Here is a 46,292-nt window from a genome sequence, read left to right as displayed (position 1 = left end):
GGAAAAACATGCCCACCTGTACCAGCGGCCATCATCATGACATGTTTGGGTTTGTTCTGTGGTGAATTGGTCACGGTCTAATTCTTCAACTCAAAAAGAAGGTTATCGTCTATTGTTTTCGGGAGTTATTTTAATCCTAAAGCTTCATTCACGAAAAGCGAATTTCACTTGTTTACAACAGAAAGCAGTGCTTTTTTCGATTCTTTGTTAAAAACAAGGTTCTGTCGATATCCAATTGCCCATTTGCTTGTCAATTTGGTACAAATTCAAACGGGCAATTCGGTCAAATAATGATTCTTATTTAGCTTGAGCGACCTGCTTCTAACACATTAAATAAATCATCCGCAATCGATGTTCCAAACTGGGCATCAATCTCACGGATACAGGTAGGACTAGTCACGTTAATTTCCGTCACATAGTTACCGATCACATCCAAACCAACAAAGACCAAACCTTTTTCACGTAAAAAAGGACCCACTTTTGCAGCAATTAATTTATCATTTTCAGTCAGTGGACGTGCTTGACCTAAGCCACCCGCCGCCAAGTTTCCACGCACTTCACCATTTTGTGGAATTCGCGCCAAGCAATATGGAATCGGCTCACCATTGACCATCAAAATGCGTTTATCACCTTCCACGATTTCAGGAATATAACGTTGTGCCATGATTGGACGTGTGCCCATTTCAGTGAGCATTTCCAAAGTCGAACCAATGTTTACCCCATCTTGATACAAACGGAAAATCCCCATTCCGCCCATACCATCAAGCGGCTTTACAATCACATCACCATGTTCTTTGATGAATTCACGAATTAGGCTTTGTTGAGACGTGACCAAAGTGGGTACTTGTAACTCTGGGAACTGGGTTGCGAACAGCTTTTCATTACAGTCACGTAGCGATTGTGGTTTGTTAATAATCCATGCGCCTTCACGTTCGGCTTGTTCTAAAATATAAGTGGTATAGACAAAGTTCATGTCGAATGGTGGGTCTTTACGCATCAATACAACATCGTAATCAGCCAATGGCTCTTTTTGCTTTTCACCCAATTCATAATAATGATCGTAATCTTCAAAGACTTTAAGCGGCGAAATCAAACCAAAGGCTTTACCTTGATCAATATATAAATCGTGTTGTAATGCATAACCCAATTCATGACCGCGACGGCTTGCCGCCCATAACATTGCCATCGTCGAATCTTTCTTGAGATTCACCGTTTCAATTGGGTCCATCACTACAAGTACACGCATAATTTAACGCTCATATTTTTAATCTTGGCAAAAAGTATAGCGAAGTTTAAGGATGATGTTTAAACAAGTTATGTAATTATTAAATCTAAAAAATTCTAATTTATTCAAATCACTAGATTCGATTTATTTAAATAGACGATTTTCTGAGTGATAAAAATTAAAAAATTACTGGTAGATGATTTCGATACCAGTAATTCGTGCAACATTCAATTTCAACATCGAATTAAGCCAAAAGTTTTTCAATATCTTTGGCAATTTTTTCAGGTTTAGTGATGGGAGCATAACGCTTGATCACTTCGCCTTTTTGATTGATCAGGAATTTGGTGAAGTTCCATTTAATGCTGCTTCCTAACAGACCTTTAGCTTCTGAAGTCAGGTATTGATACAAGGGATGTGCCGTTGGACCATTCACATCGACTTTGGCAAACATTGGAAATGATACGCCATAGTTGCGCTGACAGAAGCTGCCTATTTCTTCATTGCTTGATGGATCTTGATTGGCAAATTGGTTACACGGAAAACCGAGAATCACCAGACCTTGTTGTTGATAGTCCTGATATAGCTTCTCAAGCCCTTCAAATTGTGGGGTTAAGCCACACTGACTTGCAGTGTTCACCACCAATAAAACTTTGCCTTGATAGTCGGCTAAGTTCTTTTGCTCGCCTTCTAAAAGCTCAGCCTGAAAATCATAAATTTTGCTCATAGGTGTTTTCTCAACTATCCAATTGTGGGATTGCGCAAAATAGTTTGCTTAATCATTCAGCTCGTTCATTTAATATTGCACACAATTATCTTGTGTGCAAGTTTATTATACACAATATACTTTTGCGATTAATCAAACTATACTGTGAGCTAGCAAAATGACGTTGAGGAGCAAAGCATGACTGAATTTTCTTACTTGGATAATCAAGTGTGTTTTGCCATGTATTCCGCGACCAATGCGATGATTCGTCAATATCGTCCCTTGCTTCAGGAATACGACCTGACCTATCCGCAATTTATTGTGCTATTGGCTTTATACGAAAAGGACAATGTAACGTTGTCTGAAATTGGACAAAAGACCTTTTTTGATTCAGGCACGCTGACGCCAATTATTAAAAAACTTGAAGAAAAGCAATTTTTAAAGCGCATTGCGGTAAAAGAAGATGAGCGTATGAAGAAGGTAATCTTGCTGGAAAAAGCACTTGCTGCAAAAGATGAAATTACCTTAATTCCTTTTAAACTCGCTTGCTCTTTAGGTGTTGATCCGAATGATTTGGTGGCAATTCATAATCTATGCCATCGTTTTTTAAAGGGTTTAGAGGATTCTAAACTTGAAAGTTTGGGTGAATAAATGCAGCAAGCCATTGTTGGTTTTCACTTGGACGCCGAAGGACATTTTGTTGCTGATCTTGCTTGTGGGCATGGGCAGCATGTACGCCATGATCCACCGTGGCAGAATCGCCCTTGGGTGTTGACTGAGCAAGGGCGTAAAGAAAAATTAGGTGTGATGTTGGAATGTAAGAAGTGTGATGAAATGGGATTCGAATAAGAGATTTTATGTAAAATAAAATCTCTTAGCTCATATATATTGGAGACTATTCACTATTATTTAATAAGCTAAACAATTTTTTTGACCCAAAATAATCGAGTAACATTAGTGGAAATGAGCCTAAGATAGTGATGTTATCTGTAACATAAATATATTTTTCTTGTTGCGATCTAAAAATTTCTGTTTGTTCAATTGGTTCATCAGGATAGTTCAAATTATTATTAACTAAATAGTTAGCTTTTTTACAATGAAATGAAATAAGTTTCCCTTTTATCTCATCAGAATAGTTTGAGTAATTCTGTAGTTTCTGTAAGCCATATGTGTGAACAAAAGGCTTAAACTGCTTGAAATCTGACTTTTTATAAGTAGCATTCAGAAATAAATCTAGATCATCTAAATCTTTTATACACCGAATTGCTTCTACCATAGGGTAACTGATAAAAAGCTTACCTTGCTCACTTTCTTCATTAAAATACTCTAATAGGACTTCGATTTTCTGATCTAAAGCTCCACCAACATGACCATCGTAATCAAAGAATAAGTAAATTTGAGAGAACTCATCTCTTTCAAAATGGTTGAGATGAGGATTTTTCTCTTTAATCAAATGAAAGATATCTAAAAATGGATCATTAATAACTTCAGTATAGAGGTTATAAATATGTGTTTTATAAACAGCTTCAACTAAGTTGCTAGTCTGCTCGATTAATGAAGAGATGAGACTATTAGCAATTAGGCTCTCTGTTCTTTCACCTTCAAATACAAGTAAGATTTTATTATTCATTGTCTTACTCTATATTTTCATATTCTTGAAAAACTCCAGCCTTATACATCTTCTCTAAATTGTGAGCTTGTCTTAATTCTTTTGATGTCAAATTACAAAGAGGCTTAATGAGCTCATCTGTCATGACAAAGTAACAATCAGGTCTAAGTAAATCATTTGTCATAATAGATGTATTGTGAGTTGTTAAGACAACTTGAGCATTAGTTTGCTTTAGTTCCTTCACAATTATTTTTGAAAGATCATGATGGTAGTAGGCATCGAATTCATCAATAAAAACAAAAGATACAGTATTCTCATATTTGATTCTTTGTAGCCAAAAGTAAAAAATAGATAAAGCTTTTGTACCAGTAGAAGCGTTCTCAAAAAAATCAATTTTTCTTTTGCCAAAATCGAAAGCGATCCTTTTTTCACCTACTTTTTTATAAATAGATAATTTGCATTTAATTCCTGACGTATTAAGAAACTTCTCAAATTCAGGTAGTTTTCCTGCCTCGATAATGTCACTTGTAATACTTTTTTCTCCAGAGTTTAAACCGAGAAATATATATGAGTTCGCTTGTTCAACAATTCTAAAAAACAGCATCTTGTTGACAAAGTTTATAAGCTCAAAGAATGCCTGATTAATAGGAGTATCATCTAGAACTGTATTATTTTTCACATATGAAATTATAGAAATACTAGCATGGCCAATATCAGTTTTTAGCGTTTCAGCTCCTTTCAGATTAATATATGAATTGGTCGACTCATCACGATTAATATATAAAACCTTATTATCATCAATCAATAACTCCTCAGAAATTAGTACGTTATAACCTGATTTAACGTATACATATACAACCTTTTTCCCTCTAAGGAAAAAGGTGTATCTAAATTTAGCCTTCTGTTCTTCATTTGCAGCATTTAGATAATTTGCATATGTAGAAGGCCTAAACTCTTTATCTGTTAAGTGTCCAACTATATCGAATATGGCTAATCCAAGATTAGTTTTACCTGTTCCATTCTGACCATATATAATTGATTTATTGATAGTATTATCTTTTATTGACTCTGTGTTGAAATTATAGTTTTTTACATCTGATAAGTCGAAAACCATATTTTCGTTGAAGCCTTTAAAGCCGGAAACTTCAAATTTAGATAACATAGCTTTTAATCTTAATATTTAAAAAATACTACTTTAGCATAGTTGCCGTAATTTTTTTACGGCAAATGTTGTTTTTTATCTGTTAATTAGTTAGTATTTAGTAGAAGGCTCCTTATGATGCTTCTCATACTTCTCTATTTTTTATGGGGTTTTATGAGTGTCAGTTCTCTCAACTGAGATAGCTAATGAGGTGTTATATGAAAGCAAAAACTGTTCGAGTTTGTGCATATCGTAGATATCGTAATGGTGTATGGGAAGATGTTTGTTCCCATATGAGATCTTTACCTAGGTAAGGATCTCATCAAAGGAGCCTTCACTAATCTAGTTTAAATAGATCTTTTTGCTTTTACTGGTCCTTTTTTCTTTCTAATCTCTTTTGCTAATTTTTCTAACTTCTGCTTAGGCTCATAAATTTCATTAAGAATATGATTCATAAACTCATAAGCATCAAAAACATCATCAACTGAAATTTCAGAATTAGCATGACTACCAGCATTCCCTAACCATTTTAGAGCATAAAGTATATTTTCAAGTTCACCTAAAATAGCTTTATGATTTTTTGCTTTTGCAATTCTAGCATCAAGAGGTAAACGAATATTTTTGCCCGGCTTTCGAGTAATTCTAGGAATACGAAATTTTGTTAATAAGTTTTCAACTGCAGCTCTGACTTTGTTAGCAGCAGAACTAGGAGAGTGTAAGGTTAAAGAAAATGCTTCGAGTAACGAATTTTTTACACTTTCAGGGCATTTCTCAGGAATTTTGAAAAAATGAATCGCAGGTATAAAAATTTTAGGGGGTGTGGAAGCAGTAATATTCTTGCTCAAATTCTCCATATTCATTTTCTATCTGCTCCCAATCTACATAACCTGTACCTGAGCACATAACAGCTTCTTTACAATTAGAGTTATTACAAGAAAAAACTGTGATAAATACTGAAGTTAGCCATTCTGGCTCCCAATATTCACTTTCCTGCATTTTTTTAGATTGAGCACTATCTTCGGAATGAAATTTTGTTTCATCGAGCTTTAAACTATGATTACCACATGTTGGACAAGGGAAAATAACATCATCGGTTTTCTTGAAAGATCTTTTAAATAACAGTCTATCCATGATAATAGCGTCAAATAGATTAAAGTCTTTTATGTTAAACACTTAATAAAATTTTCACCAAATTAAATATAATTTTTATATGTGAGAGTTTTTTGACTGTACATATTCGAAAGATTTTCTAAAATTAACATAATATACATTATATGAAATATTTTTTATTTTCAAATAATTATCAAAATTTTAACCAAATAAAAACTAGGATTCAGTGCATAAAACGGCTTTTACATAATTTTTCACGTTCCACGCTTATTTTTTAATCATTATTTCCAATAATTCATTAATTAAACTCAATAAAAAAGGAAGCTTTCGCTTCCTTTCCCACATCTAAACCTTAGATCCCATATTTCTCACGATAAGCCTGCATATTGGCTAAAGCGTCTTTTTCGCCTTTTGCATCCAAATAATCCATCAAATCTTTCATTGTGATTAAAGCATGCACTGGGATTTCAAGTTCTTTTTGCACTTCCTGAATCGCAGAAAGCTCACCTTGACCACGTTCTTGACGGTCTAATGCAACCAACACCCCTGCAATGGTCGCACCTGCATTTTTTAAGATGGTCACAACTTCACGAATCGCAGTCCCCGCAGTGATCACATCATCAATGATCCAAACTTTCTGACCTGCAACCGATGCACCAACCAATACACCGCCCTCACCATGATCTTTGGCTTCTTTACGATTAAAACCCCAAGGAACACTCTTGCCATGTACTTGAGACAACGCCACCGCAGTCGCTGCAACAAAAGGAATACCTTTATACGCAGGGCCAAAGATCACACCGACATTGTCACACTGAACCAATTTATCGGCATAGCCTTGTGCCAACAAAGACAATGCTTCACCATCGTTTAACAAACCAGCGTTAAAGAAATAAGGACTGACACGGCCTGATTTTAAGGTAAACTCACCAAATTTAAGCACTCCACGTGATAATGCGAGTTCGATAAAAGCTTGCGGATGAAATGACACAGGCGTTGTCATATAAGGTGCTCCAAATTCTTCAATTGAGGTTAAACAGACGTATGATACCAAAGGATAGCTATCCAAGTGATGTAAAAATTCTTCGAGTCGTTTCAATTAACGTAAATGGCTTGCGCGCATCAGTCACCAAAGGCTTGCTCGAATGGTTAGAACAGTCTGGTGCCGATGTGGTATGTATGCAAGAAAGCCGCATTACCCACGAACAATGGACTGATAAATTTAAACCTGAAGGTTGGTACACTCACCTTTTCCCTGCTGAACGTGCAGGTTATGCAGGTACGGCGATTTATAGCCGCTTGCCCTTTGTCTCAGTCAAAGATGGTTTAGGTTTTGAACTTGCGGACTCTCAAGGTCGTTTTGTTACTGCAGAATTTGATTTAGGTCTGTCACATCCTGTTCATATTGCTTCTTTATACTTGCCATCAGGTTCAAGTGGTGACGAAGCACAAGCACGCAAAGATTTATTTCTACAAGAATATGCGGAAATACTAAAAAAATGGCGAGATGAAAATAAATCAATCATTGTGTGTGGTGACTACAATATCGTACATAAGCGTATCGATATTAAAAACTGGTCAGGCAACCAGAAGTCATCAGGTGTTTTGCCGCATGAACGTGCATGGCTCGACCACATTTATGATGAGTTAGGCTATGTCGACACCTTCCGTGAGGTACGACCTGAATCTGAATTGTATTCATGGTGGTCAAATCGTGGTCAAGCGCGTGCGAAAAATGTAGGTTGGCGTATCGACTACCATGCTTGCTCACCGGACTGGAAATCGCGTACCGCAAACGCATGGGTCTATAAAGAACAATGGTTTAGTGACCATGCACCTGTGATTATCGACTATAAAATACACGAATAAGTGAACAAGTGTTCACTTTGACCGCTTCTTTAGCTTACATCCCGTGTCGTTTTTTGTGTATTTTTATTTACCCCCTGTAACGGCATTATAGCACCACGGCACAGGGAAGCGGTCAGGATGACCACAAAGGGATAGGACGCCGTAGGAAGGAAAAATAAACTTAGTTTAAGTTTATTTGCAAGGATGAGACATTGGACGTTGAAATGAGACCCGCATGATCAGGAAGATTAAATGCGGGTTTTCTCTTTTTTAGATACTAAATATTTTTTACTGACTTTATCCATCGCATTTTTATTCAATTCATCTGATCAATTTGGTCACTCCTTTTATCTCTTTCATCGATCAACTGAATAAAAAATTTCAACTGGCACAGCGCAGCCTTTTTACGTTAGGCTTTAGGCATATCTTTTTGTTATTTTCTGTGGTTTTCGCATGTTTAAAATTTATGGTATTAAAAATTGTAATTCAATGAAAAAAGCCTTTGATGCATTGCAGGCAAAAGGCATCAACTACGAATTTCATGATTATAAAAAGCAAGGCATTGATGCAGGCACTTTAGCGGTCTGGTTAAAAGAGATTGGTGCTGACAAAGTTCTAAATAAAAAGGGCACAACATGGCGTAAACTCACAACAGATGAGCAAGCTCACGCTACCAGCAATGAACAGAACCTCATTGAAACGCTTATGGCTCAGCCAAGCCTAATCAAACGCCCTGTATTACAAACCCCACAAGGTTTTGTGATTGGCTTTGATGAGGCGAGCTATGAGGCATTATCAGCCTAAGCTGAATATAAAGATAAAAAAACCGAGCTAAAAAGCTCGGTTTTTAGTGCTATGAAATCTTAGTTCACGCGAATCCATGTTTGGTTACGACCTAAAGCTGCAATACCGATATAACCACGTAATTTCAGTTTTTTACCGCCTTCAATCATTTCAGCTTTTAACTTGTATGTCTTACCATTTTTAGGATCAATGATTGAACCATTGTCGTAGTTCGTACCACCGACATTTTTCAAGCTATGAACAATCGTCACGCCTTTTAGTGGTTTGTTGTGGTAAGTGCCTTCACATTTAGAGCAGGCATTTTCTTGACCAGCAACTAAATATTTTTGAATCGATGCGGTTAACGATCCATCTTTTTGTTCCGTAAATTTTACAATTGCCTTTGGTTGTTTTGTTTCATCATCAATTGTTTGCCAAACTGTACCATTCAGCGCATCCGCCGCATTGGCAAAAGTTGTTAAACCGAGCAATCCAAATGCTAAAGCAATTTTCTTCATTTTTGTAATATCCTTAAGGGGGTCTTTTCAAGACCAAGAGTATTGGGAACTTCAATCAATATTGCAATTCTTGATTATGACTATTTGGTATAACCTGACGAGTTCATGAACTAACTCTACTTATTATTATACTGATCTAACAATATGGAAAAATTATGAAATTTGGTACTGTTTGGAAATATTATTTTACTGAATCGTTACTAAAGGCGACCATTCGCACGCCAAGTCAGTTGAATTTAGCACCGAATGCTTTACGACCAGTTCTCGATCAACTTTGTCGCTTATTTCCACAAAATCCAACAGTACAAATTCGACCAATTCGTTTGGCTGGTGTACGTGGTGAAGAAATTAAAGCGCAAGCATCTGCAACGCAATTGATCTTTCATATTCATGGCGGTGCATTTTTTCTTGGTAGCTTAAATACTCATCGTGCTCTGATGACTGATCTTGCTGCGCGTACTCAGATGCAAGTGATTCATGTGGATTACCCTCTTGCACCTGAACATCCTTACCCTGAAGCGATTGATGCGATTTTTGATGTCTATCAAGCACTACTCGTTCAAGGGATTAAACCAAAGGATATTATTATTTCAGGTGATTCTTGTGGTGCCAATCTCGCGCTTGCACTCTGTCTACGCCTGAAACAGCAACCCGAACTCATGCCGAGTGGTTTGATATTGATGTCGCCTTATTTGGATCTGACACTGACCAGTGAATCGCTACGTTTCAATCAGAAACACGATGCATTGTTATCGATTGAAGCTCTACAAGCAGGTATCAAGCATTATCTAACCGATGATATCCAACCAGGCGATCCGAGAGTTTCTCCCCTGTTTGATGATCTTGATGGCTTACCACCAACACTGGTTCAGGTCGGTTCTAAAGAAATTCTGCTGGATGACTCAAAGCGTTTTAGAGAAAAAGCTGAACAAGCAGATGTCAAAGTTCACTTCAAACTCTACACAGGGATGTGGCACAACTTCCAAATGTTTAATGCATGGTTTCCTGAAGCTAAGCAAGCATTGGCAGATATTGCGGAATTCGCACATTCGCTTGACCTAGACTAAGCTGATCAAAATATATGCAAAAATGGTCAGCTATGTCTGACCATTGTCACTCTTAATTCATTTTTGTCATTATAAAATAAAAATCATCGGATATTTAGATAATAGACCGTTTTTCAAAGAATTTTTCCCTTTCTATTTTGCATTAAAAAGTCTTTAGCTAGACTTCATTCTCATTCCAAAGATGTTATTGTTATTTTAACAGTCATTTCTCGATAATTTTGATGACGAATTTACACTTATAAAGTTTCTTAGGAATCTCATTGCATATAAGGATGCATGCCAATGATAAAGATTCGATTTAAGGATTTAGCAAATACAGAAAAATGGAATTTTTCGCAGCTTTGGGAACATGAACCATTAATCAATTGGAACATGTTAAGAAAAACAATTTTGCTGCTAATCCTTGCTTCATTAATGAGCCTTTTTGGGATTATTTGGGACAGTTTTGTTCTACTGAATTCTGCGACATGGCAATGGGTTAATTTACCTTTGGTTCGTTCTAAATTATGGACCAATCTTATTATGCTCTGCGTATTTCTGAGCATGATTATCCCTTGTTATTTCTATAAAGACAAAAAATGGGTTCAGAATATTATTCCTATTCTAAGCGTACAGGTTTTTACGGTACTGCTCTGCCACACAGGCTATTTAATCGGTAGTTTTAGTCCAGCAACCATGGTTGCTTATGTCAGTGTAGTGGGTGTTGGATTGGTCTTGTTTGATCGTAGAATGATTTATTGCGCCCTCGTACCTGCAACTATAGCGCTCTTATTTTGTAGTTTTTTAAGTATTTTTGGCATATTAACTTACGCGCCAATCTTTAAGCCTGAAGTGTTAAATCAAGCGCAAATGCACCCATTTTGGGTCGGCAGCATGTTTTTCTTTTTACTGCCTATTTTAATTGCTTGTTTATATCTTTTTGAAAGCTTACTCACCCAGTGGCGTACTCGCGAAACAGCTATTCAGGTGTTAAGTCGCCTTGATCCACTGACCAACGTGATGAATCGGAGAAGTATTAGCAATCACTTAGAGAAGCTATGTCAACAGCCAGATCAACTGTATTCAGTTGTTTTGTTGGACCTAGATCATTTCAAAAGTATTAATGATCATTTTGGTCACAATATGGGAGATCAAGTGTTGGTCCAAGTAGCCAAATGTCTTTCAGATAATATTCGTGATCAAGATATGATTGGTCGCTTTGGCGGGGAGGAATTTATTTTGTTACTTCCAAATACCACCACACCCCATGCACAAAATGTTGCTGAGCGCTGCCGCATGGCGATTTCCCAGCTGATTTTCACTACCGAAGATCATCAGGAGTTTTCAGTGAGTGCCAGTTTTGGTATTAGTAGCTCATTGAGTGCAGACGAGCCGCATTTAGTGATTAGTCAGGCAGATCAGGCCCTTTATGCAGTAAAAGCCGCTGGGCGTAATCAAGTAAAAATATTTACGGATTTAGTGGCGAATTAAAAATGATATATAAACCAAGTTATGATGACTCAATTTTAAACAGTTTCTCAACATTAACGACCTCATCAGCTAACTCAATACACCCTTTGAAGTGTGTAATCACGATAAGGGTCTCTATTTGATCATGGAGAAAATTTAAAATCTTCATCGCAGTTTTAGTATCTAGAGCTGAGGTTGGTTCATCTAATATCATGAGCTTAGGCTTTTTTAAAAATGCCCGTAGGATATTCAAGCGTTGTTTTTCCCCACCAGAGAAACTCTTTATACATTCATCAATCTCGCTATCAAGCGATAGTTTATGATCAATTAAAATGTTTTCCAAATCAAAGTAACGTATTAATTCAATCAGCTTTTGATCTGTATATTGATGGGTGGAGTTATAAATTAAGTTCTCTCTAAGAGAGCCACTGGTAATTGTTGCACTCTGACCAACAAAAGCAACTTCATCAAAAATTTTATTTGAATAACCACCAGTAACATCAAGATCTTTATAAAATAGTTTCCCATTGAGCGGCTTATGAGCGCCTAGTAAATAGTGAATTAAAGTTGATTTACCCGTACCCGTTCTGCCAACCACGGCGTACATTTTATGCTTATAGAATTTGAGATTGATTGCTTGGGTTGATTTTCCGCCAATTTGCAAGATGGCTTGATCAAAATAAAATAATCTATCTTTCTCTGCTTCTGCGAAGCGTTGATTATTCAATTGATCCTTATCCAATTTGAAATAGTGATAAAATTTTTCAATCGCCACCATATTTCCAGCGAGCAAATTAATTTGCTGAGAAATCATTAGAGAAGGCGTTGTGAGCATCATGATATAAGAGCTAATCATGACCATGTCTCCAGTGGTAATTGCTCCTATTGAAAATAATTTGGTTGAAATTAAGAGAAAACCTAATAAAAATAAGAAAATAAAACCAATTTGCAACACCATTAATGCCGCAATTCGTGAGTGGCTATAAAAACTTTGGTCAACAAATCTTTTTACGCTCTTCTCAAAATGAGCAACCTCAAAATCAACAGCATTATTTACTTTAATTTCATAAGCATGATTAGCCTTTTCTAGAAACCGTCCCTGTAACGTGTTTCCAATCGAATATAACGGTTCATAGTAAGCTTTACTTTTACGATTAATAAAGTTTGAAATAAAGAAAAGTAATACCGCTGCACTGATAAATCCAACAGAAAAAGCAAAGCCAATATTTAAGAATAAGATATAACTTATAAAAAATAACTGAAGAATAACAGGCACAAAAACCAACAATATTGCAAAGATAATCATGGAAAATGCTTTGCTTGCACGGACTGCCTCTGCATTAAAAATACCGATATCAATCTTATCTTGCTGTGTCTTTTCTATTCTTAAATAGTTACTTAATCCTGTAATTAAAATAGAAGTTTCTTGTTTTGCTGTAATCAGTCCTGCTAAAGCATTCTTAACCCACTCCAACACTTGTGAAAGTAACCATGCAAAACAATAAGAAATCACTAAAAGATAAATAAAACTTATATTCTGATTCTGGTGGGTATTATCAATAATCAATTTTATAAAATAAGGCAGAATTGCACTCACTAAACTTGTTAGTGCAACCAAAATACTCAAAAAAATTAAATGTTGCCTTTCATTTTTATAAAATAAATTAGAAGCACGCCATATTTCTTTAAATATCTTAAAAAACATCGCGTAACCTCTCCTATTATTGGCTTATTTTTAAACCATAATAGTATTTTAGTTTTTAAATATAGACCTGAACCTTTATGTAATTTTATCTATTTTTGTAGATATTCCTCACGATTCTGACGATACGGTTCGTCAAAAGGTACGTACATTTGCTCTTGTTTGGCTTCGTCAATCCATTGTTGCACTGATGCAAGCGCTAATATTTTTTGCATATACATTTGGCTCGACTGAGAAATCGGTAGCTGATAGCACACGAAACGCATGACCACTGGTGCATAAAATGCATCGGCAATACTAAAATCACCACACAAGAAGCTGTCTTCACTTGGACGTTCAGACCAAATTTGATCGATTCGTGCAACTTCTGCACGTAATTCAGCATTTTCATTCCACAATTGTTGTCCAATATGCGCCAAATCAGCTTCGACATTCATCGGACAGAAATTACGTAGGTTTTGGAAGCTGCTGTGCATTTCAGCGCTAATTGTCCGCGCTCTTGCACGTAATTTTTGGTCTGTTGGTAATAATGCTTTTTCAGGATTTTGTTCTGCGACATATTCACAAATCGACAGACTATCCCAAACTACTATGTCACCATCAACCAAAGCGGGCACTTTACCAGTGGGATTGAGCTTTAAAATTTCCGTTTTGAATTCACTGTCTGGCTCAAGGCTATCAAAGCGAATCAAATGTTCTTCAAATGCAATATTGGCTTGTGTTAATAAAATCCACGGACGCATCGACCATGTTGAGTAGTTTTTATTTCCTATAAATAGCTGATAACTCATGATGATTTCTCTTTTAATTGTGCAAGCTGTTGCAGTAATTCAGATTTCTGAAATGCACCTGTTAAACGTAAAGTACGTATTTCTTTATGTTGCTGATCCAAGAACAAATAAGTAGGTGGTCCTAGAATATCCCACTGACTCAATAAAGCTTGATGTGATGCATCATAGTGGCTCAGATCAAGCTTAATCAGATAATACGGCGCAAGCGCGTTTTGGACTTCTGCATCTTTTAAAATACGATGCTCAATCGGCTGACATGCCACACACCAATCTGCATAAACATCAATCACAATCATACGATCAGTCGGTGCTGAAGCAAGAATTTGATTAAATTGATCAGCACTGTTGGCAACATGCCATTCGGCTAACTTGTCTGCTTGTACCGAACTAAGATTTTGGTAATGTTGATATTGATTGAATGCGAGTGCTGGAATCACTAAAACCAGCAATACAGCATACAGCCATTGTAGTTTGTTTTTTTGACCAAATAAGCGATAAACCGCATAAATAATAAAGGCGAGGCCTAAAATCAGACTCAAAATTTGGATCGCTAATTCTGGCAGGATTGGACGAATGAAATAGAGACTAAGTGCCAACATCAAAAAGGCAAAAATGATCTTGATTTGATTCATCCAATCGCCTGCTTTTGGCAACACACGAGAGCCAAGCACACTTGCCAACAGCAAAGGAATCCCCATTCCAAAACCCAGTACAAAAAGCAGTAAAGCTCCCTGCCATTGATTTTGAGTTTGGGAAATAAATAGCAGTACACCTGCCAAAGGTGCGGTCATACAGGGTCCGACCAATAGCGCCGAAATCATCCCCATGATGCCTGCGCCCACCAAGGTACCACCCTGTTGTGCTGACTGCATTTGATCCAGTCGATTGACCCATTTTTGCGGTAATTTGATTTCAAACAAACCAAACAAATTTAGTGCAAACACCACAAACAATAAGCTAAAGGCAATCAGGGTTGCGGGTTGCTGTAACCAACGCTGAAAATTCAAACCTGCTGCTGATGCGATCATACCTAAAACAGCGTAAACCAGCGCCATACTCACCACAAAAGTAAATGCAATCGACCAAGCGCGAACGCCTCTATGCTCACGAACAAGCAACGACGTGAGAATTGGCAGCATCGGCAATGAACATGGGGTAAAAGCCAGCAATATGCCTAAGCCAAGAAATAATAATAGGCTATAAGCCAAAGAGTGCTGTTCCAAACGACTTGACCATTTTTGGTCTTGAGCCATAACCGTACCGTCAGTTTGCTCAGATGAGGTTGCATTACGTGCTTGTTTAGTAGTTTCTAACGAAGTGACCTGAGTATCTAAAGCATTGGACGATCGTGCGAGATCCAAAAATCGTTTTTGGGCATTTGGATTGGTATTTTGTACACTGACCAAACCATCTACATCAGTTTGAAATTCAATATTTTGTGGAGGGTAACAAATACGATCTTTGGCACAGCCCTGCCATGTGACACGATAGTGTTGTGATGCTTGAGTGGGAATATCAAATTCGACTTGTTGATAATAAACTTGGCTATGACCATAGTTTTCATCATATTGATCAACAGCTTTTGGAAAATTAAGTGCAACCGCTTGATTACCTTGCTGTACTTCGAATTTGTGCTGATATAAATAATAGTTCGGCTGAATCGTCCAATGTAAACGCGCTTGATTGGTCTTGGTCGATTCAACTGAAAATGTAAATGCATCTTCAGGGCTTAGTAAAGTTGCTGAATTGTCTTGCGCATAAGTCAAAGACCCGCAGAGTAATAGCAATGTTCCAATAAAATAACTTATCCATTGGGAACTGCGTTCACCCTGAACACACATTTTCATTATTTTCTCTCTGATGTGCTCCGAGACCTCATTTCAGTGCTTCAAAAATCATAGAAACAGGAATAACTCAGAGCATTTTTTCATTAAAATAAAACAGATACGCCTAAGCCACCATTGTAGCTGCGTGCGTCACCATTTAAATCGACACCAACGCTTGCATCTAATTGTGCACGGTTATTGATCGCGTAAATAAGTCCTGTACCTAAGCCATATTCATAGTCTTGACTTTCAGCTTTACGGTAAACAAATTCAGAATAACCTGATAATTTACCTGCAATTTTATAATCAATCGTTGGAATTGCGGTTACAGCCCAATCACTATTTTGTGCTTCGTAACGCATGGTAATTGATGTTCCGATGAGATCGCTAAACTTATAAGCGACCGCAGACGTTAAGCTATAAATGTCATCATGCGCTGTAAATTCATCGTTCCCTGTCGCAATAATTGCTTCAGCCAACAAAGCCATCGTTAAACGATCATCTTTTAAATCAATCGCCTTTTTTAGACCAACACTTACATCGCCTAAACCATTCGTTTCTTTGGTTTTACCCGCACGTTTATACTGTTGCCAAACTGGACCTTGCCAACCAAGTTGTAACTCAAGCCCATCCGCAAGACCTGTACGTAGCAACATATCGCCATTTAAAGTAACTGTTTTGGTTTTCTCACCATCAATCGTATCTTCTTGGTAACTTGCAGATGGTAAACCTTGCTCCCAAGCGAGTTGACCTACAGGTGTAATGCCTGTGCTGATCCCTGAACCTGGACGGTCAAAAGAAAAGTCTGCCGCAAAAGCTGTGCTTGCCATCATTGATACGGCTACAACGCCCAATGTCTGAATTTTTTTCATCATTATCCCCTGTTTCATTCTGTTGGCTAAGCTTATGCCGTTAGCTCTTTTGACATTTTCGCACCATTTTGACGGAGCAACTCTAGCGTTTCGCGCTCTTCTTTTAATGACTCTGACCAATCAATTTCATCAAATTCACAATCAAAGAATAGCTGACTAATAGACGATAAAATAGTTAAGCCCTCTTCATCGCGGGTATTTGGATCAACTTTTTCATCCAACAAACGTTGTACAACTGGCACACATGCTGAACTTGCTGCATCCCAAAGTGGACCATAAAACTCTTCGGCATCCCATAAATGCAGGTTTGCTTTTGCTTTAATCAGTGCATCTAAAATATCTAAATAGACTTGGAGTTCTTGTTGTTTTTCTGTCTCACTGAGTGGTTCACCAGCTTCATATGCTTCGCAAATCTTTTCCCACCAAGCAAATAAACCATCACAAATCATTGAGACAGGAGGACCTTGTTCAGGATCAATAAAATTTGGGTCGAGTCCTTCAGCAAGCAAAGATTGCACTTGGTTTAAGTCGAGTTGTTGTATGGCTTGCACCAAGGTCTGCTGTTGGTTACTTAACATGACCAATTCTCTCAATATTTTTAATGGTTCTATTATGCCGAATATCCTGACAGGTTTTTATAAAACGACCCAAAAATCATGTATAAATTTGATACACACATAAAAAAAGCCCAACTAAGGGCTTTTTTTATGTCTTTACCGACATTTACGCTTCGTCATCGACCTCAACATCGACATATTCTGGTAAGCCACCACGATGATGGTCTTTTTTCTCATATAAATGTTCCAAACTACGTTTCAGCTTATCGATAGCACCATGAATAGATGCATCAATATTGGCTGCTTTATGAGTCACAGCAATTGGCTTCATTCCAGCTGGACGAGCTTCGATCATACAACGTTTGTCATGATCGCCCGTTTTCTCCCCATTCTCATCACTAATATGAACCGAAAAATGTGTAATACGCTCGCTATAGCGTTGAAATTCTTGCGTAAGTTCTGCACGGACATAACTAATTAAACGTTCGCTACCTTGAATGTTTTTATCTGTACGGATTTCAATATTCATAAATATCTTCCTCTCTTTTCTGTGAGACGGTTCTACGAAACTTTATTTATTCAGCACACTTTGAGCATGCATTCATTCAGTGCAGTTGTATATTTTGATTATGTAAATGCTTGTCGTCTCCTTGCTTCACATCTGTTGCGTTTCAGTCATTTAGAAGATCTTCTCTCATTCCAATATCTGTCTTTCCTTATAAATATGCAAGCTGATTTTGCAGATTTTCATCGAAATATGATTAAAAAGTCAGCGCTCAAGCCCTGTCTTTTAAGCTGATTTTTGCCGTATACAATTCTTTTGAGCATTTGGTCAAATTTGGCTTTATTTTTGCTTCATAACTTGTATGCTTTACACGCCTTTTGTGGGGGAGATTTTTTAAATGCAATTGAAGCAACTTGCGGCTACATGTCTATTGGTATCTACAGCAGCTTTCGCTCAGGCGAAACCAATTTGGCAGGATTTCAGCTTAACTGGTTTATATGGTGAAAATTACGAAGTTGTTGATGAAAAACAAACAACTTTGACTGTTGAATATGCGGCAAAAGTTAAATATGCCGATGTATTCTTTTTTATGGATCGCATGCGTGGTAGCGACGATCATAAAAGCACTTATTTCGAACTTTCTCCACGTTTAAGCCTAGGCGAAATTTCAGGTCAAAAACTTGCTTTTGGTCCAGTGAAAGATGTTTTGATCTCAACGACTTGGGAAAGCAACAATGATGATTTCTCTAGTTTTGATAACTTCTTATACGGCGTAGGTTTCGATCTTGCAATTCCATATTTCCAATATGCGAATGTAAATTTCTATCGTGCAAACAACGAAAAAACTGCTGATGACTATCAAATGACGATCGCATATGCATTGCCATTTAAAGTATCTAACGAAGAGTTCTTGGTTGATGGTTTCCTTGACTGGTCTACGGGTGAGAAAGATCACGCGAGCGAACTCAACTGGACAACACAATATAAGTGGAATGTCGGTAAGCACATTTCACCAGACACTCGCTTATATTTAGGTGTTGAACATTCTGTTTGGAATAACAAATTTGGTCTTAAAAACCGTGATGAAAACAACGTCAGCGCTTTGATCAAGTACCATTTCTAAGCTGATTAGAATGAAAAAAACAGCAAGGGATTCCTTGCTGTTTTTGTTTGTATCTATCATATTGGAATCACTTGATATTTCTCGTATTGAAATATGATTTAATTTTTAATCTGCTTTTGATGGTCTCACCCATGTCAGCTCTGCTTTCACTTGCTCCAATAACACTCTCATCAGATTATCAAATTCGTTTTGCTAACTTGCATGATCTCGAACAAATTCTCGCGATATATAATGCAGAGATTTTAAATGGAACAGCGAACTGGAACGATCAAGCGGTTTCCTTTGTAGACTACCAACAACGTTTTCTAACCTTACAAGAACAACAATTTCCAATGATTGTGGTTGAGGATTTGCAACTCAAGAAAATCGCGGGCTATGCCTATTATGCAAGTTTTCGGAGTATTTCGGGTTATCGTCAAACAATTGAACACTCTGTGTTTATCGATCCAAGTTATGCCCGTAAAGGGATGGGAAAAGCGCTCATGCAACAATTGATTCATCTGGCAAAACAGCAACAGATGCATATCATGCTTGCCGCAATTGATAGTGAAAATATGGGTTCAATTGTGCTACACGAACAGCTTGGTTTTGTACAAACGGGTTATATGCCCCAAGTTGGACAAAAAAAGGGAACTTGGCGAGACTTAGTTTGGATGCAACTACAGCTCAGCAACTAACAATTTCATCACAGCGCAAATCCATCATCATTGGATAAACTATTGCCAAAGCAACTTTAAAAATATTGAAAATGATTAAAATATCTCAGCTCAGTTTAATCGCCATCACTGCCATTATTTCCGCAAGCAGTTTTGCTGAATCTTCTTTTGCAGAAGAGTTACAGCAAGGTTGTGCCAAAGTAAAACAATACGCCCAGCAAGGTAAGAAGTTCTACGATCAAAAGCAGTATGCTAAGGCAGTAAAGCAATTTGAAGACCAAGCAGCGTGGGCACATTTCTGTAAATTAAATGCAGATGAAAGTGGTATCCAAGTCAATGATCGTGATATAGAAATCGCCAATAATAATGTCGGTTTAAGCTATGCCAAACTTGGAAAACCACAATGGGCCAGAGTTTGGTTTCTAAGAGATAAAGACTCGAAAACCAGTCAATACAACTTAAAACAGCTCCCAAAACCTCAGATCACCAAAGACTTACAAGGTACTTATGTCCGAGCCAATGGTTTTGGGCAATGGGACTACATCAAGGTGAGTAAAAAGCAAAATAAATATGAAATCGATTTTGATGGTTATTACTTTGGGCTTAGAGGTCTAATTTATGGTCCAAATATGGGTCAATTTGATACCAACATGCCTGTTACTTCAAAGCAAGCTAGCTATCGTTATGAAGATTGCACAATCAAACTACAGTTTTTAAATGACCTACAAAATGGTCAAAAAATCGAGGTTGAGCAAAATAATGGTGATTCAACCTGTGGCTTTGGACACAATGTTTATGCAGGTGGCACGTTTTATAAGGTTGAAGGCATATAAATCTAGTACCAACCATTCGATTTTCTAAATTGTATTTACCCACCATCCACTATTGTGGCAGGCGGCATGGATGTCGCCTTGTTCGACTGCGGTTACAAGGACGTACCGTCAGTCGAACAAAAGATTTTTGTTACTTTTGATCTTTCAAAAGTAAAATATATCACTCAGGCACATGACTTAGAAAACATCTAAAAAATCATTAGTTGAAGAATATTAAATCGCCACCAACTCCCGAATCCCTTTTTCAGGCATTTCCTCACCTCTCCCATGAGCAACGACTTGCCCACGCGCCATTACCATATAGGCATCCGCGAGCTCTTCGGCAAAATCATAAAATTGCTCAACCAAAATAATTGCCATTTCCCCTTGATCAGCGAGTTTGCGAATCACTCGACCAATATCTTTAATGATGGATGGCTGAATGCCCTCTGTGGGCTCATCCAGAATCAAGACACGAGGTTCTGATGCCAAAGCCCTCGCAATCGCAAGTTGTTGTTGCTGACCACCTGATAAATCACCACCACGGCGATGTTTCATTTCATCAAGAACAGGAAAAATCTCATATAAATGGCTTGGAACTTTACGTGTTTTAGCCCCTGAAAATTTAGCCATACCAATTAAAATATTTTCCTCAACGGTTAATGTCGAAAAAATATCACGACCTTGGGGGACATAAGCTAAACCCGCTCGAACACGTTGCTCAGGTGTCATTTTTGCGATGTCTTTACCATCCAATAATATTTCGCCCGACTTAATCGGCAGAATCCCCATCAAGCACTTGAGCAATGTGGTTTTTCCCACCCCATTACGTCCAAGCACAACGCTACATTCACCGACTGGGGCTGACAAAGACACATCACGAAGAATATGACTGCCACCATAAAACTGGTTGACTTGTTTAACTTCTAACATGGCAGTCTCCTAGCGTCCTAAATATTTTTCAATTACATCTTCATTGGCTTGAACCTCTGCCAATGTGCCTTCTGCCAAAATTGCACCTTGTGCCAAGACTGTGACTTTTTCACTAATGGTGTCGATAAAGCTCATATCATGCTCCACCACCACCAAGGTATGATTCTTTTTTAATTCTAAACAGAGTTCAGCAGTACGCTCTGTCTCTGCATCGGTCATGCCAGCGACGGGTTCATCTAACAAAATCAGTTTCGGACGTTGCATCAACAACATACCGATTTCCAACCATTGTTTTTGACCATGTGACAATAAGCCTGCGGGTTTATGAATGAACTCTTGCAGACGAATTTGCTGCAAACTCTCATCCAATGCCAACTGCGCTTCTGGGTCTAAACGACTAAAAAAGCTTTTCTTCACTCTTTTGTCACGCGGCGCTGCGAGAAGTAAATTCTCCATCACCGTGAAATTTTCAAATACCGTTGGTTTTTGAAATTTACGACCGATTCCTGCTTCCGCAATCTGTTCAGTACTCATTTTGGCAAGATCATAATTCTGCCCAAAAAAGGCCGTGCCTGTCGTCGGACGAGTTTTGCCTGTGATCACGTCCATTAAGGTAGTTTTGCCTGCACCATTTGGGCCAATGATGCAGCGTAATTCACCCTCTGCGATATACAGCGATAAATCATTCAAGGCACGAAACGAATCAAACCAAACACTGACTTTTTCTAAATAAAGTGCGATACCATGACTAAAGTCAGCGCCTTGAGGTTTAGCACGACCATAGCCCTCACCGAGTTGACCGCCATGTTGAGCAGAGTTTGTTAATAAATCACTCATTTAATTGCTCTCCTTTTTAAAACGGTCAAATAAACCAATCACACCTTTTGGTAAGAATAAAGTCACCACAATGAACAATCCGCCAAGGATGAGTAACCATGCTTCTGGTGCTGCCACGGTAAAATAAGTTTTCACTGCATTAATCAAACCAGCACCTAAGATTGGTCCAATCAATGTGCCACGACCACCTGCTGCCACCCAAACTGCCATTTCAATCGAATTCACAGGATTCATTTCACTTGGATTGATAATGCCTGCCTGCGGGACATACAGCGCCCCTGCAATGCCTGCAATCACCGCAGAAAGCACCCATGCAGACAGCTTGTACCAAAGCGTGCGATAACCCAGATATTGCAAACGATTTTCACTGTCTCGAATCGCGCCAAGCACGCGACCATAAGGGCGATTCATCAATTGACGCAAACCAATAAAACACAACATCAGAACCAAAGCAGTCATAAAACATAAGCTGGCACGCATCGGTGCTGAGGTGATGTCAAAACCTAAAATCGTTTTAAAACCAGTAAAACCATTATTACCACCAAAGCCTGTTTCATTACGGAAGAACAATAGCGCTGCCGCAAAGGTCATGGCTTGGGTAATAATTGAGAAATACACGCCTTTAATTTTTGAGCGGAAAGCAAAGAAGCCAAAGATAAAAGCAATTAAGCCTGGAACCAGTACGACTAAAGCCAAGGCCCATAAAAAATGCTCTGTTCCGATCCAATACCAAGGCAATTCTGTCCAGCTCAAAAAGCGCATGAAATCAGGCAAGCCATCACCTGCCGATTCACGCATTAAGTACATGCCAAACGCATAACCACCTAAAGCGAAATACAAACCATGCCCTAAGCTCAAAATGCCTGCATAGCCCCAAACCAAATCCAATGCCAATGCGACTAAGGCCAAGCACATGATTTTGCCAATCAAGGTGATCCAGTAAGCAGACAAATAAAATGCAGAATCTGGAGAAAGTAAATGTAACCACGGTAGTGCCATCAACACTGCAAAACAAATTGCAATCGCTATGGCGCTATACGGTTTATCTGCAAAGAGAGAAGTGATTTTCATTGGCTTACTCCACGAAACGACCTTTGATGGCAAACAAACCTTGTGGACGCTTTTGGATAAACAAAATCACAAGAACCAAGAGAATAATTTTTGCAAGAACAGCACCTAGACCGATCTCCAAGACCGTACCACTGATCCCAAGACCTAACGCGGCAAGTACTGCACCCCAAACTTGACCGACACCGCCCACCACAACAACAAGGAAGGCATCAATAATGTAGTTTTGTCCTAAGTCAGGCCCGACATTGCCGACTTGAGCCAAAGCACAACCAGCAAGACCAGCTAGACCAGAACCCAAACCAAATGCCATCATGTCGATACGCGCTGAACGAATCCCCACCGCACGCGCCATTTGACGGTTTTGCGTGACCGCACGGACAAATAATCCGAAACGGGTTTTATTGAGTAAGAACAGCAACAACAGCAACACCGCAACAGTAAAGCCAATAATGGCAATACGGTTATACGGCAGCATTAAACTTGGAGTAACGGCAATCCCGCCACTGAGCCATGCCACATTGGAAACTTCAACATTCTGAGCACCAAAAATCATGCGTACCGCTTGCATGAGGATCAGACTGACCCCGAAAGTTGCCAATAATGTTTCGAGTTGCCGACCATAAAGCGGACGGATCACAGTGCGTTCAATCAACATACCAATTAAAGCACTCACTAAAAATGCAGCAGGAATCGCAGCCAATAAATACCAATCGACTAAGCCAGCAAAATGGGTTTTAAAGAAGCTTTGCACTACATAAGTGGTATACGCGCCGATCATGATCAGCTCACCATGCGCCATATTGATGACACCAAGCAAACCATAAGTAATCGCAAGTCCCAACGCCGCTAGAAGTAAAATACTTGCTGTACTTAGACCCGAAAATACATGTCCAGACCATTCACTCATTTGAATACGTGTTTTAATTTTCTTTTGCGCATCGACTAAAGCTGTTTTTAATACTGCGTTATTTTGGGGTTGGGCTAAGCTCTGTTCGATCAATGCCAACACATCAGGACGATTAGAATCTGAAAGAACTTTGACTGCTTCAATCTTGGTGAACTCATCGGTACTGTTAAAATCTAAACGCGCTTTCAATTGCGCTAAACGTGCTTTGACCTGATCATTTTTCTCATTCAGATAAAGTTGTTTTACCGTTGCAATATCTAGCTCATCCAAATTATTTTCTAAAATATCAACCGCTGCTAAACGTTGCGATGCGTCATTTGAATTGAGCTTAACTTTGGCTTGTCCGAAATTTAAAGCTTTGCGTAAAGTATTAACCAACGTCACTTGAGATAAGTCCGCAGGCCAATTTTCAATGACTTGTTGTTGTGGATAGCTTAATAATTTTTCATCATCTTGCAGAATATAAGTATGTCCCACGCTATCAGTATAGAGCTGATTTTGATCAATATAAGCAACCAATTGATCAAGCTCCTCAATACTTGCAGGCCATTGATTCAACATCGCTCGGCGTGTTGCAAAATCTGCTTGAACAAAGGTTTGAATTGCATCTTGAGAAGCTGTAGGCGTCACTGTTGTTGGTGTTATCGTCGATGTGGCTTGCTCTGCCCATACAGGGCTAAAAATCACTTGCGCCATGACACAGAGCAGCGCCAAAACATATTGTTTCGCCATATGACTCCCCTTATTTACTGTATTTTTGAAATGATTGAAGCGGAAAATGAAGAAACCTGCTGCTTAAAACAGCAGGTTTGAAAGAAATTATTTAGGGATGTAAGGACTCCAAGGCTCTGCTTTGATGGTCTCAGGGGTTTTATACACCACATCAAATTGTCCATCTGCTCGGATTTGCCCAATCATCACAGGCTTGTGTAAATGGTGATTGCTCTCATCCATTTTTAAGGTATAGCCAGATGGTGCTGCGAAGGTTTGACCAGCCATTGCATCACGAACTTTATCAACATCGGTTGTACCTGCTTTTTCAACCGCTTGTTTCCACATATTGATTCCGACATAAGTCGCTTCCATTGGATCGTTGGTCACAACTTTGTCAGCATTTGGCAATTTATATTCGACTGCGTATTGCTTAAATTTATTCACAAAATCCGTATTTTTCGGATTTTTAACTGACATGAAATAGTTCCATGATGCTAAATGACCGACCAACGGTTTAGTATCAATACCACGTAGCTCTTCTTCGCCGACAGAAAAAGCCATCACTGGAATATCTGATGCTTTGATGCCTTGGTTACCCAACTCACGATAGAAAGGAACGTTTGAATCACCATTGATGGTTGAAATCACCGCAGTCTTTTTACCCGCAGAGAATTTTTTGATATTTGAAACAATGGTTTGATAGTTGCTATGACCAAATGGCGTATATTCTTCCATGATGTCTGCATCGGCAACGCCTTTAGACTTCAAGAAAGCACGTAAAATCTTGTTGGTGGTACGCGGATAAACGTAGTCCGTACCGAGTAAAACAAAACGCTCAGCCTTACCGCCTTCGTCACTCATTAAATATTCAACAGCTGGAATCGCTTGTTGGTTCGGTGCAGCACCTGTATAGAAAATATTTTTAGATTGTTCTTGACCTTCATATTGCACTGGATAGAACAGCAACCCATTGAGTTCTTCGACAACAGGTAAAACAGATTTACGAGAAACTGAAGTCCAACAACCGAAAATTACAGCAACTTTATCTTGAGTAATTAACTGACGCGCTTTCTCAGCAAACAACGGCCAATCAGATGCAGGATCAACCACCACAGGTTCTAATTTTTTGCCTAATACTCCACCATTGGCATTAATTTCATTGATGGTCATGAGGGCAGTATCTTTAAGTGATGTCTCAGAAATTGCCATCGTACCTGAAAGTGAATGAAGAATACCCACTTTAATCGTGTCACCATCAGCTGCTGGTGTCGCTGTGGATTCTGTTTTTGTTTGTTCTGTTTTTTCCGCTGGCTTAGAACAACCGACCAAGCCTACCCCCATCATCGCTGCCATTAACACAGACATTGACATGAATTTATTTTGCATCTTTTTTCTCCACCCATTGATATTTTGATCTTTACTGAATGGAGTTATTCAATTTCTATGCCAACAATTTAAGATGCTGTTTTATATAAATATTAACTATAAGTTTTGGATGAAAATCCAATCTTGTATACAACACTGCATACAAAAAATACGTAATGAACTAAAATGATGCAAATTTATTCAATAAAAGACTCAATAATATTAATAAGAAAAAAAGCCAAGCATATGCTTGGCTTTTAAAAATTATTTTTGATCCGGTATCACACCACGATATCCGCTAAATTACCCTTTTGTTCTAACCAATGCTTACGATCGGCTGAACGTTTTTTCGCAAGTAACTTATCTAACAAACCAGCAGTTAAATGTGCATCATCCAAATCCAATTGCACCAAACGACGTGTATTCGGGTCCATTGTCGTTTCACGTAGCTGACTGGCATTCATCTCACCTAATCCTTTAAATCGGGTAATTTGTGGATTCTTATTGCCTTTGATCTTTTTCAAGATGGTTTCAAGTTCGTCATCATCCAAGGCATAGTGCACATCTTTACCGATATCGATACGGAACAGCGGTGGCATCGCCACAAAAAGATGACCTTCTTCAACTAAGGCAGGGAAATGTTTCACAAATAAGGCACAGAGCAACGTCGCAATATGTAAACCGTCCGAGTCTGCATCAGCAAGGATGCAAATCTTACCGTAACGTAATTCAGAAAGATCATCACTTCCCGGATCAACACCGATGGCGATGGCAATATCATGTACCTCTTGTGAAGCTAATACTTCATCTGAAGATACTTCCCATGTATTTAAGATTTTTCCACGGATCGGCATAATCGCTTGGAAATTCTTATCACGCGCTTGCTTGGCACTGCCACCCGCAGAATCCCCTTCGACAATAAATAATTCACTGTCTTCACGCGTTAAGCCCACACAATCTGCTAATTTTCCAGGTAAGGCTGGCCCTGCAACAATTTTCTTACGCTCAACTTTCTTTGCCGCTTTTAGACGACGCCCAGCCTTAGCAATCGCCATCTCAGCCAATTGTGTCGCAATCTCGGCGTGTTGGTTTAACCATAAAGCAAAGGCATCTTTGGCAATATTTAAAACAATATTGGATGCTTCACGACTCGATAGACGCTCTTTGGTTTGACCTGAAAACTGAGGTTCTTGAAATTTCAAAGATAAAATGAAATTCACACCATCCCAAACATCTTCAGCAGAAAGTTTGACGTTCCGTTGTAACAAACTGCGTAACTCACAAAACTCACGTAAAGCTTCGGTTACACCTGAACGTAACCCATTCACATGAGTACCACCTTGTGCGGTTGGAATCAAGTTGACGTAACTTTCTTGAATTTGTTCACCACCTTCGACATTCCAACAGATCGCAAATTCACATGCAGCACGTTCTGCTTGCCCACTGCTCACAAATGCAGGACTTGGTAAAATCTCTCGGTCTTCCAACTCATCCATTAAATAGTCAACTAGACCATTTTCAAACTGCCACTCAATCTTTTCTTTATTAATCTTATCGTCGTAAGTAATTTTGAGACCTGCCGCTAAAACTGCTTTGGCCTTTAAATTATGTTTTAGTGCTTTTAATGCAAATTTTGGACTATCAAAATATTTGGCTTCTGGCCAGAAACGTACTGTAGTTCCCGTCGCACGTTTTGCAACTTTACCTTCCAATACGGATAAAGGGGCAACAGGTTCGCCTTGCTCAAAGGCCATCTGATACAAATTGCCTTGTCGTTGAACGGCAACTTCAACACGCGTAGATAAAGCATTGACCACGGAAATCCCAACACCGTGTAGACCACCCGAGAATTGATAATTATCGGTACTAAATTTGCCACCTGCATGCAGCTTGGTCAGAATAATCTCAATACCACTTTGCCCATATTCAGGATGAATATCGACGGGCATACCACGCCCATTATCCTCTACTGATAAAGAACCATCTTCATAAACCTTGACACAAATCTGGCTTGCATGTCCTGCGAGTGCTTCATCCACAGCATTATCGATCACTTCTTGCGCCAAATGGTTTGGACGCGAGGTATCGGTATACATGCCTGGTCGACGACGAACAGGATCTAAACCAGAAAGAACTTCAAGGGATTGTGCCGTGTATTGTGTCACTGGGTCTGACTTCCTTATTGGATGGCTGCCGATAAAAACTCGAGAATTAAGGGTAATTTTTCTTCAAAATCATCCATTGCATGATTACCATTAGCGTCGGTTAAAATCAATGAGGATGGACCTGCTGCACTATAATAACGTTGTGCTTGACGATAATCCAAGACCTCATCGCCTTGCTGCAATAGCACGAGAATTTTATCAGCATGACGTAACTTCGTGTCAGCAATCGATTGTAATTGCTGCAATTGATCATGATCAAGTGTCCATGATTCGGTGACTTTGAGTGGTATTTGCTCAATCCCAAATAAATCTTGAAATAATTGCCATGGTTGCATAGCAGGATTGATCAGTACAGCTGGACAAGCATATTTGGCGACAAAGTATGTCGCATAAAAACCTCCCAAGCTACTCCCTACCAACACAACTTTTTGATTTTGTAATGTCTCAATCAAGGCAGAAACTTGTTTAATCACTTGATCTGGAGAAAGATTTAAATCAGGGAGATGAACATGCACATCGCCTAATTTTGCACAATAATGTTTCAATTGTTGCCCTTTTATAGACATCGGACTACTACGGAAGCCGTGTAAATATATAATTTCCATACGCACCAAAATAGACAACAACTTGACTTGTTGTGAAATAAATCACATTATTCTGCTTAATAGATAAACATATAACAATATAAATTACATTTAAGCTCGATATTGTCCGACACAAATAACGATACTGTACTCCGTTCATCAGTATTCTAAAAAAATTACTTATGAAAGACATAAGATGTAAGAGTTTGTTGTAGTTTATCTAAACAATGATAAGTTAATAACTTCAAACCTTCGGTATATATATCAAGGATGGGGAAATAAAAATGCCAAGTTTAACACCTCTGCATGAAACCTACTGCAAATGGGACAGTACGCCCCCAAGTCAGGCAGATGTTTTGGAAGGTTTGGCACAACTTGTGAGCACAAGTTTAAGTGGTGTTCACGAATTGGTGCAATTGGTGCAAACTGAAGTGTTAAGGACTACACTTGGTTTAAGCGCACAAAAAGCAAAAAAATTACAAAAATTGCCGCAACTACAGAAATTTTATCAATTTTCTTACGATGCACTGCAAAAATACGGTAGCAGTTTTCTTGCACCAAGTTTACGCCATATCGTTGAAAAATTTCCTGTTTTGCATGATAAACCATTGAATCCAACCCTTCATTTTGTAGTTGGTGCACTCAATGGAATCTTTGGTGATTTCTTCTTGAAACAGCACAATCCAATGGCTTTACCAATGGTGCTTTATGATCATTATGGATCATTACAGCAAGGTGAGCTAACTGGGCGTATTGTGATTTTGACACATGGTTTATGTATGAACCATTTAAGTTGGTCAAATCAACGTTATGGTGGGATTGGTGAACGCCTCTTAGCACAACGTGACAATAATACGATGCTGTACCTTAACTACAACACAGGCCGTCGTATTTCCGCGAATGGTCGTAGTTTTGCCAATGTATTGGAAGACTTAGTACAACGAAATCCACGTATTACAAGTATCGATTTAATCGGTCACAGTATGGGTGGGTTAGTCTCTCGTAGTGCATTGTTTTATGGAAAACAGAACTTATATCAATGGGTTCACATGGTTGAGAACCTCGTTTGTATCGGTTCGCCTCATCATGGTGCGGTACTTGAACGCTTTGGATTTATTTTACAAGATAAACTGGGTGCTTTCCCTTTTATCAGTCTTATTGGTCAATTAGTGAATGTCCGTAGTAATGGGATACTCGATCTGCGTTATGGTAGTGTTCGTGATGATGATTGGGAACATAATGACGCACGTATCGGCTTTGCAGATGACAATCGTAAGCCAGCGCCATTACCCTCACATATCAACACATTCCTGATTGCTGGAACATTAGAATTTGAGAAAGTTAAAAATAAAGCACTTAAAGTAATTGGGGATTATCTCGTCAGTGTTAAGAGTGCTTTGGGTGAACATCCAAACCCTCGTTTTCAGCTTAAATTGCCAGATACGCATAAAGCCGTATTTTATGGTTTGAATCATTTTGAAATTCAATATCATTCAAGTGTCGCTGAACAAATCACCCGTTGGTTATATCCAGAAGTCGGTGAAGTTATTGAGGATGGTGTTCAAACACATATGATTAATGTGCCGAATAATTATACCTTTGATGATCTAGAAGGAATTGTTGAGACTTAAAATTTAAAAAGCTCAGCTGTATAGCTGAGCTTTTTTTACAAAAATATTTAAAAGATAAGTTGTTACATTGGTACCTAAGTACTCCAAGCAGCACATTTTTTTAGCGCATAAGCTCTTCTACTCTTTCAAAGCTTCACTTTTTAGTAGGTTATGACTGCATATATCTCAAAAAGAACCCCGTCATAGTGTATCGCGAACTCAGAATAGATTTGAGCCGCATAAGCTATTACAGATAAAAACTATTTAAATTCGATAACTAAATGGTTTTCTTAAAGTTTAGTTACAGTTCTTAATTAAAATGTTGGAAGGTACTTTCCGCTTATATGTATTAAACTTTTGGGTAATATTTATGTTTTCGCTTCCAATAAATACTTTATCGACAACCAACTCCATATCACTATCACTTAGCTCACTATGATCATCTGCAATAAGATCTTTAAGATCGTCATCGATATTTATCAATCCATTTCTATATCTGTAATTCACATAATTAGTTGATATCAAATTATTTTTATTAAATTTAAACTTGTATTTTTCTTGACCTGTTTCTCCATAAATACTAAGTATAAGGAAACAGTTCTTCCCGCTCTTTTCCAATTCTATCCCCCCACCTTCGGAGCTAATTCCTTGATTTGTTAAATCGAGCTCAAAAACCTTTTCAGAAGATGGATTTGTTTTAGCTGATAGATTACAACCTGTTAAGAACATAAAAATAATAGTAGTAATTTTTACGAGAAAAAGCTTCTTATTTAACATCATATTTCACCTTTAAAGGGTCTCCACCAGCATCTTTAGTTAATTGTCTAAGCTGAGACATTGTCTTGCCTGTTTTTAATTGAAAGTGTGGATTATCAGTAATTGACTTCCAGTCTCCGCCCCACTCCAACCCAATACTCTTTCCTATAGGTGCAACCTTTTTCAAAATTTTAATATTTTCAGCATCTGACTTTGCATCCATATGAAGTTTACCATCTGCCCACAATGGAAAAATATCAACAGCTAAGGCAAAATTATGATTACTTTGACCACCTTTAGCTTTTGTTACAATCCGACCGGAAGTTGTTCTACCCTTTGCATATAAAGCATCTTGTTGTTCATATGTTCTATAATCTTGAACAATAACAAGCTGTATTTGATGCTTCAGATATACATCATTAATAAACTTCCTCATTAATCCCCTCACTTGGGGATGCAACCTTGCAATTGCCTTTTCATTTCTTTGAGAAACTTTAGAGGTGGCCTGAGCCTTAGACTCTATTTTTACTATAGGAGCCTTTTCCTTATTCTTTGATGCATCTTGCGTAACTTTTGGTAGCGTTACTGGCTTTTCCTCTTCTTTGTTCTTTAATATTTGCGTTTTTTTTACTATAGATGCTACTTGACGATCATAGACCTTTAATTTTTGCGTTTGACCAAGCTTCTCACTACTTAGACCATTGAGTTTTTTTATTTCATCAACTGTATTACTAGTCAGTTTAGCAATTAAGGCTAAAGAATCATTCTGTTGAACAACAATAATTTTTGTTTTTTCTTGCTGACTTGGATTTACTATTTGTATTTTTTGCTTAACTTCAGATGATGGTGTTTGCGCTTCTGTTTTTTTAATAGGGATCTTTAAAATTTGCCCAGGCCGAATATCTGAATCGCTTTCTAAGTTATTAATTCTTATCAATTCGTTTATAGTAGTATGATTATCATCCGCAATTCGACCTAGATAGTCTCCTTCTGCAACAATATAGGTTGATCTTACATAAGTGCCCGTAGCTACATCTTTTGCCGAAAGTTTTACACCTTTTAATAAAACTTTTGGGCTACGTACAATGAATATGGTCTTTTCACCAATAAGCTGTATTTTAACTTTTGATTTATATTCTCCTGATGTAAGACTTTTTACCCGAACATCAATAATTGTTCCAACTGGACGTTTAATCCATACAGATTCTCCACTAGTAGAAGTAACATGATCAGAAATGAGTATTGAACCGATCCAAAGTTGGTGAACTAAACCATTAATAGGCTGATTAAGCACATCCAAAAATTTTATATTAGCTAAACAATCCATACTTATATTTCTTCCTGATCCAGATGATCTTCATGCGAACAACTACAGTTGTATTCAAAATTTTCAACCTCTATTCCATCATCCAATGAAACTGTCCAGTCACCATCGGTACCGATGAGAATGTCATGATCATCGTTGTTAAATGTATTAATACGCTGAGTTCGTCCATGCGCATCCAAAGTTCCTGAAACATAAGAGTTATTTTTATTATTGATTAATTTATATTTTACTTCTGAAAAATTAGACTCATAAAATAAGTCATAAAAATCCCATTTATTAGTGAATGTTTTCATTTCATCAACGATAGGTAAAGTTGGAACCTCTACTTTAACTTGCTGCCCAGCCTTAAATTTGTGTTGTCCCGCTTTAACTTCAAACTTACCACTAGTAATAAGAAAGATACCAGACTCATTGATTTTTAATGCAGATCCATCAGCCGTAAAGCTAATTTCCTTAGGGCTAGTAATATAAATTTTATCTTCAGTTGAAATTACCTGAATAGCTCTCTTGGCGAAGAAATCAATTCCATCTGACTGTGCATGCATTTCAAACTTTCCTTTCGCTGCAACCTGCTTAATGCCATTTTCAGCTGCAAACCAACTAATCTTGTTTTGTATATGAGCAATCAGATTTTTTTGTGAACTTAGATTAATACTGCCGCTGGCGGTCTGATTGATTTGTCCATCCGCAGAGATATGAATATCTTCATCACTACTTAAACCAATACCATTTTGTGAGCTGAGTAAAAGCATTGCCTTATTAAACTTAGCAATCTTCTCCTCAATCCCCGCGGCAAATTCTTTTAATTGTTCTAATGATTCAATTTCATCAGTCTGCTGATTCTTGGCAACTTCACTAAGTGCCTTGGCATTACCTTGGCTAGATTGCAATTGTTGTTTCACAGATTGGGCTTCCAAATGATCAGCAATTGCCTGTTCTTGGGCATAAGTACTAATCAGCATACCCTTGCCAGCACGTACAGCGCCCCAAGCATCGGTCCTAAGCTCAAAGCCCTCTCCACGACCATTACTAGTTTCTTGAATTTTAGGATGACTTAAATTACCTAAATTCAATTGTGTCGCAGCATGACTACTTTGTAACTGGGTACTAATTTGTCCTGTCGTATCATCAAAACGTAACTGGTTAAAACCACCACCATTAACCTCCTGACTACGGATACCACTGAGTTTTTTGGTATCTGGAAGCTGTCCTTTAATATCAAACTTGGTCGGTGAACGCTGCGCTTCATGAATTCGCCCGGTGACAAAAGGACGGTCAATATTGCCATCAAAGAAGTCTATGACTACCACCTCACCAATACGTGGCAAGAAACGTGCACCGTACCCCTCCCCAGCCCAAGGCGTGAGAACATCGACCCATGCTGAATCAGTGTCATTGTCATTGCTACCTGCCCCACCATCATGTCCATGATCGTCAATACGGGTAAATAGAAAGCGGACTTTGATACGCCCCCACTCATCTACATAAATGGTTTCGCCTTCAGGGCCAACCACTTTGGTACGTTGTGGATAGGCTATAGCACGATGCTGTTCTGGATCATATTCAGGAATAATTTTGATTTGACGACGAATTAAAGTCAGTTCATTACCTTGACGTTCAGCGTCCACATAACGTTGTTGTTCCCAACGACTATGACTTAATAATTGGTTAACTTGTTGCTGAATATCTTTCGGTAAATTATTTTGGTTATAGAAATTTTTGGCGATAATTAGGAACTCTTGATCAACCCCATTATGCAGATCAATTTCGGGATGCTCCCTAAAATTGAACCAATAACCAACTTGGCTATCACGCACAGTACTATAAGCCTTAAAGTATTTGGCTTGGCTGGCATACATGTCATTGAATTGTTGATTCAGTTTTTCTAACTGGCTGTTCCCAGAAGCAGTGGCTTGGTCTTCCCCCTGCAAGTCTTGCATCCAAGCTGGGCTAATGTGCCATGCCTGCTCAAGGCTCAAACTGGCGGAATCAAAGCTTTCCGAATGATTATGAGTTGTAACCACTGAGCCTGCACCTTCGTCTTGTGCTAAAGCATCGGGTTGCCAACGTTGCACATGCACCGCAGTCGGTTGCAAGCTGCGTATCGCAACAAAATCCGTAATGCTGTCTTGGAATTCTGTTGCACTACTACGGTGATAACGAATACTACGTCGAGCTAAAGCTTTATAATGACTATTATCATCAATCAATCGCAGCTTTTGGGCTTTGATAGGTATATTCGAATGAAGTACAAAAAGTTCAGCTTCATCAACGAGCCAACTCACACCCTCACTGCGCCATAAACGTGTAAGAAAGTCGTAATCTGACTCATTATGTTGCATCGCAAATGGACGAATGTCGTAATTTTGGCTTAAGCCACTCAAATCAAGACTTAAACTTGTTGCAAAAAGTGGACTTCGTTCTTGCCACTCCTTGAATAAAACTTCTGTGATTTCCACAATCGTTTTATTCATAAAAACTCGGCTATTACGACGTTTATGCCATAAACTAGTCGCATCTTTTATGGTCAATTTATATAGCGTTAAAGCGCCATCACTTTGTCCATAACTGGCCTCTGTCACAATTCCCGTGGTTCGAAACAGTTGTCCTGAGTCGGTAACCTGATCAACTGCAACCTGCGTTCCAATAAATTGTTTTAAGGGAATTAGAGCATTGGTTGAAAGGCAAATTAATTCAGCCTCTAAACCTGAATTAAGTTGATGCTGCCCTTGTATTCTCTGAAGAAAAATCTGACTATTCAGAAGGTTATTAGAAAATTGTACGTGTATCGCACGCTTCTGTGCACTTAGCCCCATTTTTTCTAATACATTAAATATATTAAAAAGCATTTTTTATAATCAATAGTGTAAATAATCAGCGGCACTTTACAAAAAACAGACCTATCTGTCTATATCCTATGCGTAGTTTTTTTAATTCTGGATCTCAATTTTCAACCAAAAATAAAACCCTAGAAACACCATGATCTCTAGGGCTTTAAAATATCTAAATAATATTTATTTTGGATACTTTCTAAATAACTGCCATAAGCAAACCAATAAAATCAAAAGGAAATAGATAAACGACCAAACAGGTAGTGATTGACCTAAGAAAGTCCAATCTATTGCAGCACATTCACCAGAACCTGAAAGCACTTCTTGGAAAACTGCTTTCATTGGCAATGCTTCAACTAAATAGTCTAAACCTGGACCACAGCTAGGCACCTTATCTGGTGGCAAATGCTGCAACCAAACATGGCGAGCGGCAACACCAACAGACCAACCAATTGATAAAGTTGCCAATAATGCATAAAACCGCTTAAAACCATTTGAAATAGGATTATGAATAAATGCAATCAACGCCACTAGCCCCATTCCAATGAGACCAATACGTTGGAAAATACACAGCGGGCAAGGTTCTAAACCTTGAACATGCTCTAAATACAACGCAAACGAGATACCAATAATGCTGGTCAGTACCAGAACTGCACTAACTAAACGGTAATTCCATCGCATGGGAAGTCCTCTAAAATTTTAACGGTATTGTGCAAGATATTGCTCAAAACTCGTGTCGTTATCTTGTTCAAGTTGCGACTGTTTTTGCAAAGAAGTTTGCGCTAACTGTTCAAAATATTCAGCTCGTTCTTGGCTTAACTGATGTTGATCATAACGATGGACATGCTGCTCAGCCATCATGCTACCAAAATTCCAAGTACCGCCATGCTTCAAAGTATCTTCAATCACATGCGATGAAAGTGTTGCATCAACATGATCTAAACGCTGTTGCATAATATGCAGCGCATCTTGATACAGTGATGTCGCCGACATCTGATCTAATAAAACAGCACAATCTTTGATGGCATCTAAATGCTTTTGCGCCCAAGCTTGTAATGAAGTTGTTGTATGCCCTTCTTCAATTTTGGCATCAGCTGCGCGACCACGATTGACCACTTCAGTTTGGTTACGATCAACTTGCTCTTGTTCTTCATCAAACAAATCTGGACTATCTTGCAGTAAGCAATAAAGCGCTAAACTTTCCAAGAAACCTGCCGTTATTTCGTCGATCCCAATTTCACTGTAAGGGTTCACATCTACTGCACGAAGTTCGACATATCCCACGCCACGATTTTTCAATGCTTGTGACGGTGTCTCTCCAGCTTCAGGCACTTGTTTTGGACGGACAAGGCTGTAGTACTCGTTTTCAATCTGTAAAACATGGTCATTAATCTGAATAGGTTCGCCATTTTGATCATTCAAACCTAAATCAGTAAAGGGTGGATACGGCGTATGCACTGCCTTTTGCAATCCCTCTAAATAATCATGCAAGTCGTTATAATGAATTCCTAATTGTTTCTGAGCTGAATTCTGATACCCCAGACGCCCCATTCGCAATGCCGTTGCCTCTGGTAAATAAAGTGTACCTTTGACCAACGGCTGTAAATGATGTTGGCGATTGGTTAAAAAACAACGACAAACTGAAGGACTTGCCCCCAATAAATACATAACCAATGGCGTTAAACGAATAAAGTTACGAATCAAACCAAAGTAACGATGACTGCGATAATCTTGTAGGCTAAGTTGCTTTAGCTCAGGATTGCTTTCATGTTGCTTTAATTCGGCAAACAATTCTTCAGGGAAAGATAAATTATAGTGTACGCCTGAGATTGTCTGCATACGGCGACCATAACGCACACCTAAACCATGACGATACAAGGTCTTAAAACGCCCAATATTAGACGTGCCGTATTGGGCTAATTTAATATTTTCTTCATCATCATCCAGCATACATGGCATTGATAATGGCCATAGCTTTTCACCTGCTTCCAAATGTTGATGTACAACCGTGTGAATATCGCGTAACTCATTTAATGCAGCAGCAATAGTGTTGTGCGGCGTGGTAATAAACTCCATCAACGCTTCAGAATAATCTGTGGTGATATGTGGATGCGTCAGCGCTGAACCTAAAGCTTTAGGATGGTTTTTTTGTGATAAAAATCCATTGCTTTGCATGCGTAAACTTTCACGCTCTATGCCACGCAGCATCCCTGTTAATAGCGAAGCATCTACCCAATTTGGTATCACAGAGGAAGAATGTGTGCTGGGTTGATTCATAATTTATATGCTCGCTTATTCAAGATCAGCCGACCAAATCAAAGGGAACGACTTCATTGTGATGCCAATTATAACGACAATTCTGCGCTAGTCATCTGATTTAGTTTGGCAATTTTTATCACAATCTTGTTACATAAGACACGCTGAAATTGTGATTTTATTGAAAATAAACCTTCCGAAGAGTACTCACCCATGCAAGCGCAAGATATTCTAGATTTTTGGTTCGATCCAGATCATCGCTCACTTTGGTATGCGAAAAGTGATGAATTTGATGCAAAAATTCATGCGCTTTTTCAAACAATTCACCAACAAGCAAGCCAAGGGGAACTTTGGTCATGGCGCAAAACAGCAGAAGGACGGCTCGCTGAAATTATTATCCTTGATCAGTTCTCTCGTAATCTATATCGAGATCAGGCTCAAGCCTTTGCTTATGATGGAATTGCCCTGATACTGGCACAAGAAACAATTAGTTTACAACTTGATGCTCAGTTAAGCCCTGATCAGCGCTCTTTTTTATATATGCCGTTTATGCATAGTGAATCAAAAGTCATTCATGAATTTGCGCTGCAACTGTTTCAACGCTTAGGCAATGAAATTAATCTCAGTTTTGAGAAAAAACATAAGGTGATTATTGACCGTTTTGGTCGATATCCACATCGGAATAAAATTTTAGGTCGCGACTCTTCAGCAGAAGAACTTGAGTTTTTAACACAACCGAATAGTAGTTTTTAAGCCTTACTCCCACGGCTTTAAACCATAGGAATTGCATATGAAACGTTTATTGATGTGCACCCCACTCCTTGTTGCTTTGACAGTGGCAGGATGTGCAAGCTTACCCACTCAACCGAGAACCTTTGATCAGCTCGGCCAATTTACCGCTTATCCATTAAATAACAAAACTTTCCGGGTCGGTTTTCAAGCTGATAATAATTTGAGTTATGGTACCGCAGAGGAAATTACCTTATTAAAAGCTGCGCAAACCACGGTGAAAAATGGCTTCCGTTACTTCACCGTTATGGATGACCCAAGTAATGCACGCCACAAGGCTCAACGTCAGGCCGTTATTTATCCAACACCTAATTACTACCCTTATGGTTATTATCGTCGTCATCCCGCCTTTTGGCCTGATCCATTCTATGATATGCCACAAGTGGTCAATATTGATCCAATCCAAGTGTCGTATACTATTGAATGTTTCAAGACTCAGGAACAATCCCCTGATGCATTTGATGCTCAGTTGATCTTGCAATCCTTGGGACAAAAATACGGGTTGAGTCCAACAGGTGAAGTTCTACAACCACCTGCGCCACCTGAAAACAAAAAATGAATTTAAAGGATGACTAGATGAGTTCAGCTGAAGAGATCCACGTACCTAGCCTGCAAAGAAGTAAATACTTTGCCACTATGGCCTTAATCATCGCTGTGGTGTCATGGATTGGCTTAATGGTCGCGGCACATTTTCTCCCTGAATATAAATGGATCATCCATATTTTCATGCTTGCCGCTGAGGCTGGTGTTGTTGGTGGATTAGCTGACTGGTATGCCGTTACCGTTCTATTTCGTAATCCATTTGGGAAAATGCCGTTACCGAAGCTGTTGCGTGACCATACTGAAATTATTCCACGTAACAAAGCCCGTATAGCTGAATCTATGGGTCGCTTTGTACAGGAAAATTTCCTATCACCACAAGTCGTTCAACGTAGTTTGCAAAATGCAGATTTAAGTTTGGCTGTGGGCGAATGGCTTGCCAATCCAAAAAATAATAAACAAGTGGTACAGATGATCCAGCATACTGTGCCCAGAATTTTTGAATTTGTCAGCCAAGATCAAATCGCACATTTCGTTCAAAATAACAGTGTGCAATGGGTGCGTAGTACCAAAATCAATAAGCTTGCCAGCGAAATGTTACGTGCCGTTTTGGAAAATGATTTCCATCAAGATGTTCTACAACGAGGTCTTGATCTTGCACATGAATGGATGGTTTCACATCCAGAAGAAGCTCGCGATTTATCCCGTAAACTCTTTCAAGAATTGGGTGTTTGGAAACTGGCAAAAGGTGCAAGTTGGATCGGTATTGATGTACAACAAAGAACCATTGATTCACTGATTGAAAAAGTGGAATCCATGTTGGCGAATCCAGAGCATCCGTGGCGACAAGACATTGAAGCGACAACGCATTCACTGATGTTACAACTTGCAGATGGCAATAGTGAAGCGAGCCAGCGTTTAAATGATGGTAAAGATGCACTTTTGGATAGTCCACAAGTACTCAACTTTATCAGTGGTGCCATCGCTATTTTATGTGATGCGATCAAAACTGATTTAATGCAGGAAGATTCAGGCATAGCAACCAACTTGCAGGCTGCGATTCAACAGCTTGGAGAAAGCTTGATTCAGAATGAAAAAGTTCGCCAAGTTTTGAATGAAAAAATGGTCGGCTTAGCGATCAATTTTAGTGAGCAATATAGCGACAAGATTATTCGTTATATCAGCGAACGCATCCATGAATGGGACTCAAGAGAAATGATTGCCAAAATCGAAAGTGAGGTTGGTGGTGATTTACATATGATTCGTGTGAATGGTGTGATCGTAGGTGCATTTATCGGTTTGGCGCTCGGAGTTATTCGCGCGATTGTGGAAAATGTTTTGTAAATGATCTACTCAGGAGCGGCAAGATATCACTGTTTTGCCGCTCTTTTTTATAATTTAAAAGCCAATCTTACCCTTATATAAAAATAATTTAATATCAATTGCATATATACTTTTTGATATGTTTAAAAATCCCTCCTAACCTCCCTTTAAAAAGGGAGGAACATCAAAAATTCAATACCTCTAGTAATTTCAGAATTAGTCCCCCTTTATCAAAGGGGGATTCTATAGATTTTCACTTAAAGTTGAGATTGGCGTAACTTAAATAAAATACAATCAGAATTAGACCAAATTTAGAGAAGAGATACTTCGCCCCTTTCAAAAGATCAGACCACATATTTACTTTCTTGGTAATAGCGCGCTAAAGCATCTGTATCCTGCTTTAAAAATGCAGTGAGATAAGCTTTCACTTGCACTAATGACAATTGATTGAAATGAATCTTTTCTTTTGCCTGACGCGTAATTAGTCCAAATATCTGTTTTTTAGCAACAACTACTGGAATATCTGTCTTTACAATAAACTTCAGCTCTTGCGCTGAGCCATAAGTATTCAAAACAATTTCTATCGTCCGTTCCGTCTTTCCATCTGTAATGGTAAAAGTTGGACTTGCACCATCTAATTGCAGCCACCGACTAAGTTGCTGTTTCCAACCCATTTTATCAAAACGAGTTAACACCCCAATGGTATTGAGTGCTCCAAGCTGCTCTACATCTTTTAAATCAATATGATGTGGATAGCGTATTTTCAGATCGAAACTGTCCATTACTGAATGTCCCATTTCACAATAACTTGTATTTCTTTTAATCACTCGCTATAAATTATATCGCTTAAAAAATAAAATTAAAATACAGTATATTGTTGAAAATTAACGATTAATTTGACAAATTTAAATCAAAACCGACCAATTCTGTCAGTATTGTTTTTATTAAGACACAATTCCAGTATTTCTCTTGATCAGAAACACATTTTTCGAAAGATCGAGAGAGACAGATCACTTTTTATTTTTGAGATCGACAATTTGGAAAAAGCCATTTTTTATCGCTACAATCACATCAAAATAAAATGGAATGAGGTTAATCATCATGTTGCAACTTCAGTCAAAACTCCCAAGCCAAGGCGTTACGATTTTTAGTGTCATGACTGAGCTTGCACAGCGACTCAAAGCGCTGAATCTTTCACAAGGTTTTCCTGACTTTCCTGCACCACCCGCACTGCTTGAAGCGCTTAGCCAAGCAACACTGGATGGCTATAATCAATACCCTGCTGGTGATGGAGTACTGGCATTAAGAGAACAACTCGCGAAACAGTTCTTTGCACGCGATCAACAACAACTTGATCCTGTTACTGAAATAACCATCACACCCGGCGCAACCATTGCGATTTTTTGCGCGATCCAAGCCTGTATTCATGCTGGTGATGAAGTCATTATCTTTGATCCAAGCTATGACAGTTACGGCCCAGCAGTTCAACTGGCAGGTGGTCAGTCGATCCATATCCATTTGGAAGCGCCTACTTTTCACGTAGATTGGCAAAAAGTAAAAGACAGTATTAACGAAAAAACTCGCATGATTATTGTCAATACTCCTCACAATCCAACAGGTGCAATTTGGTCAGAACAAGATTGGAAGCGACTGATTGAACTCATTCAAAATAAAAATATTGTAGTGCTATCCGATGAGGTATATGAACATTTGGTCTTTGATGGACAAATGCACTACAGCGCACTTCATTTTCCAGAACTCCGTGATCGTAGTTTTGTCATCGGTTCTTTTGGAAAAACTTATCATGTTACAGGATGGAAAACGGGTTATTGTGTCGCCTCTCCAGCCTTGATGCAGCTGTTTAGACAAATTTATCAATTTGCCAATTTCTGTGGCACTACGCCCTGTCAAATCGCTTTAGCAAATTATATGCAACAGCATCCTGAGCATATTTTAGAGCTGCCAAGTTTTTATCAGCAGAAACGAGACCTGTTTAATCAACAGATCCAAAACTCTCGTTTCAAGTTTGTGCCATCACAAGGTACTTATTTTCAAAATCTCGATTACAGTAAGATTCGCCCCGATTTAAATGATATTGAAATGTGTCAATTCTTGGCGGAGCAACACAAAATTGTTGCGATTCCAATTTCTGTATTTTACCAGCAAGCACCGAGTTCACTGCGATTAATCCGATTCTGCTTTGCCAAGACAGATCAAACCTTACAACGAGCGGGTGAAATCCTGGAGCGTTGCTAATCAACAAAAAATAAAATTGAATTACCATCACTTCAACACTGCTTGTGCTATGTTGAACAAAAGCTGTTCATTCTAGCTAGGATGAAGCGTTAAGGAATTTGAATGACACCTCGTCAACCCCTCGTCATGCAACCCAATTTATGGAAAACCTTTTTTGTTTTCCTAGTGCCGCTGATCGCCACCAATATTCTGCAAAATCTGTCTGGCACGATTAATACCATTTTCGTCGGGCAAATGATGGGGGTTGATGCGATTGCCGCTGTATCAGTGTTCTTTCCAATTTTGTTCTTCTTGTTGGCATTCGTGATCGGGATTTCAGCAGGTACAACGGTGTTAGTGGGTCAGGCATGGGGCGCACAAAACTTACAAAAAGTGCGTGCTGTTATCGGCTCAACATTATTTATGACCTTGATCGGCGGCAGTATTATTGCTGTTCTCGGCCTGATCTTCGCCAAACATATTTTGAATTTATTGGGCACAGATCCAACCGTCATGCATCTCTCATTACCCTATGTAGAATGGATGCTCGTAGGCAGTCCCTTATTATTTGTCTATATTATTTATACGTCGATTCTGCGAGGCGTTGGGGATAGTGTCACCCCACTGATTGCTTTGAGCCTTACCAGTTTAATTGGCTTAGCTGTTACGCCTGTGTTACTGAAAGGCTATTTTGGCTTTCCCGCTCTCGGCATTATTGCACCAGCCATCGCAACCATTATGGGCTATGCGGCAGTTCTAATTTTCTTGGCTTTTTATCTTAACTATAAAAATCATCCGCTGAAAATTGACCGTCAACTTTTGCAGCATATTCATTATGATGCCGAATTATGTAAGTTAATCTTAAAATTAGGCATCCCGACGGGCATTCAAATGGTGACGACCTCTTTAGCAGGTCTGGTCATCATTGGACTCGTCAACCGTTATGGCGCACATGCCACTGCTGCTTACGGTGCAGTGAACCAAGTCTTGAACTATATTCAATTTCCAGCCTTATCCATTTCCATCGCGGCTTCTATTTTTGCAGCTCAGGCAATTGGCGCAGGTAAACCCAATTTGCTCGCAAAAGTGACGCGTACAGCTTTAGGCATGAATCTGTTATTCACTGGAAGTTTAATCACGCTTGCTTATCTGTTCTCAAAGTATTTAATGGCGTTATTTATTACTGAACACAGTGTAATTGAATTAGGTCAGCAGCTTTTATTTATAGTGTTGTGGTCAATTTTATTCTTTGGCGCGAGTGCGATCTTTGCTTCAATTATGCGTGCCAGCGGAACCGTTAATGTACCGATGCTGATTAATATTTTCACGATTATTTTAATCGAAGTGCCATGTGCTTATTGGTTTAGCTCACTTTGGGGATTAACGGGCATTTGGATTGCCTATGCACTTTCCTTTGTCTGCTTATGTATATTTCAAGCCAGTTATTATCAATTCTTTTGGAAGAAATCAAAAATTAAAGTTCTGATTTAATTAGGGACTGTTGACTTCGACCAAAAATAAAAAAGCCATTCACAGAGAATGGCTTTTTTAATGATGACAACTTACATCATTTTAGTTGCAAGTGCAGCAATGCGCTGATAACCCGTTGGGAATAAACGTTGGCATGTATCAACAATGCGAGCATCTGTACCAATCAAGAGGCGACGTTTGTTTTTCAATACAGCATTGAGAATTTGACGAGCTGCTTCTTCTGGTGGTGTACGAAGGAACTTATCAAATTGTTTAATTGATTTATTCGGGTCCATACCTAAGCTCTTCAAGCTGTCATTCATTTTTGCAGCTTTTGCGATATTGGTACGGATACCACCTGGGTGAACACAAAGCGAACTTACGCCGCTTTTCTCAATATCTAACTCTTGGCGTAATGATTCAGTGAAACCACGCACAGCAAACTTAGTTGCGTTATACGCAGATTGCGTTGGTTGTGACGTTAAACCAAAAATACTCGAGATGTTGATGATGTGACCATCTTTGGTTTGTTTGATAAATGGAAGGAACTCTTTCGTGCCGTATACCACACCCCAGAAATTAATTCCTACGATCCATTCTAAATCTTGATAGCTCGCGCCTTCTACTGTTGAGCCTAATGCAACCCCTGCATTATTGAAGATCATATTGACACAACCATGATCTTGCACAGTTTCTTGTGCCCACTGTTTTACTGCATCGCAGTTCGAAACGTCGAGTACTTTTGTTGTTACTGTCACTGGATATTCTTTAAGGATCTCAACAGTTTGTGCTAAGCCTTTTTCATTGATATCACTAATCGATAAGTGGCAGCCTTGTTTAGCCAATAAAATTGCAAGCTGTTGTCCAATCCCAGAACCTGCACCTGTGATCGCTGCGACTTTATTTTTAAAATTTTTCATTGCCTATCCCTTGTTACGAATGATATGCACATATTTGCATAAATCATGTGCAGTTTAAGTTATAGTCAATATAGTTTTGACAATGATGCTTGTCAATATAGTACACTATAGCTTTCTACTAAATCATTTGATCAAATACATTTATTTCCTCAAACTCGGTAGTTATATTTTTAGGTGACGGTTAATTCAATGACAATTTCAACTGATAATGTGCAAAAAAAACCAAAAGCGCCAAAAGAACGTCAATTTAAGGGCTTATCTTTAACTGAGCGCAAAGAAGTGCGCCGCGAAAAGCTGATAGAAGCAGGCATTCATCTATATGGGACAAATGGCTTTTTTTCAGTCACCGTGAAAGATGTATGTAATGAAGCCAAACTGACTGAACGTTACTTTTATGAATCTTTTAAGAAAAGCGAGGAGCTTTTCCAAACCGTTTTCTTAAAAATGATTGAGAAAATGCAAAATTGCCTCACTCAAGCTGTCCTTATGGCGGCACCCGTACCTACAAATATGGTGACAGCTGGATTATCTGCATTATTGAATGCAATTAAAGATGACCCTCGTATGGCACGTATTATTTATATTGATGCGATGCTGGTACAAGATTTACATAACCAAGCAACCATCCAAGAGACGTTGACCCAGTTCGACCGCATTATTCAAGGCTTTGTCATGATTACCATGCCAAATGCACCTCAAAGTGCCGAAGAAGTGTCATTAATGGCCACAGGACTGAATGGTTATGTAACACATATTATTATTCGTTGGGTCTCTGAAGGCTTTAAACAGCCCTTAGCAGATGTTTTATCGGCATGTTGTGCGGTATTTTTATCTTTCATCGAGACAACATCACAAAAAAATTAAAATCGTTTTACAGTTTTGTGACAATCAAAACTGTTAAAATGCATTGATATTAACCAAATGAATTTATTTGCATTATTGTTAAACAACTTGTCATCATCTGGTCACTACTGTGACGCATAATTGTCACAATTTATTGCTAAATTCGACTTTATTAACTCTTTTGCAATGATATTGTCATAATTAATCTTTGTAATAAGCCTGTCATAACAACAAAACGGTTAACCGTTACAGATTTAAGGGTATTGCGCTGTGAAAGATGACTATATTTTAATTGTCGATGATGAGCTACCGATTCGTGAAATGATCCATACCTCTTTGGATATGGCAGGCTTCCAATGTTTACAAGCTGAGGATGCAAAACAAGCGCATCAGATTATCGTTGATCAGCGTCCTGCACTTATTTTGCTGGATTGGATGCTGCCGGGTGGTGTCAGTGGTGTAGATCTTTGTCGTCGCCTCAAAAGAGATGAAAATTTAGCTGAAATCCCTGTGATTATG

Annotated in this window: 46 protein-coding genes; 17 read left to right on the top strand and 29 right to left on the bottom strand. The window is 38.6% G+C overall.

Going from position 1 to position 46,292, the window contains the following annotated elements:
* The 3 genes from B4237_RS05785 to B4237_RS05775 form a co-directional block, all read right to left on the bottom strand.
* A partial coding sequence (locus tag B4237_RS05785) for a hypothetical protein (protein ID WP_286942114.1) occupies window positions 1-74 on the bottom strand: 74 nt, incomplete at its 3' end.
* A 227-nt stretch (window positions 75-301) separates the two neighbouring features.
* Window positions 302-1,246 carry a glutathione synthase gene (gene gshB / locus B4237_RS05780; protein WP_278595767.1) on the bottom strand — a complete coding sequence of 315 codons (945 nt, stop codon included), beginning with the start codon at window positions 1,244-1,246 and terminating at the stop codon, window positions 302-304.
* A gap of 223 nt (window positions 1,247-1,469) precedes the next feature.
* A complete protein-coding gene (locus tag B4237_RS05775) occupies window positions 1,470-1,949 on the bottom strand; it encodes a glutathione peroxidase (RefSeq protein ID WP_004878070.1) in 480 nt (159 codons plus the stop codon).
* A gap of 177 nt (window positions 1,950-2,126) precedes the next feature.
* Between B4237_RS05775 and B4237_RS05770 the strand changes: the two genes are divergently transcribed.
* Together B4237_RS05770 and B4237_RS05765 are read left to right on the top strand one after the other, a co-directional pair.
* Window positions 2,127-2,579 carry a MarR family winged helix-turn-helix transcriptional regulator gene (locus tag B4237_RS05770; protein WP_278595768.1) on the top strand — a complete coding sequence of 151 codons (453 nt, stop codon included), beginning with the start codon at window positions 2,127-2,129 and terminating at the stop codon, window positions 2,577-2,579.
* Window positions 2,580-2,777: a DUF3565 domain-containing protein gene (locus B4237_RS05765; protein ID WP_278595769.1), complete on the top strand. Its 198-nt coding sequence runs from the start codon at window positions 2,580-2,582 to the stop codon at window positions 2,775-2,777.
* Window positions 2,778-2,823: 46 nt separating this feature from the next.
* On the opposite strand, the gene B4237_RS05760 is transcribed toward B4237_RS05765, so the two are convergent.
* The 5 genes from B4237_RS05760 to pyrE all read right to left on the bottom strand — a co-directional run bounded on the left by B4237_RS05760 (window position 2,824) and on the right by pyrE (window position 6,791).
* On the bottom strand, window positions 2,824-3,558 hold the full coding sequence (locus tag B4237_RS05760) for a hypothetical protein (protein WP_278595770.1): 735 nt from the start codon (window positions 3,556-3,558) through the stop codon (window positions 2,824-2,826).
* Window positions 3,559-3,562: 4 nt separating this feature from the next.
* A complete protein-coding gene (locus B4237_RS05755; protein WP_278595771.1) occupies window positions 3,563-4,699 on the bottom strand; it encodes an ATP-binding protein in 1,137 nt (378 codons plus the stop codon).
* A gap of 326 nt (window positions 4,700-5,025) precedes the next feature.
* Window positions 5,026-5,538, bottom strand: a complete 513-nt coding sequence (locus tag B4237_RS05750) for a DUF4145 domain-containing protein (RefSeq protein WP_278595772.1) — start codon at window positions 5,536-5,538, stop codon at window positions 5,026-5,028.
* Window positions 5,489-5,809 (bottom strand): hypothetical protein, encoded by a 321-nt coding sequence (locus B4237_RS05745; RefSeq protein ID WP_278595773.1) that lies wholly within the window; start codon window positions 5,807-5,809, stop codon window positions 5,489-5,491. The genes B4237_RS05750 and B4237_RS05745 overlap by 50 nt, the downstream gene beginning before the upstream one ends.
* 331 nt (window positions 5,810-6,140) lie before the next feature.
* On the bottom strand, window positions 6,141-6,791 hold the full coding sequence (gene pyrE, locus B4237_RS05740) for an orotate phosphoribosyltransferase (protein WP_249570406.1): 651 nt from the start codon (window positions 6,789-6,791) through the stop codon (window positions 6,141-6,143).
* Between the two features lie 41 nt (window positions 6,792-6,832).
* On the opposite strand from pyrE, the gene B4237_RS05735 reads away from it, so the two are divergent.
* The gene (locus B4237_RS05735) at window positions 6,833-7,657 is read left to right on the top strand and encodes an exodeoxyribonuclease III (protein ID WP_278595774.1); all 825 of its coding nucleotides are present in this window, start codon (window positions 6,833-6,835) and stop codon (window positions 7,655-7,657) included.
* A 432-nt stretch (window positions 7,658-8,089) separates the two neighbouring features.
* Window positions 8,090-8,440: an arsenate reductase gene (locus B4237_RS05730; protein ID WP_278595775.1), complete on the top strand. Its 351-nt coding sequence runs from the start codon at window positions 8,090-8,092 to the stop codon at window positions 8,438-8,440.
* A 59-nt stretch (window positions 8,441-8,499) separates the two neighbouring features.
* Here B4237_RS05730 and B4237_RS05725 read toward each other — a convergent pair whose 3' ends face one another.
* Window positions 8,500-8,937, bottom strand: coding sequence for a DUF2147 domain-containing protein (locus B4237_RS05725; protein WP_004878087.1), 438 nt, complete (start codon window positions 8,935-8,937; stop codon window positions 8,500-8,502).
* Window positions 8,938-9,092: 155 nt separating this feature from the next.
* On the opposite strand from B4237_RS05725, the gene B4237_RS05720 reads away from it, so the two are divergent.
* Together B4237_RS05720 and B4237_RS05715 are read left to right on the top strand one after the other, a co-directional pair.
* Window positions 9,093-10,004 (top strand): alpha/beta hydrolase, encoded by a 912-nt coding sequence (locus B4237_RS05720; RefSeq protein WP_004878088.1) that lies wholly within the window; start codon window positions 9,093-9,095, stop codon window positions 10,002-10,004.
* Window positions 10,005-10,286: 282 nt separating this feature from the next.
* Window positions 10,287-11,474: a GGDEF domain-containing protein gene (locus B4237_RS05715; protein ID WP_278595776.1), complete on the top strand. Its 1,188-nt coding sequence runs from the start codon at window positions 10,287-10,289 to the stop codon at window positions 11,472-11,474.
* A 19-nt stretch (window positions 11,475-11,493) separates the two neighbouring features.
* Here B4237_RS05715 and B4237_RS05710 read toward each other — a convergent pair whose 3' ends face one another.
* From B4237_RS05710 to B4237_RS05685, 6 genes are all read right to left on the bottom strand, one after another.
* A complete protein-coding gene (locus B4237_RS05710) occupies window positions 11,494-13,158 on the bottom strand; it encodes an ABC transporter ATP-binding protein (RefSeq protein ID WP_286942102.1) in 1,665 nt (554 codons plus the stop codon).
* 89 nt (window positions 13,159-13,247) lie between these two features.
* Window positions 13,248-13,946: a glutathione S-transferase family protein gene (locus B4237_RS05705; RefSeq protein WP_278595778.1), complete on the bottom strand. Its 699-nt coding sequence runs from the start codon at window positions 13,944-13,946 to the stop codon at window positions 13,248-13,250.
* Window positions 13,943-15,793: a protein-disulfide reductase DsbD gene (gene dsbD / locus B4237_RS05700; protein WP_278595779.1), complete on the bottom strand. Its 1,851-nt coding sequence runs from the start codon at window positions 15,791-15,793 to the stop codon at window positions 13,943-13,945. The genes B4237_RS05705 and dsbD overlap by 4 nt, the downstream gene beginning before the upstream one ends.
* 83 nt (window positions 15,794-15,876) lie before the next feature.
* Window positions 15,877-16,644: a transporter gene (locus B4237_RS05695; RefSeq protein ID WP_019385640.1), complete on the bottom strand. Its 768-nt coding sequence runs from the start codon at window positions 16,642-16,644 to the stop codon at window positions 15,877-15,879.
* Window positions 16,645-16,676: 32 nt separating this feature from the next.
* Window positions 16,677-17,222, bottom strand: a complete 546-nt coding sequence (locus B4237_RS05690; protein WP_004878099.1) for an ankyrin repeat domain-containing protein — start codon at window positions 17,220-17,222, stop codon at window positions 16,677-16,679.
* A gap of 145 nt (window positions 17,223-17,367) precedes the next feature.
* Complete coding sequence (locus B4237_RS05685; RefSeq protein WP_004878101.1) at window positions 17,368-17,730, bottom strand: HPF/RaiA family ribosome-associated protein; 363 nt, start codon at window positions 17,728-17,730, stop codon at window positions 17,368-17,370.
* Window positions 17,731-18,103: 373 nt separating this feature from the next.
* Between B4237_RS05685 and B4237_RS05680 the strand changes: the two genes are divergently transcribed.
* From B4237_RS05680 to B4237_RS05670, 3 genes are all read left to right on the top strand, one after another.
* Complete coding sequence (locus tag B4237_RS05680; RefSeq protein WP_278595780.1) at window positions 18,104-18,829, top strand: outer membrane protein OmpK; 726 nt, start codon at window positions 18,104-18,106, stop codon at window positions 18,827-18,829.
* 131 nt (window positions 18,830-18,960) lie between these two features.
* Window positions 18,961-19,506: a GNAT family N-acetyltransferase gene (locus B4237_RS05675; RefSeq protein WP_278595781.1), complete on the top strand. Its 546-nt coding sequence runs from the start codon at window positions 18,961-18,963 to the stop codon at window positions 19,504-19,506.
* A 71-nt stretch (window positions 19,507-19,577) separates the two neighbouring features.
* Window positions 19,578-20,318, top strand: coding sequence for a hypothetical protein (locus B4237_RS05670; protein ID WP_278595782.1), 741 nt, complete (start codon window positions 19,578-19,580; stop codon window positions 20,316-20,318).
* A gap of 213 nt (window positions 20,319-20,531) precedes the next feature.
* On the opposite strand, the gene urtE is transcribed toward B4237_RS05670, so the two are convergent.
* The 7 genes from urtE to B4237_RS05635 form a co-directional block, all read right to left on the bottom strand.
* Window positions 20,532-21,230, bottom strand: a complete 699-nt coding sequence (gene urtE / locus B4237_RS05665) for an urea ABC transporter ATP-binding subunit UrtE (RefSeq protein WP_023012704.1) — start codon at window positions 21,228-21,230, stop codon at window positions 20,532-20,534.
* Between the two features lie 9 nt (window positions 21,231-21,239).
* Entirely contained in the window at window positions 21,240-22,067 is an 828-nt protein-coding gene (urtD, locus tag B4237_RS05660; protein WP_007481413.1) for an urea ABC transporter ATP-binding protein UrtD, read from the bottom strand.
* Window positions 22,068-23,138, bottom strand: a complete 1,071-nt coding sequence (urtC, locus tag B4237_RS05655) for an urea ABC transporter permease subunit UrtC (protein WP_023012705.1) — start codon at window positions 23,136-23,138, stop codon at window positions 22,068-22,070.
* A 4-nt stretch (window positions 23,139-23,142) separates the two neighbouring features.
* Entirely contained in the window at window positions 23,143-24,777 is a 1,635-nt protein-coding gene (gene urtB, locus B4237_RS05650; protein ID WP_278595783.1) for an urea ABC transporter permease subunit UrtB, read from the bottom strand.
* Window positions 24,778-24,864: 87 nt separating this feature from the next.
* A complete protein-coding gene (gene urtA, locus B4237_RS05645; RefSeq protein WP_004878113.1) occupies window positions 24,865-26,145 on the bottom strand; it encodes an urea ABC transporter substrate-binding protein in 1,281 nt (426 codons plus the stop codon).
* A 260-nt stretch (window positions 26,146-26,405) separates the two neighbouring features.
* Complete coding sequence (gene parE / locus B4237_RS05640; RefSeq protein ID WP_286942095.1) at window positions 26,406-28,289, bottom strand: DNA topoisomerase IV subunit B; 1,884 nt, start codon at window positions 28,287-28,289, stop codon at window positions 26,406-26,408.
* 14 nt (window positions 28,290-28,303) lie between these two features.
* Window positions 28,304-28,894 (bottom strand): YqiA/YcfP family alpha/beta fold hydrolase, encoded by a 591-nt coding sequence (locus tag B4237_RS05635; protein WP_004878115.1) that lies wholly within the window; start codon window positions 28,892-28,894, stop codon window positions 28,304-28,306.
* Window positions 28,895-29,157: 263 nt separating this feature from the next.
* On the opposite strand from B4237_RS05635, the gene B4237_RS05630 reads away from it, so the two are divergent.
* Window positions 29,158-30,504, top strand: a complete 1,347-nt coding sequence (locus B4237_RS05630; RefSeq protein ID WP_007481419.1) for a hypothetical protein — start codon at window positions 29,158-29,160, stop codon at window positions 30,502-30,504.
* 276 nt (window positions 30,505-30,780) lie between these two features.
* Here B4237_RS05630 and B4237_RS05625 read toward each other — a convergent pair whose 3' ends face one another.
* From B4237_RS05625 to gshA, 5 genes are all read right to left on the bottom strand, one after another.
* Window positions 30,781-31,263, bottom strand: a complete 483-nt coding sequence (locus B4237_RS05625) for a hypothetical protein (protein ID WP_278595785.1) — start codon at window positions 31,261-31,263, stop codon at window positions 30,781-30,783.
* A complete protein-coding gene (locus B4237_RS05620; protein WP_278595786.1) occupies window positions 31,250-32,566 on the bottom strand; it encodes a LysM peptidoglycan-binding domain-containing protein in 1,317 nt (438 codons plus the stop codon). Before B4237_RS05620 ends, B4237_RS05625 begins: the two co-directional genes overlap by 14 nt.
* Before the next feature lie 2 nt (window positions 32,567-32,568).
* On the bottom strand, window positions 32,569-35,415 hold the full coding sequence (locus tag B4237_RS05615; protein WP_286942089.1) for a type VI secretion system Vgr family protein: 2,847 nt from the start codon (window positions 35,413-35,415) through the stop codon (window positions 32,569-32,571).
* A 165-nt stretch (window positions 35,416-35,580) separates the two neighbouring features.
* A complete protein-coding gene (locus tag B4237_RS05610) occupies window positions 35,581-36,078 on the bottom strand; it encodes a disulfide bond formation protein B (protein ID WP_286942087.1) in 498 nt (165 codons plus the stop codon).
* A gap of 18 nt (window positions 36,079-36,096) precedes the next feature.
* Entirely contained in the window at window positions 36,097-37,674 is a 1,578-nt protein-coding gene (gene gshA / locus B4237_RS05605) for a glutamate--cysteine ligase (protein WP_061393124.1), read from the bottom strand.
* A gap of 192 nt (window positions 37,675-37,866) precedes the next feature.
* On the opposite strand from gshA, the gene B4237_RS05600 reads away from it, so the two are divergent.
* Genes B4237_RS05600 through B4237_RS05590 form a run of 3 tightly spaced genes read left to right on the top strand, consistent with a single transcriptional unit; the run spans window position 37,867 to window position 40,326 of the window.
* Window positions 37,867-38,406: a DUF924 family protein gene (locus B4237_RS05600; protein ID WP_019385655.1), complete on the top strand. Its 540-nt coding sequence runs from the start codon at window positions 37,867-37,869 to the stop codon at window positions 38,404-38,406.
* 37 nt (window positions 38,407-38,443) lie between these two features.
* Window positions 38,444-39,001 (top strand): CC0125/CC1285 family lipoprotein, encoded by a 558-nt coding sequence (locus B4237_RS05595; RefSeq protein ID WP_007481433.1) that lies wholly within the window; start codon window positions 38,444-38,446, stop codon window positions 38,999-39,001.
* A gap of 17 nt (window positions 39,002-39,018) precedes the next feature.
* The gene (locus B4237_RS05590; RefSeq protein WP_004878124.1) at window positions 39,019-40,326 is read left to right on the top strand and encodes a DUF445 domain-containing protein; all 1,308 of its coding nucleotides are present in this window, start codon (window positions 39,019-39,021) and stop codon (window positions 40,324-40,326) included.
* 323 nt (window positions 40,327-40,649) lie between these two features.
* Here the strand turns inward: B4237_RS05590 and B4237_RS05585 are convergent, their stop codons facing one another.
* The gene (locus tag B4237_RS05585) at window positions 40,650-41,087 is read right to left on the bottom strand and encodes a hypothetical protein (RefSeq protein WP_061393126.1); all 438 of its coding nucleotides are present in this window, start codon (window positions 41,085-41,087) and stop codon (window positions 40,650-40,652) included.
* 319 nt (window positions 41,088-41,406) lie between these two features.
* Between B4237_RS05585 and B4237_RS05580 the strand changes: the two genes are divergently transcribed.
* Window positions 41,407-42,561, top strand: a complete 1,155-nt coding sequence (locus B4237_RS05580; RefSeq protein WP_278595789.1) for a pyridoxal phosphate-dependent aminotransferase — start codon at window positions 41,407-41,409, stop codon at window positions 42,559-42,561.
* 102 nt (window positions 42,562-42,663) lie between these two features.
* Window positions 42,664-44,031 carry an MATE family efflux transporter gene (locus B4237_RS05575; RefSeq protein ID WP_278595790.1) on the top strand — a complete coding sequence of 456 codons (1,368 nt, stop codon included), beginning with the start codon at window positions 42,664-42,666 and terminating at the stop codon, window positions 44,029-44,031.
* A gap of 71 nt (window positions 44,032-44,102) precedes the next feature.
* Here B4237_RS05575 and B4237_RS05570 read toward each other — a convergent pair whose 3' ends face one another.
* Window positions 44,103-44,930, bottom strand: coding sequence for an SDR family NAD(P)-dependent oxidoreductase (locus tag B4237_RS05570; RefSeq protein ID WP_004878132.1), 828 nt, complete (start codon window positions 44,928-44,930; stop codon window positions 44,103-44,105).
* Between the two features lie 189 nt (window positions 44,931-45,119).
* Here B4237_RS05570 and B4237_RS05565 point away from each other — a divergent pair, with 189 nt between their 5' ends.
* The gene (locus tag B4237_RS05565; protein ID WP_004878134.1) at window positions 45,120-45,794 is read left to right on the top strand and encodes a TetR/AcrR family transcriptional regulator; all 675 of its coding nucleotides are present in this window, start codon (window positions 45,120-45,122) and stop codon (window positions 45,792-45,794) included.
* 249 nt (window positions 45,795-46,043) lie between these two features.
* Window positions 46,044-46,292, top strand: a 249-nt coding sequence (locus B4237_RS05560) for a response regulator (RefSeq protein ID WP_286942079.1), incomplete at its 3' end; no start/stop codon positions are given.

Origin of the sequence: Acinetobacter sp. UBA6526 (assembly GCF_002434875.1) — a bacterium.
GTDB lineage: Bacteria > Pseudomonadota > Gammaproteobacteria > Pseudomonadales > Moraxellaceae > Acinetobacter > Acinetobacter venetianus.
Note: the sequence above shows the minus strand (reverse complement) of the source record. Positions and strands in the feature narration are given on the sequence as shown.

Bases quoted from the DNA above. Each gene is read 5' to 3' on its own strand.
- B4237_RS05675 (WP_278595781.1), top strand. From the start codon at position 18,961: ATGTCAGCTCTGCTTTCACTTGCTCCAATAACACTCTCATCAGATTAT.
- urtA (WP_004878113.1), bottom strand. From the start codon at position 26,145: ATGCAAAATAAATTCATGTCAATGTCTGTGTTAATGGCAGCGATGATG.
- B4237_RS05755 (WP_278595771.1), bottom strand. From the start codon at position 4,699: ATGTTATCTAAATTTGAAGTTTCCGGCTTTAAAGGCTTCAACGAAAAT.
- B4237_RS05775 (WP_004878070.1), bottom strand. From the start codon at position 1,949: ATGAGCAAAATTTATGATTTTCAGGCTGAGCTTTTAGAAGGCGAGCAA.
- B4237_RS05705 (WP_278595778.1), bottom strand. From the start codon at position 13,946: ATGAGTTATCAGCTATTTATAGGAAATAAAAACTACTCAACATGGTCG.
- pyrE (WP_249570406.1), bottom strand. From the start codon at position 6,791: ATGACAACGCCTGTGTCATTTCATCCGCAAGCTTTTATCGAACTCGCA.
- B4237_RS05580 (WP_278595789.1), top strand. From the start codon at position 41,407: ATGTTGCAACTTCAGTCAAAACTCCCAAGCCAAGGCGTTACGATTTTT.
- B4237_RS05715 (WP_278595776.1), top strand. From the start codon at position 10,287: ATGATAAAGATTCGATTTAAGGATTTAGCAAATACAGAAAAATGGAAT.
- B4237_RS05730 (WP_278595775.1), top strand. From the start codon at position 8,090: ATGTTTAAAATTTATGGTATTAAAAATTGTAATTCAATGAAAAAAGCC.
- urtB (WP_278595783.1), bottom strand. From the start codon at position 24,777: ATGGCGAAACAATATGTTTTGGCGCTGCTCTGTGTCATGGCGCAAGTG.
- B4237_RS05720 (WP_004878088.1), top strand. From the start codon at position 9,093: ATGAAATTTGGTACTGTTTGGAAATATTATTTTACTGAATCGTTACTA.
- B4237_RS05615 (WP_286942089.1), bottom strand. From the start codon at position 35,415: ATGCTTTTTAATATATTTAATGTATTAGAAAAAATGGGGCTAAGTGCA.
- B4237_RS05735 (WP_278595774.1), top strand. From the start codon at position 6,833: ATGATACCAAAGGATAGCTATCCAAGTGATGTAAAAATTCTTCGAGTC.
- B4237_RS05565 (WP_004878134.1), top strand. From the start codon at position 45,120: ATGACAATTTCAACTGATAATGTGCAAAAAAAACCAAAAGCGCCAAAA.
- B4237_RS05745 (WP_278595773.1), bottom strand. From the start codon at position 5,809: ATGGATAGACTGTTATTTAAAAGATCTTTCAAGAAAACCGATGATGTT.
- B4237_RS05710 (WP_286942102.1), bottom strand. From the start codon at position 13,158: ATGTTTTTTAAGATATTTAAAGAAATATGGCGTGCTTCTAATTTATTT.
- B4237_RS05760 (WP_278595770.1), bottom strand. From the start codon at position 3,558: ATGAATAATAAAATCTTACTTGTATTTGAAGGTGAAAGAACAGAGAGC.
- dsbD (WP_278595779.1), bottom strand. From the start codon at position 15,793: ATGAAAATGTGTGTTCAGGGTGAACGCAGTTCCCAATGGATAAGTTAT.
- B4237_RS05750 (WP_278595772.1), bottom strand. From the start codon at position 5,538: ATGAATATGGAGAATTTGAGCAAGAATATTACTGCTTCCACACCCCCT.
- B4237_RS05610 (WP_286942087.1), bottom strand. From the start codon at position 36,078: ATGCGATGGAATTACCGTTTAGTTAGTGCAGTTCTGGTACTGACCAGC.
- B4237_RS05685 (WP_004878101.1), bottom strand. From the start codon at position 17,730: ATGAATATTGAAATCCGTACAGATAAAAACATTCAAGGTAGCGAACGT.
- B4237_RS05620 (WP_278595786.1), bottom strand. From the start codon at position 32,566: ATGGATTGTTTAGCTAATATAAAATTTTTGGATGTGCTTAATCAGCCT.
- B4237_RS05575 (WP_278595790.1), top strand. From the start codon at position 42,664: ATGACACCTCGTCAACCCCTCGTCATGCAACCCAATTTATGGAAAACC.
- B4237_RS05600 (WP_019385655.1), top strand. From the start codon at position 37,867: ATGCAAGCGCAAGATATTCTAGATTTTTGGTTCGATCCAGATCATCGC.
- B4237_RS05590 (WP_004878124.1), top strand. From the start codon at position 39,019: ATGAGTTCAGCTGAAGAGATCCACGTACCTAGCCTGCAAAGAAGTAAA.
- B4237_RS05695 (WP_019385640.1), bottom strand. From the start codon at position 16,644: ATGAAAAAAATTCAGACATTGGGCGTTGTAGCCGTATCAATGATGGCA.
- urtE (WP_023012704.1), bottom strand. From the start codon at position 21,230: ATGTTAGAAGTTAAACAAGTCAACCAGTTTTATGGTGGCAGTCATATT.
- B4237_RS05690 (WP_004878099.1), bottom strand. From the start codon at position 17,222: ATGTTAAGTAACCAACAGCAGACCTTGGTGCAAGCCATACAACAACTC.
- B4237_RS05670 (WP_278595782.1), top strand. From the start codon at position 19,578: ATGATTAAAATATCTCAGCTCAGTTTAATCGCCATCACTGCCATTATT.
- B4237_RS05725 (WP_004878087.1), bottom strand. From the start codon at position 8,937: ATGAAGAAAATTGCTTTAGCATTTGGATTGCTCGGTTTAACAACTTTT.
- B4237_RS05630 (WP_007481419.1), top strand. From the start codon at position 29,158: ATGCCAAGTTTAACACCTCTGCATGAAACCTACTGCAAATGGGACAGT.
- B4237_RS05765 (WP_278595769.1), top strand. From the start codon at position 2,580: ATGCAGCAAGCCATTGTTGGTTTTCACTTGGACGCCGAAGGACATTTT.
- B4237_RS05770 (WP_278595768.1), top strand. From the start codon at position 2,127: ATGACTGAATTTTCTTACTTGGATAATCAAGTGTGTTTTGCCATGTAT.
- urtD (WP_007481413.1), bottom strand. From the start codon at position 22,067: ATGAGTGATTTATTAACAAACTCTGCTCAACATGGCGGTCAACTCGGT.
- B4237_RS05570 (WP_004878132.1), bottom strand. From the start codon at position 44,930: ATGAAAAATTTTAAAAATAAAGTCGCAGCGATCACAGGTGCAGGTTCT.
- B4237_RS05625 (WP_278595785.1), bottom strand. From the start codon at position 31,263: ATGATGTTAAATAAGAAGCTTTTTCTCGTAAAAATTACTACTATTATT.
- B4237_RS05680 (WP_278595780.1), top strand. From the start codon at position 18,104: ATGCAATTGAAGCAACTTGCGGCTACATGTCTATTGGTATCTACAGCA.
- B4237_RS05595 (WP_007481433.1), top strand. From the start codon at position 38,444: ATGAAACGTTTATTGATGTGCACCCCACTCCTTGTTGCTTTGACAGTG.
- gshB (WP_278595767.1), bottom strand. From the start codon at position 1,246: ATGCGTGTACTTGTAGTGATGGACCCAATTGAAACGGTGAATCTCAAG.
- gshA (WP_061393124.1), bottom strand. From the start codon at position 37,674: ATGAATCAACCCAGCACACATTCTTCCTCTGTGATACCAAATTGGGTA.
- B4237_RS05635 (WP_004878115.1), bottom strand. From the start codon at position 28,894: ATGGAAATTATATATTTACACGGCTTCCGTAGTAGTCCGATGTCTATA.
- B4237_RS05585 (WP_061393126.1), bottom strand. From the start codon at position 41,087: ATGGACAGTTTCGATCTGAAAATACGCTATCCACATCATATTGATTTA.
- urtC (WP_023012705.1), bottom strand. From the start codon at position 23,138: ATGAAAATCACTTCTCTCTTTGCAGATAAACCGTATAGCGCCATAGCG.